The sequence below is a fragment of the Halolactibacillus alkaliphilus genome (genome assembly GCF_900115465.1).
GTDB classification, from domain to species: domain Bacteria; phylum Bacillota; class Bacilli; order Bacillales; family Amphibacillaceae; genus Halolactibacillus; species Halolactibacillus alkaliphilus.
Map to the genome: position 1 here is coordinate 1 of NZ_FOWN01000008.1, position 57,671 is coordinate 57,671.

The window sequence follows — 57,671 nt, forward strand, 5'->3', positions numbered from 1 at the left end:
CCGTTGATGGATGGAGATGGAACTTTTCGCTTTCGAGCCCCTAAGCTCCCGGACCTCCGTTTGATAGCGAAAATGTTTGGCTTGATTAAACACCCGGAGGGTGTGATCCATGGACATCACAAAATCAGGATCGATTTTATGCTTATATAAGCGATTTGAAAAAATGGCCTTCATGCCCATGATACCCACCCTCCCTTGGTTTTGTGACGGTCACTGTTAGTGCTTTAATTATACCATTCGGAATATATGTTTGTCACTTCAAAAATATTCAAAACAAGCGATTCATCACCCACCTAGTGCTGACGCACTTGAGGAAGGTGTCTTCTCGCCCTAAAGCGATAAATTAATCCGTAACATAAATAAGAATTACATTTATGATAGCCAAGGTACTTAATTCATCATAATGAACAAGCGATGAAAATTGCCAGCAACACTTGCCTTGCTCTTATCGCATCGTTTGATTAGTAAAGACAACAAAACCAACAATGATGATCACGTGTGAGACGCTTGCATCATTGTTGGTTTTTAATTTTAAACTTTATAGACGAGTGGTTATCATATACTGAATGCTATCTGCCTCATCTCTTCAAACAGCTCTACTTATAAGCATTACTTTCTAGCCTTGACTTTATTTTTTGCATAAACCCATACGAACCCGTAACTAAAAATACCTGCAAGCACCAAAAATAATAATCCATCAAGTAACGTTAAACGTAGCATTATAGTTGCGGTCAACACGAGTACAACGATACTCAGTAACGCCGTAAGCAGTTGAAGAAAAGCCCTCTCCTTCTCTTGTTTATTGACAGGATACAACAGAAGCCATAACTTCGTGTCATGATGCGAAAAAAGTGGTAGAAGTTGAATACCAATGAGATAAATAAATAATACCCCAATCCCAAAACTTAATAATGTTTGATCAATTGCAGCTAAAGCAACCCCACCGATTACGACTAGACGGCTAGACAAACCTAAGTAATCCTCACTTCGGCTAAATGTAAGTCGGTAAAGATACGTAAAGGTCTCTTTCTGTTTAATCATCACACTTGAGGTTAACAACCGAGATAACAATTGGCGTTTTTTCACTCGCGTACTCAGTTCTCTTACATCAGTAAATAGACTGGCTAAACGATAAAAGCGCTCGAGTCGATGTTGATCATTCATAATTAATTGATCAAGTGCCAAACTATGATCAAAGGCTTGATGCAATAGATAACTGAGAATTAAAAATAAGCCCATGACTCCAATGATAAACAGAATTGTCCAGCTTTTTAAATAACTATACCAGACAAAGGTTTGAACGATAAATAACCCCACTTTAGTGTAAAATAGCAATGTTTGATCTCGTAACCGTAGACTAGCCCAGCTCATAATAAAATGCCATAATTTAAAAATAAGAAACAGAAAAATGATGAAGAGATAGTTTCCTGATGTGAATCTAGCGTGATATAAAGGACTAATCGCAGCAAGAATAAGAATCATCAAATAACTTTGAAAAAAGAAACTATACACAAGTCCCCGATAAAAAAATCCTTTCAATGATTCGATGGTAGGCAGTAAAAAAACTAAGTCTGCTTGTTTAGTAAATGTTTGAATCGGGTTATATAAAATCACGAGTGAAAATAATACACTCATCACTAAACTAACTGGAAAAGCTTCTGGTAAGTCTAATAAGAACTGTTGGTAAATAACCGCAAAAGCAACGACTAAAAAGATAAGGGCAATCGCGATATGACCATTTAAAATGTACTGCGCATACCGCATCACATGCTTTATGTGTGCAGTAAAACGGATTTTAAACAATTGCCGGCTATCCATTGACACCATCCTCTTCTTTCGTCAACATGATGTAAATATCATCAAGCGTGTGATTTGCCATATTTAATTGATCCTGCAATTGTTTCAATGTCCCCTCTGCCTTCACTTCTCCGTTATGAAGAATGATAAATCGATCACAATAGCGTTCCGCTGTGGCAAGGATATGTGTCGACATTAAGATACCAGCGCCGCGCTCCTTCTCTTTGACCATCAGCTCTAGAAAAGCTTGAATAGCAAGTGGATCTAACCCAACAAATGGTTCATCAACAATATAAAGATCCGGTTCTACTAAGAAGGCACAAAGAATCATCACTTTTTGTTTCATTCCTTTAGAAAAGTGAATCGGAAACCAATCAATTTCACGTTCCAAGCGAAAGGCTTTTAATAGAGGAGATACTCGTTCATTAAATGTTTGCTCATCTAGGCCATACGCCATTGCTGTTAACCTCAGGTGCTCTCTTAGGGTTAATTCGTCATAAAGTAAAGGCATTTCAGGGATATACGTAAAGGCTTTACGATACTTTTCTTCATCTTCTTGCAAGGTGACCTCTCCAAGTGTCACTTTACCTTTTCGCGGTTCCATCAAGCCAATAATATGTTTAATTGTCGTACTTTTACCGGCACCGTTTAATCCTATAAGCCCAACCAGCTCACCTTTATTTACTTTAAATGACACATCGTTCAACACGTTTTTTTTAGTATAACCACCTATCAGGTGGTTAATATGTAATAAGTCAGACAAAATTTTTCCTCCTTTTCATACACTTACTCATTCTTCTTTGCTTTTAACGATTTAATCATGATACACTAAAATAAAAAAGGAGTGACAGTATATGACACATGATACAAACTGTATTTTTTGTAAAATTATTAACGGCGAGATCCCATCAGCAAAAGTTTACGAAGATGAAGCCGTATATGCATTTCTTGATATTAGCCAAGTAACAAAAGGCCACACTCTCATTGTACCAAAGACACACGTAAAAAACATTTATGAAACAAAAGAAGAAGTTGCAAGCACTTTATTTGCGCGTGTACCTAAAGTAGCACGTGCGATTGAAAAAGCCTTCAACCCCGCTGGGATGAATGTTTTAAGTAACACGGGCGAATTTGCCGGTCAATCAGTCTTTCACTTACATATCCACTTGATTCCACGTTATGATGAATCAGACGGCTATAATGCAAAGTGGGTAACGCATAATGATGATTACACAAACGAAGAACGCCAAGCAATTGCCGAAGCGATTAGTGTGAATATTTAAACTTTACATTTAAATAGCATATGTTATAATATATAAAACTATTCGCACTTGGTCATAAGGACACAAGTGGAATACGACAGTTTAGCTTAGAAGAGGAGAGATTAGGATGAAGACAAAAGATTTAGTATTATTAGCGTTATTTATGGGGATTGGGGCTGTGCTTCATATTGTTGCACCACCAATATTGTTTGGTATGAAACCAGACATTATGTTGCCCATGATGTTCTTAGGAATTTTAATTTTTCCTAAAGCGAATTATGTACTCGTGTTAAGCATTGCTACTGGAGCTATTTCAGCGTTGACTACATCGGTACCAGGTGGACAAATTTCAAATTTCGTTGAGAAACCTATTACAGCTTTCGTGTTTTTTGGTCTACTTATGCTTGTACCTAAACGGCTAGACAAAAAAATTGTAGCGCCTATATTAGCTGCTATTGGAACTATCGTAAGTGGTTCAGTATTTATTGCGATGGCGCTCTTTGTAATCGGTCAAATGGGTGGGTCATTTATTGCATTATTTATCGGAGTTGTATTACCCGCGACATTATTTAATGTAGCTTTCACAATCATTATTTTCCCAATTGTAAAATCTATTCTACAAAGATCACAGATGGCTTTTGCATAATCGCTGTATCAATCATTTCATACCCAGCCTTTTAACATATACTGTTAAGAGGCTTTGTTTTGATTTTATAAATTTTTTTTATTTTTAAGGTTTGACTTATATGATTTACGAGAAGATAATGAGTAGATAAGAATAAAGGAGTGAGGGAAATGAAAGTTAAATCTCTAGTGATTGGTTTACTTGTCGGAACTGCACTGGGAGCCAGCGCATCTTTACTAAGTGCTCCGCGCTCTGGCAAAGACACACGTGAACACATTAAATCTCAAGTAGATGAGGTTAAGCGAGGTGTAGAGAAAGTAAAAATTAATGGTAAAGTACTTTCCAATCAAATTGTTGCAACATCAAAAGAAGGCGCTGAGCTTATTAAAGACTTATCAAAAGAAATGAAAGTCTCTTTAGAACAATGGCAACAGACGATTAAACCACATCAAGATAATATTGAGCGTTATTTAAAAGAAATTGAACTGCGTTTAGAAGAACTAGAACAAGAAGCACAAACCACTTAGTGAATTAACAACTTATACCTTGACTTACGTTCATACGGAGGAACAGGTAGAGCTGATAACTTGATTACCGTCTGTACTATGAGGGGAAATTTATGAGCGAGCTTCATATACGATGACAGGAGAAAGTGGTGGACTTCTGTCGAAAAGATGTTAAAAGCCACAAGACAACTTATAAATGTCTTGTGGCTTTTATTACACATAAACTAAAACATCTCGATATAAATCAATAGGTACATTTGCCAAAAAGATAGCTGCACCTATTGATATTGTTAGTCATTAAACTCTTTCTTTATCTTTAATTATTCAGCAGAAGTTTCTAACCATGCATCCACTTTCTCACGGTTATTCTCAATCCAATTCGCTGCTGCTTCTTCCGGAGTTGCACCATCTGTTACTTCTAACATAACCGTTTCCATATCAATTGGCTCCCAGAAAAAGTTATCAAGGATTTCATATGCTGCAGGACTATCTTCTTCAAATCCCTGACGTACAAACGTTTCAATCGTTTCAGCACCACCAAATGATCCTTCTGGATCTTCTAGATACTTAAGATCGTATGCTGCAAATTTCCAGTGAGGTGTCCAACCAGTGACAACAATTGGCTCTTCATTTCCATAAGCTTGACCTAATACCGTTGCCATCGCACCACTTGATGACGTTGCAACTGTCCAGTCTTCAAGATTATAATCTTCTAATGATTGCTCAGCCGCTTGAACAACCCCCGCACCAGGCTCAATACCTGTAATCGTGCCACCAAATTCATCAGTAAAATCTGCTAAGTCAGCAATTGAATGAACATCTTCCATATATTCAGGAACAACTAAACCAACCTGAGCGCCTTCAAGATTTGGACCTAGACCTACAAGATTATCTTTATGTTCTTCATAAAGATCACCGTGTGTTGCCGGTAACCAAGCTGCTACCATACCATCAGCATCACCATTAGCAACAGCTTGCCACATAATCGCATTATCAATACCACGAATATTTACATTATACCCTTTTTCTTCTAATACTTGTGCAATGACGTTTGTTGAAGCAATTTCAGAGTCCCACTCAACATAAACTAACTCAATATCTTTCTCACCTAAGTTACCTTCATCTACTGCATCTTCAGTAGTATCATCTCCACCACAAGCGGCTAACACAAGAGTAAGAGCTAAAACCAACATTAAACCAACATGTTTCCATGACTTTTTAAACATTTAATCGTCCTCCTTTTAATTTTTATCTATAACAACTCTTCATTTAAACAAAAGAGTTACTAACCTTCATTAATGAAAGATCATTTTTGGGAGTGCCTTCCCATCTTAGCTTGAACAAGCGCTCTCATCTATTACTTTTTATATATACTTTGAGTGTAACGATCCATGATAATCGCTAAAATAACAATCGAAATACCAGCGACAAATCCTGCCCCTGCTTGTGCTCGTTGAAGGGCTGATACTACCGGGTTACCTAAACCAGGTGCCCCAATCATAGAGGCAATAACTACCATAGACAAAGCCAACATTACTGTTTGGTTAATACCAGCCATAATTGTCCCTTTAGCCATCGGAAGTTCTAGTTTAAATAGCTTTTGCGCACCAGTTGAACCAAAAGCCTCTGCTGCTTCTTTTAGTTCTGTTGACACTTGTCTAATGCCTAAATTTGTAAAACGAACCGTTGGCGGTGTTGCAAAGATTAATGATGCAAAAATTCCTGGTACCATACCGATACTAAAGAAAGCAACGGCTGGAATCAAATAAACAAATGCCGGCATTGTTTGCATGAAGTCAAGAATAGGCAAAATAATCGCTTCTGCTACTTTACTCTTAGACATTAAAATCCCTACAGGTACACCAACAATCACAGACAAAATACTCGCCGTTAATACAAGCGTAAATGTTGACATGAGTTCTGTCCACAAACCCTGATTCTCAATAAAAAGTAAACCCACAAGTGAAAAAGCAGCGAGTCCAAACTTTTTACCAGTAATAAAGAATGCACCAACAACAACAAGTAACATAATAATAAATGGAGGAATAGATGCCAATAAGTCAGCAATCCACTCAATAAAGTCACCAAATTCATTCTTTAATGGATCAAAAATAAATGCAAATGTATCGACAATCCAATCCGTTAACGTATCTATCCAGTTAGCCATTGGAATTTTCGGAATAAAATCAAACATTTGTTTTCACCTCTCCTTCACCTGCAAGAGCAGCTAAGAACGAACCTCTAATAATAATGCCTTTAAGTTTCTCTCCATCAACAACTGCGATTGGGACAGGTGTATCATAAATTATTTCAATAATTTCTTGCATTGGTTTATCTAATGGTACTTTTGGTACGTCTGTACGTAATATCTCATTTAAATCTTTAATTTCTTTTTTCCGCGCTTCAGAAGCATCATCCGCTGTTACATAACCTTTTAAATTACGATGACCATCTACCACATAAATACTCGATAAGCCTTCTTCTCGCATACGTTCTAATGCCACACGCGGACCATGTTTATCAATATTTACTGTCTCTGGACGGTGCATAATATGTCCAGCAGTTAAAACTTTTGAACGATCGACATCTTCAACAAAGCGTTCTACGTACTCATTTGCTGGATTTGTAAGAATTTCTTCAGGCGTACCAATTTGTACAATTAATCCATCCTTCATTAAAGCAATGCGATCACCAATACGTAACGCTTCATCTAAATCATGCGTAATGAAAATAATGGTTTTTTTCATTGAATCTTGTAAGTCTAATAATTCATCTTGCATGTCTTTTCTAATCAATGGGTCAAGTGCTGAAAAAGCTTCATCCATTAACAGTACTTCTGGGTCATTCGCAAGTGCACGCGCTAACCCTACACGTTGTTGCATACCACCTGATAACTGTTCAGGATATTGGTGTACATAACTTCCTAGCCCTACGAGTTCAAGTGCTTCTTTTGCTTTTTTCGCTCGTTCCTCTTTTGCAATCCCTTGAACTTCTAAACCATATTCCGCATTTTCTAAAATTGTACGAAACGGAAATAGTCCAAAGTTTTGAAATACCATGCTCAATTTTTCCCGACGAACACGGCGAAGATTGTCTTTATCCATTTGTGCTAAGTCTTCACCATCGATCATAACACTACCTTCTGTCGGTTCAATTAAACGATTAATTAATCGAATAAGTGTGGACTTACCACTACCTGATAGTCCCATAATAACAAATACTTCTCCTTGATTAACTTCAAATGATACACGGTTAACACCAACAGTATCACCCGTTGCTTGGAGAATTTCTTCTTTCTTTTTACCTTCATCCAGCAAATTTAAAGACTCTTTTGCATTCTTACCGAATACTTTTGATAGCCCTTTAACTTCTATAACTGGCATAATCTCACCCCTCTTTTATATATACACATCTTATGAGTAAAAATTACATATTCAACAATTTTTCTCGTTTATACATTATCTAAAATACGTTCAACATTTTTCCGTAATGTAGTACTCTAATAGCTTACCTTAGATTTAGTCAATACCTCAACCGTTAAAAACCGTAGTTTTCAAATGTATTTTACGTACAGTTTAAACTGTACGAACGTTATTATGTTTTTTCTTAGAAATGCTTTAAAATACTTTAAAATGCTACCCAACTTGCTGGTTTCATTCTCTTTGAAATTTATGTAAACTGATATTAGACCTAATTTAACTTATAATTGAGAGGAGTCTAAATCATGCAGCCTGAATCTTATTTAACTGATGATGTTATAAATGAGTTTTCAAAAACACTCGAGCTTTTTGATATCTCTCCGAGTGATTCAAGACTGTTTACGATCCTTTTTCTGAACCATCAACCGATGACACTTGATGAAATGAGCCAAACAACCGGAAAAAGTAAAACAACCGTTAATACCGGCATTAGGAATTTATCGGATTTAAATTTAGTCAAACAAGTATGGAAAAAAGGCGTACGAAAAGACTTATATACAACAACCGATGATTTATTCCAGCGTTTTATGCACTATTATCTGGATAGGTGGCTAAGTCATACATCCATGCAAAAACAAAGCTTATCTTCTATAGAAGATAGAATCAATAACCGACCTCAAGGCGAGCTCATTGAAGAGAAAGTAAAACAAATGTTAGTATTCCACGAATTATTAGAAAAAGCTTTTACACAACTAAAAAGTACCTGTCAAGAAATCACCCATACTAACCCTAAAGATTAAACGATAGCTTTCTAACGCTCCCTTAGTTTAGTAAGCTATCGTTTTTCATAACTAACGCTAGTAAGTTAACAATCATTATTCTTGGTCACGTTTACATTATCTTAAAAAATATATGTAAAAATAGAGGAATTTACGTTTCTACCATTCATTCACGGAAAAAATATGATATATTAACAGATGTGAATAAAACGAAACCAAGCGTTTCGTAATTTAAAGTAGGAGTGTGTTTAATGAAAAAGTTAGTTATGGTTGCAACAATTACTGCGGGTCTCATCGGATTAAGTGCTTGCTCAGGAGATGACGCTGAAGTTGTTGTCGAAACAAGTGAAGGCAATATTACTAAAGAAGCTTTTTATGAAGAATTAAAAGCAACCGCTGGAGAAAGCGTCTTGCAAAATATGGTTTTAAAAACTATTTTAGAAGGCAAGTACGACGTTGATGAATCAGCAATTGAAGAGCAAATGAACATGTATCGCGAACAATATGGTGATATGTTTGAGTTATTGCTTCAACAACAAGGTATTGCCTCAGAAGCAGCCTTTGAAGAACAACTACGCATGCAATTACTACAACAAGAAGCCCTGGCTGATGGCGTTGAAGTAACAGATGAAGAAATTGAAGAACAGTATAACCGTATGATTAATGAAGTACAAGCATCTCACATCTTAGTTGAGGATGAGGAGCTTGCGAATGAATTATATGAACGCGCAACGAATGGTGAAGATTTCGCAGCTTTAGCTGAAGAATATTCAACAGATTCTGGTTCTGCTGCCGAAGGCGGTTCAGTTGGCTACTTCTCTCGCGGTCAAATGGTGCCTGCTTTTGAAGACAAAGCTTATGAATTGGCAATTGGTGAGATTAGCGAACCTGTGCAATCAGACTTTGGCTACCATATTATTTACGTAACGGACAATCGACCAGTCGAAACAGATGTTGCGTCACTAGATGATATTAGAGACCAACTACGTTCAGAAATTGCTTCAACAAAAGTTGATAGTGCCCAAGCGCAAGAGAAAATCTTACAACTTTTAAGAGATGCTGACATCGATGTGAAAATTGATGAATTTAAAGATACATTTGTCTTTGAAGACCCTACAGCTGGTTTAGAAGAAGACCTTGATCTTGAAGAAGATACAGAAGAATAATATGTGATTTAATTAAAAGCACTTAACGTAGTTAAACTGACGTTAAGTGCTTTTGTTGTAATCTCAAGAGATCATTTTGACTATAAATAGAAACCCTTCGTTACTTCTGTTAAAATATAGCTAACGACTGACAAAGGACGTGAAATAATGGACCGAACGATTGACTATTTTTACTCGAAAATCAACTATTCAATTACACTGAACCAAGACGTAGCAAACATCATACAATCTTTAAATTTCCCCTTAATTAAAGCAAGCGAAGCAACGTTTGTATTAGACAACTTTAAAGCTGGAGACCAAGTTAATGAGCGCTTATTATTAAATGATTATGATGTCAGACTTACGAAAACAAATAAAGAATACCTTACATTAACTTTTAGCAACCAAAATGGCATGTACCGAGCAAAGATGTGGGATAACCAAGGTGCTATCAAACAAATATTGCCCTTGCTTGAAAAGCACCGTGTCTTTGATTTAACCGCAACAGTTGATGAATATAACCAAATCAAATCTTTAACCGTGAAGAAATTAGAACCAGTTAAGCAAGCTATTCAGCCCTTTACATTATTACCTTTTCCAAACCTTGATTTAAAAGAGATTGCAGAAGAATTAATCTATTACTTGACGACAATTAACGAACCTTATCGAACACTGGCGATAGATACATTGAATAAATTCTGGGATGATTTTATTCTTGCACCAGCAGCAAAAGGCTATCATCATAATTATATCGGTGGACTTATTAAACACACAACAGGATTGATGCGTTTTACATACTTTATTCAACACCACGAAAAGGGACCTTTAGAAGCCTTATTGTATCTGATCACGGTTGTAGAAAAAGCATATAAACAGGAAGTATATATAGACGCACAAAAAGATAAACGCGAACGTAAGCGACCAGTATGGCAAGACACAATAGATCACCTTTACAGTATGTTAAATCAATTAACTCAACTTGAGCAAACTACTATTAACTTTGATTTACTTTACACCGCCATTCTTTATCATGATTTAGGCAAATTATTAGAATATGATTATGCCGGAAAGAGCTATCAAGCTTTTGAATTTCTATACCCTCATGCTGATCATACTGAATTAGGTGAGCGCGCACAGGGAGGCATTGAGATGGACGCTTTAGGCTCTTTAGTTGGCCATATTCCTTATGGTGTTATGTTACTTCAACAGATGCTTCAAGTGTCAGCCATCCCCCTTACTTTATCGCAAATTCATCAGATAAACCATTGTATTTTATGTCATCACGGATTACCTGAATGGGGAGCGGCTGTTCGATCTCCTGAAATAAAAGAAGGCTTTCTTATTCACCTCGTTGACTACTTTGATAGTCGATATGAAAATGAAGAAATGGCCTACTATCGTTCGTAACAAACAAAGGACCTACTTTATCCAAAAAGAAGAACCGTCATTCCGACGGTTCTTCTTTTGGTATATAATCAAATATCTCGCCCGATTCAACGACTTGAATAAAACGCATCAACCACTTATAATAGTTTTTCGCATATTCTAAACGTTCAATATCGTGTTCTATTCGCTCAATAAATGTGTCATCTTCTGTTTGTTGTTTTATTTTCGTTAATGCTTCAACTGCTTCATCTGCTTCTTCGATATTTGTTTCGGTATAATGCCGCCAGCGATTTCCAAATAATGTCGTAAATGATTTATACCAATTTTCTTCCGATTTGTATAAATCTTTTCTTATACCTTTTTTAAAAGCTGGCTCAACCATTTTCATTTCTGTTAATGCTCTGACACCAGTGGACATACTTGTTTTACTCATTTCAAGTGCTTCACGCATATCATCCAATGTCATTGGTTGATCGTTAAAGTACAGTTTCCCATACAAACGACCAATGGACGGTGTAATTCCATACAGACTCATGTTTTTTGCAATCATCTGAATAAATTTATCAATTGTTTCTTCATACTGCTCATGTATTTTTTGTTCATCGTTTCTATTCATTGTTCTTCTCTCCCATCAATCGCCATCAATGTACCATAATATCACGACTATCCTCTATTGAAAAGCTGAAATTACTCTTCAAGCGTCATAACATGATACTCTTTTAAGCGCTCTTTAGGTTCAGTCGTAAAATAAAAACTTTGTCTCTCTTGTTGTTTTAGATAATCAAATAATCGTCTTTTTCTTTCATCATCAAAATGGACAAAACTATCATCAATAATAAACGGCATTGGAAACGTTCGACTCAGCTCCGTTGCAACACCGAGACGAATAGCAATAACTAATTGATCTAACGTTCCTTGCGAGAGTTCAGCTACTTTGAAACTTCCTGATGGATAATCAACGATAAGTTCACTTGTCGTTGAATCAAAAGATATCGCCGTATAACGACCGTCAGTTACAAAACAGAAAACTTCACTCGCCTTGTTTAAAATACTTGGCAACAAAGATGTCTGAAATTCTATCTTTGTTTGCAACAACTGGTCATAACTGGTTTTATACATAAGCCATTCTCTTGCCTTTTTATTGAATAGCTCCCGCTTTATATTAAATTGATATGCAACATCGCGATAAATCGTTGAAGTCTCCATCTGTTTTTTTTCAGCATGTAAAGTCGCCAAATTTTTAAGACAATCCTCATATGTCTTTTCTATTAATTGCAACTCATTATTGTAGCTTTCGATTGTCTCTTTTAAAGATAGCTCATCAATCAGAGCATTGTCTAATACGCTTAACATATCTTTTGATGAAAAATACAACGCCATTTTTTGATACGACGTTTCGTATTCTTTAATTTTCTCGTTATACGCTTTAGTATGTTCAACACTTTCTAGAAATGCATGATAATCCGATACACTGCACATTTGAAAAATGGTCTCCAACTTTTCAACTACCGGCTTTAACTTACTTTCTAATGCCCGATTATGCGCCTCTATCTCTATTAACTCTTCTTGTAAATCTTGATATACTTGTCGTTGGTGACTTAGTTGATTATAAAGATCTCCTACCTCTTTTAACACTTGAACGAGTGATAAACCTTTTGTTAACTCAAGATCCTTTATAACAGTTGTTACATATGTTGATATTTCTTCATTAAGCCTGGATCTCTTATCACCTAACTTTTTTCTTAGTTTAAGACCCTGTTGAAGTTCATATACTTGACGTAAAACAGTGCTGTGCTCCGTATTTAATATGGATTTAAGAAACGGATACTGGTCGTGAAATCTTCCAATCTCTTGCTTAATAGATGCTTCTTTTTCTTTTAATACACTTATATCACGTTCAGTCTTTTCTGATTGGTTGGTGTAGATACTCCAACGAGCAGATAATTGCTCTCGTTTAACTTTAGCCGTTTCATCACGATGTAAAACATCATAATACTCTTTTAGCATGTCTTCATCCGCTTTGGATATATGTTTCACTGGACCTTCTACCTGACTAGATTTTGGTCGTTGAAGCAAAATCAAACCGAATAAAATTAAAATATAAACACCTAGTAAACTATAAATAATGACAGGCTGAAACAAGTTCATGTTAGATAGAGTTACTAACAAACTAAGAAAAACTGCCGTTAATATGCTAAACAACGGTAATAACCTCATAGATTCCGTTCTTTTTTCTTTATGTTTACGCAATCGCTCAATGTCGCTTAGTATGTCCTCTCGTTGATAATCATCAATTAAATCATGATTTAATTGATGACGTTCATAGGCTAAAGCATCACCTTCACGTGATAACTGATTAAGCTCAGCTTGTTCATTCATAATTTGTTCGGTCACTTTTTTTTGTTGCTCTGTTAATAATTCTAATGCACTGACATTTTCTTCTGGTAATTCAAACATAAGCATCTGCTCTTCCGTTAATGATAATCCAAGACGTAATGTTTGCTTATTTATCTGAGTGCTAAGGTCTTCAATATCTTTATTTGTTTCATCAAGCACTCGCTGTTTTTCACGCCAAAACATATCTTGATTGATGACTTTTAAGACATACTCAAAGCGCGAGCGACCTCCTATCAATGCTGCCACAGATTCCCGTTTTTCTTCCACTTGCCTCATACGTTCTTCTTGCTGGCTTAATTTTTGCCTTAGCTGTTCTTTTTCTTCATATAATAACGTTACATCATTTTCATAAACATCAGGATGATTAGATGGTTGGTTGTGTGTGTTTAAGTATCCTTCCGCTATTTTATAACATTCTATTACATGATAAAGCTGTAAGTATGTTTGATAAAATCTCAGCTGTTGCTTATTTTCCTTTATTTCTTTTTCTCGTGTGCATTTTTCCTTTGTTACAGCTTTTATTGAGTTTTCAAGGCTGTCATAACTTGCTTCTTCCTTCTTCAATTTTATAAGCTTTTTTTCTAAGCTTTCTAATTCCTCAAGTTGTTCATTTAAAACAGGCTTTGATCCCCCTTTTTTAAATAGGTGATCTAGCTCTTTTTTTAATTTTTTTTCCGTTCGGTCAATAGCATCCGTTCCAGACATACTTAATGACAGCAGTAAATCCCCAATCTGCTCCGGTGTTTCTCCTTGCTCCTTTTGAATGGTTAAAACGTCAAAATGAAAAACGCGATCAAAAAATGTACGATCTAACTGTTTTAGATACTTATGAGATACTTCCAAAGTGACATCTTCACCACGTGCATTTTTAATAATCAATTGATGCTGGGTTTTATCTGTTCGATAAAGAGTATATTCCTCGTTATCAATAATTAACGTGATTTCACCTCCGAATACATGATTATGGAGGTGGTTAAACCGTTGAATCTCTTGTTTAGATAATCCTACTAACATGTAAGTTAAAAAGTAACGCACATGTGTTTTTCCTGATTCATTTTTACCGCTAATGATAACTAATCCATTCTCTTCAATTTCATATGTTTGATTGATTATTTTACCGAAAGAATAAATTCTACATTTACTTACTTTCATTCGCTTGTCCTCCAACTAAAGCATAGTGCAGATAATCAATTGCTTCTTCCTTGGCTTTGGAAAAGTCTTCTAATGTCAGAGGATCAAGAAAACGTTTCGCTCGGTGGTGATCAAATAAGTCCGCTGCGATATCTTTTTGTTTTGACTGGCTTATTTTATTAGCTAATGTCCTTAAGAAAGGATCAGACTGATCCAGCGTTACTTGCTTATGCTGAAGTGAGATATCTAAAATGACGACTGTATAGTCATTTAACTGACAGTAATCATTTATAGAGGTAAGTAAATCATTAAAATCATTATCGTGATAGAGCGATCTTAATTGATGACTTGGATTTTCTATGACAATAGATAAAAAGCCATTTTGCGCTTGATGATCGATAAAAGATTCTAATATACTCCATAAGTCATCAAGTGAATCAATGGTACTACCATCTATTGTTTCTGTCTCATACTTGACCATTTGTAAAGGATGAAAAGTATAGGTTGTTTTCAGATCATTAAGTTCAACAACATAACATCCCTTTTCGCCTGATTCCTTTTTTGATCCTCCTTGAATATTACCCGAATAAACAATCGGTGGACGTTCACTCAAAATATGGCGCTTATGAATGTGGCCGAGTGCAAAATAATCAAAGCCTAACTGCTTTAAAGTCTCTAATTTGAAGGGCGCATAGGGTTCATGATCATCCGATACACCCAGACTACCATGTAACATACCTACTCGGTAGTCCACATTGTCTATAAAACTATATTGGCTAGAAAAGTCTTCCTTTACGTGACGCGTTTCATAACTAAATCCTTGAATGGCAACTGTTGTTCCAGATGCACTTGAGTATGTATAAGTTGTTACCTGTTGTCGATCAAAAAGATGGACATTCTCTAAATAATCAAACGTCATTTTGTTCGTCTGTTCATAGTCATGATTTCCAAAGCTAATATATACAGAAATATTATGTTCAGCTAATTTAGTTAATGCTCGTTTTAATTGAACTTCCGCATATATACTTGGGAGGGCTTGATCAAAAATATCTCCTACAATTACAACAAAGTGAACCTTTTGATCTATAGCTAAGTCTATTAGTCGATCAAGTGCTTGAAAAGCAGTCTTCTTCATCTTTTCAACATGCTCTCTTCCCATTTGAGCAAGGCCAACAAATGGACGGTCCAAATGTAAATCAGCTGCATGAATAAAACGTAGTGTTTCTTTCACCTGTCTCACCCGCTTTCTTATTTATCTATTTTAACAGAGAACGCATGTTTCTCACATGTCTTTTATACAAAAAGATGCACCTCGTAAGAGGTACACCTTATAAATGAGCTATAATCTATTTCTTCTAATACAAAGATCATAAATATTTCATTGAGTTATTGTTTTATCATACTATTTGTTCTTCTTACTCAAATGCATCACTTGTTTTATATCTCTTAGCTTAAATCCACCGCCATACATCAATACGCCTCCACGGTAAACTCTCGCACCAATATAGCCTAGTATAAAGATTGTTACAAGTAAGATGCCGATACTGATCATCACTTCATAGAATGGGATACCTAGCAATCCAACACGTAAAAACATGACGAGCGGGCTAAAGAACGGAATATAAGACATCACCGTCACTACTGTTGATTCCGGTGATTCTAAACCGAACATTGACACCATAAACGCAATCACTATAAGAATAATGACAGGGAACATAAGTTGACCAACATCTTCCATTCGACTTACTAGTGACCCTAGCATAGCCGACAGTGTTGCGTATAGTAAGTAACCGAGCAAGAAAAAAACAAGCGCATAAACATAGACACTTACAGGGATATCACTAAAGCCAAAGAATTCGAAAAAGTCACCGTCTAAATCATTTTTTCGCATTTCAATGACAAAAAATCCTGTAGCAATTAAAATTGATATTTGTGTAAGACCTAATAAAGCAATCCCTATAATCTTTGCGAACATTTGTGATACTGGACTTGAACTTGAAATCAAGATTTCCATAACACGTGATGTTTTTTCGTTTGCAATATCTGTGGCAATCATTTGACCGTAAGTTATTACAGCAAAATAAAGTAAGAACAACATGACATAGACCAGTCCTCTAGCTCCACTTATTTCTTCCTCTGTTCTTGATGTTGTCCCATCCGCTTTTTGGATGGCTTGGAGTTGGAAAGGTACGGGTTGATAAATAGCTTGGAGCACCTGCTCATCAATATCTGCTTCTTCTGTCATAACCTTCACTTTTAATTGTTACAGTTGTTCTGCAACTTCATATTCTATGTAATTATTTAAGACATCCTCTAAATAAAGCGTTGCGTTAAATGGACTGAGATCATCTGGTGTTAATATCAAAACTCCTTCAATATCCCCCGCCAACACCGCTTCGTTGAGGGCTTCTTTGCTATCTGTTGCCACATTAAATTGGACTGACTGACTCTCAATGTTCTCTAAATAATCGCCATAAACATCTGTCTCGTCAATAATCGCAATAATTGGTTCTGATACTTCCTCGTCCGAGTTAAATAAATCGATAATTTTATCAATATTTCCTAATCCTAAAATAAACACCAGGAATAAGGCCGTTGTAATTATAAATGATTTTGATTTAAAACGTGTCATATACGTCTGTGATAATACAACCCAAAACTTATTCATATGATTCACCTACTTTTTCAATAAAAATATCGTTTAATGATGGCTCAAGTAAATCAAATCGTTTAATAAATCCTTCTCGTTGGACAATTTCTGTTAAAATCTGTTGTGAAGTTTCTTCATTATTAATTTGCAATCGACAACCTTCTGCTGTTTGTGCGTATTTAACAACACCTGACATTTCTTTCAAAAATTCTAAATCCATTTCAGCGTGAATAAGTAAATTCTTTTTACCAAATTGTCGCTTAATGTCTTTGAGAGACCCTTGTACAACCGGCTTACCTTTTACCATAATACACAACGATTCACATAACTCTTCAACCGTTGACATTTGATGTGATGAAAACACAATCGTTGTTCCTTTTTCTTTCAGTTCAATAACTGCTTCCTTTAACAATTCAACATTGACCGGATCAAGACCGGAGAATGGTTCATCCAATATTAATAGTTTCGGCTGATTAATGACCGCTGATATGAATTGGATTTTTTGTTGATTCCCCTTTGATAATTCCTCAACTTTCTTTTCTTTATAATCCGGTATTTTAAATCGGTCAAGCCAGTAGTCAAGCTCTTTAATAATCGCTTGTTTATTCATCCCTCTCAATCGACCAAGATAAATCATTTGTTCTTTTACTTTCATCTTAGGATATAACCCGCGTTCCTCCGGTAAATAACCAATTTTATCAGTGATACTATAATCGATTGTTTGATTATTCCAATCAATCTGACCTTCTGATTGATCAATTAAACCAAGAATCATACGAAACGTTGTTGTTTTACCTGCACCATTTGCTCCTAAAAAGCCAAAGATTTGTTTATCATTTATTGTCAATGATAAATCATCAACGGCAGTAAATGAGCCAAAACGTTTTGTCACATGATTAATGTGTAAAGTCATGTTAATACCTCCTGTTTTTTAGAATATGCAAAAAGCAACAGTACCCAATGCGGTATCGTTGCTTCTACATGTGTTCTTAGTCGCCTTGTTGCAAAAAATCACCTAATGTTTGCAGCGCTTCACCTTGATCATGTCCCGTAGCTGTTAGTTCAATTGTCTCACCCTTAGCAATAGCTAAATTCAATAACCCCATAATACTCTTCGCATTGACACGACGATTACCTTTAGTTAAATAAATCTCTGACGAAAAGCTATTCGCTTTTTGAACAAAGATTGAGGCTGGAGAAGCTTGAAGCCCTGGATCCACACTAACGAGACATTTCATCGGTTTGATTCGCTCCTTTTGACAAAATTTCAAAAAATCATACAACACTTTCATTATACGCGATTTCTTCCAAATCACATTAGTGATATTTGGCCTGTTTTATAGTAACTGTTCTGTGCGTAGGTGATCTGCAAATTGATCGATTTTTTTCAATCGATGATTTACGCCAGATTTACTTATTTGAGAGCCGCTGACTAATTCCCCAAGCTCCTTTAATGATACTTCTGGGTGCTTGACACGTAAATGCGCGATTTCTTGTAATTTATCTGGCAAAGCAGCTAGTCCAACAGTTTTTTCAATAAACTTAATGTTTTCAACCTGTCTAAATGCCGCGCCTATTGTTTTATTCAGATTAGCCGTTTCACAATTGACTAAACGATTAACAGAGTTACGCATGTCACGAATAATTCGAACGTCTTCAAACTTAAATAAAGCATGGTGTGCGCCAATATAATTTAAAAACTCTGTAATTTTCTCAGCTTCCTTTATATAGGTAATGAAACCATTCCGTCGCTCAAGTGTACGCGCATGCAAATCAAAGCTATTCATGAGTTTTTGCAGTGAATTATTATGTTCTTCGTAACTATTAGCAATCTCTAAGTGATAAGAAGATGTTTCAGGGTTGTTAATCGAACCGCCTGCTAAAAAGGCACCTCTTAAATACGCACGCTTACAGCATGATTTCTTTAGATATTGATCTGAGATTGTTCGAACAAATGCGAAAGGTTCTTTCAAGATATTTAAATCAAGTAAAATATCTTTAGCACCTTCCTCAATCCTTACAATGTACACATTGTTTTTCTTCAATTTCATTTTTTTACGCACAAGCAATTTGATTGGATACGGATAGAGCGCCTTAATCAACGTATACATGCGCCTAGCAATCGCAGCATTCTCCGTTTGAACGTCTAAAACGTACGTCATTCTTGCAATCGAAACAGCGCCATTCATACGAATAAGTGCCGCCAGTTCTGCTTCTTTACAGCAGTCATTGTTATCAATTTGCGTCAGTTCTTTTTTGATTTCTGATGCAAAAGACATAAGACATTCACCTTTCTAATTGATCACATACACCAATCAGTCCACATAATATTTTTGCGACTTTATTTTTATCATGTCGTAAGACATGATCGTGATCTGTAATAATGTTTCCTTCGACAATTTCTAAACCAAGTGTTTCTAAGCGCTCTTTATCATAAACAACAGGCTGCGCTTGTTCTTCTAAATAACGTTCTAAAATTTCTTCTGTAAAACCATCGCTATGAACAAGAATGGTATCTATAACGCCCTCACCTACATGCTCTAAAATCACCCGTGCATGATCGTAAGCCGTAAAACCGTCCGTTTCGCCATTTTGCGTCATGACATTACACACATAAACAACTTCAGCATCTGTTTGACGCAACGCTTCAGCGACCTGTGGAACAATAAGATTTGGTAAAGTACTCGTATAAAGGCTACCTGGAGAAATAACAATTAAATCTGATTTTTTTATTGCCTCAACCGCTTCAGGTAAAGGCTCAGCTGTTTTAGGTTCGACAAACACACGGTGAATAGGTTTATTAGCTCGCGGAATATTTGATTCACCAACAACAATTTCTCCATCCTGCATTTCCGCACTCAAAAAAAGGTTTTGATTTGCGACAGGATAAATTTGCCCCTTCACATTAAATACCTTTTCTATTTCTTTAATACCTAAATAAAAATCGCCTGTGACAGCTGTCATTGCCGCTAAAATGAGATTCCCCATAGAATGCCCTTTTAATCCCACTTCTCCTAAATCAAATCGATGTTGCAATAACGCTTCCATCATCGGTTCAACTTCTGAAAGTGCTGCAATCACATTACGAATATCGCCCGGAGCAGGCATAGACATCTCTGTGCGTAGACGTCCAGATGAACCGCCATCATCAGCTACTGTCACAATAGCTGATAAATCAATCGGGTATTTCTTTAGCCCGCGCAATATAACTGGCATACCTGTACCGCCACCAAGTACAGTTACTTTTTTTAGAGTTTCTTCCATTATTAATGTCCCTTCCGTTTGTCAATATCTCGGTGAGAGACATGCGTCGTATATTGGTGAGAAAAATACTTTGCAACATGTTCTGCCAATGCAACAGAACGGTGTTGACCACCGGTACAGCCAATGGCAATGACGAGTTGAGATTTACCTTCTTTTTTATACTGTGGCAACATAAAACTCAATAAATCTAACCATTTGTCCAAAAACTTCTGTGTTTCAGACCACTTAAACACATACTCTCTAACATCTGGGTTTAGGCCAGTTTGTGGCTGTAGATGCTCGACATAGTGAGGATTCGGCAGAAATCGCACGTCAAAAACGAGGTCAGCATCAATCGGCATACCATATTTAAAGCCAAAAGATATCGCATGTACTGAAAAGATTTGTTGTTCTTTTTCACCATATTTCCGAACGATTTTTTCTCGTAATTCTTTTGGTTTTAAGTTAGTTGTCTCAATAAAATGCTGCGCTCTACCCCTTAAATCACTTAACAGCTGGCGCTCTTTCTTTATACCCTCAAGCGGTAAGCCATTAGGTGCGAGTGGGTGTGAACGACGCGTTTCTTTATAACGTGATACGAGTGTTTGGTCCTGTGCATCTAAAAATAATATATGCTCATCAATCCAATCTAAATCTGACAATACATCCAAACTTTTAAAGAGTGCATCAAAAAATTCGCGTCCTCGTAAATCAATCACCAGAGCTACTTTATTAATATTATTTGATGCATCTTTCATTAGCTCTAGAAATTTAGGTAAGAGTGCAGGAGGTAAGTTGTCTACACAATAATAACCTAAATCTTCAAAACTTTGAACAGCAACTGTTTTTCCAGCGCCACTCATACCTGTAATAATAACAAGAGATGTTTCACGGTGTTGGGTCATGTCCTCTGCCTCCTCTATTTATCTTGCGTTTTATAAGATATTAATTGATCTTGTTCATCCAATTCAAACTGTGCATAAAGCAATTCTTTCTTAATTAAGGCATATTCGTGTATTATGCGATCACTCGGTGCCGTCGGAATATCACGTAATTGACTAAAATCAACCCATTCCAGCTCACCTTCAGGGCATGTCTCAACAAGTGTCCCTGTATAATTCTCAGCCACAAATGTAAACATCATCCAGTCATCTTTTGGAGGTGTTGCTGACGTTTTATTCATTGTTGCTATACTCATAATTTTCGGATTAATAACGTTTAAACCTGTTTCTTCAAATACTTCTCTAATAACAGCTTCCTTGATTGTTTCCTTTGGTTCCATTTTGCCACCAGGCATAGCGTACCATCCATAGCGCGGCTTTTTAAGTAAAAGTACTTTGTTATTATTTACTATCAAACAATTTGTTACACGTTGCATATGCTTCACTCACTTCCTCGTTGACACTCATTATCTATTATAGCAAAACTTAAGCTAGCAATCGATTGTTTCATCTTAAAAAAGTTACCAAAACCCTGTAATTTCTCACCAACCTGGCATTTCTCTAATCCTTTTTTCCAAAAAAAACTAATTATTCAAAAACACATAAGGATTTTAGATGGAGGTAGGTCAAAATATATCTGCGTAATTGCAAGAAAAATATAGGATAGGAGTCTTATCGTGTTAAACGATAAAATAATAACGGTGATATATCTACAAAAAAAGACACAGTCTTTGAGTACATGCTCAAACACTGTGCAAATTATTTTCTTATATTAAAAGGGGGGGTTAATTACTTACTTATAGTATACCCCTCTTCCTTTGCAGTTAGGTTACAAAAAGATTAAGAACGAGTAAAGTTTTACTGAACTTGTTTTTGTAGCTCTTCTTCAAGCTCTTCAATATAATGTTGAGCATTTTGTCCTGCAATACTCCCATCACCTGTTGCTGTAACAATCTGACGGAGTGTTTTTTCACGAATATCACCTACGGCAAAAATACCAGGAATATCTGTTTCCATCTGATCATTGGTAGGAATATATCCGTCACTGTTTGTAATGCCTAGCGATTCGAACGGTCCACTCAATGGCTCAAGTCCAATATAAATAAACACACCATCAGCTGCTTTTTCCGTTACTTGGTCAGTATGAACATTTTTCAATGTCACTGATCCAACTTTTCCATCTTTTCCATTAATATCTGTGACAATAGTATCCCAGATAAAATCAACCTTATCATTTTTGAATGCACGCTCTTGAAGAATTTTTTGCGCACGTAATTCATCACGTCGGTGAACAATAGTGACTTTCTTTGCATAGCGTGTCAGATAAACACCTTCTTCAACTGCAGAATCACCACCACCAATGACAATCAATTCTTTATCTTTAAAGAACGCCCCGTCACATACAGCACAATATGAAACGCCGCGACCTGCTAACTCCTCTTCACCCGGAATACCTAACTTCTTATACTTCGCACCCGTTGCGATAATAATGGTTTTCGTTTTATACTCTTTATCGCCAGCTTTCACTGTTTTATACCGGTGACCATCAATAATACTTGTAATGTCACCATAAGCATACTCTGCGCCAAACTTCTTTGCATGTTCAAACATTTTGTTTGATAAATCTGGCCCAAGAATACTTTCATATCCTGGATAGTTTTCGACATCTTCTGTGTTAGCCATCTGACCTCCCGGAATTCCACGTTCAATCATTAAAGTATCTAAATCAGCACGTGAAGCGTAGACAGCCGCTGTCATACCCGCCGGTCCTGCACCAATAATTATTACATCATAAATACGTTCTTCAGTCATTTACACATTCAATCCTTTCTGTTTTAACTATGCGCGATAGCACGGATTATATCTAATAGTTTGTTATACCTATTATGGTATATAACTTTCCTCGCGTCCACTGATTTGCTCAGTACTGGTTTTCCCAAGGTGCTGGTTGATTTAGAAGACTTTTGTGTAATCGTTTCGCTTCTTCAAACAATGCCAGCGCTTCTGCTTGGTAATCTGCTTGATATAATGAAAGACAGTAATATTTATAATAGTCTACATGATGCTTAACAATTGATTTATTTAAGCGCTTAAAACGATCGATGGCTTCTTCGTTATATCCAGCTAAGGTATAACCAATAGCAACCTTTAACGCTTGTTCTTGATGTAAGGGATATACCCCAAACAATGTTGCCATCACTTTTTTCACATCTTCATTTCTTCCCATATGGTAGTAGAAAGTTGCTAAATTAAACCTAGAAGCTAATTGTTCTGGTGATGACCGAAGCACCGCTTCCTCTTCTTTTATAGCCGCGATTTGTTCCCCATTAAAAAAACGCGCATAACGGAGTTGAAAAGAAAATACTTCATGATCTGGGAAGAGCTCGACTGCCTCTTGTAATGTTTCAGTTGCTTTTACATAATCTTCTTGCTGTAAATAATAAAAAGCCGTCTCCTGATACATGACCAAATCATCTTCATCTTCAAAGTACTCCATTTCTTCTTCAAGCGTTAAGTCAAGTACCGTTATCAGTTGCTCAGCTTCTGAATAAAATTCACCGTCAGGATCCTTCTCCATATAAAGTGTCGCGTATTTTTGCGCCTCATTTAACAGGCCAAGATGAGCATAGTTGTTAGCAATTAAATAATAACTATCCACATAATCATCACCATGAGAAGCTATCACTTCATTCAATATTTGATTAGCCGCATGATAAGCGCCAATCTCCGTATAGATAATTGATATTTGTGACGGGTATAGCGCCTCAGACGGATCAATATCTTTTGCCTTATTTAAAAATTTTAAAGCCAAATCAAATTTCCGCTTATAAAAAGCATCAACGCCTTTTGTAAAGAAAAAATCGCCGTCATGAATAAACGGAATGATTTTCTGTTTTGGTAAGGTTGGGTTTGACATATTATTTTTCAAAGTCATTTAATACCCCTTCTAAACATAGTGTGTTAAACGTAAGTATAGCATAGAACACGCAGTCCTCACACTATTTATCCTTAATCAAGCTTATTTCTTTCCTCGAGAAATTGCTTTACTTCTCTCTCATAGTAAGAGCGTTCTTCTCTTGTCCACGCAAGACGGTATTCTAAAAATCGCAAGATTTGAAAGACGACTTCCGAATGAAGCGTATAAAGAAAGACGCCTAGACGGAGTCTTCGCATCAAAAAATCTCCAGCTTTATAAATACCTTCATTTTCTAACGTATAAAGTAATTCGATAAATAACAATTTAGGAATTGGATAATCAATCATGAGTCGTTCCACTCGCTGACTGTATTCTTCAAATCTATCAGGAAGAAGTTGATATTTTGTCATCAACTGACATTCCCGTTGAGAAAAGCGAGGTAATTCCTCATTTGAATCCTCAATAATCTCTGAAACAATAACACGTTCTTTCGTTGTTGATGCTTCGTATAAAATTGCCGCTTCTTTTTTAAACTGTTTGACGATTTCATCCCCAATTAAAGCAGCATACCGGCGATAATTTGACATTGGACTTCCAATAGCTGTTAAGACATCAGGTCGTGTATTATAGAAGGCTAATGGCTGTTTCGCAGCATGTGTCACGACTTCCCTCACTGTCTTTAACGTCACTACACGATCAGGATTAAGCACTTGTTGTTCGAGGAGATGTGATAGGTGACTTTTTACTTCGTTAAAGACCATATGCGTTCGAAGCATATCATCTCCTTGGCGAATCGTACTAATCAACACCCCTTCTTCCTTAGGTATAATCGTCACAGTTTGAGAAAAAACGCCTCCCTTTATGATTAAAGGCACCTTTATTGGCCAGAGCGTATCATCCATCAGCCATTGATACTTTCGTCTAGGTGATAGCGTAAGTTTTGATGCTGATTGGTCCTTATATCGATTGTGCCAAGAACCAGATTCTAGTCCTGTCGCATTAACAACTTTTTTTCCATAAATCACGTGTGTCTCACCGATAATCTGATCTTCCACAAATACCCCTTTTACTGCGTCCGCTGATATATATAAGTCTGTGACCATTTGATAATTCATCACATCAGCCCCTAGGGCTACACTTGCCTTTATTAAATCAATTGTAAGTCTTGCCGTATCAACAAAAGGTATGTGCGTTTGTGTTAAACGTCCAAATGATTGCAATGGTTTTTTAAATTGGTCGTGAATCATCACTTTTGTGACTGGTTGTTCTACCGAATCTTTCTTGAAAAAAGGTAAGAAGCGCCTTTTTACTTGTTCTGAGACAGGAGAGTGGTGTGACATCACCTCGACTGCTGGTATGAACTGAAAAGCACTTCCTAAATTACTATTTAACTGTTGTAATTCATTTCTTTTACTTTTCGGTAAACTTTGAAAGGTATCCTTATCATAAATAAGTACATCAAAGCTTTCAGATGCAGCAGAAGCAAAGTCACTTTTTTCTAATAGCAATGTCTTAACCCCACGCGTTTGTAAATCAAATAAGATGCTTGCACCAGTTAATCCACCACCAATAATAATGACATCATACGTTGTTTCAAGAATGTGACGCATCGTCTCTTCTCGATTAGCATTAGAAAATTTCACACAAATCCCTTCTTTACTGTCCATCTATTTTTCTTTCAGTAACAACCATCGGATTACCTCTTGCAAAAGCATGGGCTGGAATACTTTTTGATACGACTGTTCCCGCCGCCACTGTTGCTCCGTCACCAATCGTTATGCCGGGTAAAATCGTACAGTTTGCACCAATCATCACATTTTTACCAATAACGACGTCACCTAAACGGTATTCTTTAATGAGGTACTCATGCGTTAGAATTGTGGTATTATAACCAATGATCGTATTATCACCCACAGAAATCCGTTCAGGAAACATTAAATCAACCATTACCATTAAGGCAAATGCTGATTGTTTTCCTACTTGCATGTGTAAACACTTACGATACAGCCAATTTTTCACTGGGAAAAATGGTGTATACCGCGCGAGTTGAATAATAATAAAGTTCTTCATTACCTTAGAAAAGGCCACCGTTTTATATAATTGCCATAAGCTATTAGGACCCTCGACAAAGAAACGTTCCGTTTGTCGCATCATTCCACCTCAAGTATTGTTAATAAATCTTTCAATTCTTCTAACATATAATCCGGTTTAAAATCCGCTAAAAAATCTCTGCCTTTGATTGCCCAACCTACGCCTGCTGTTTTGGTTCCCGCATTTTGACCCGCTTCGATATCATGTGAATTATCACCAATCATAAGCGCATGCATTGGTGTTTGACCGAGAGCATCTAAAGCTTTTAACACTGGTTCAGGATGAGGTTTTGCGTGTTCAACCTCATTTAAACCAATCACCACATCAAAATAAGGTGCCAGTCCTGTCATTTCTAACCCGAGTTTTGCAGTATCTGTCATTTTTGTCGTTACAATTGCTAGATTAAAGTTAAGCTCATGTAATTTTTTAATTGTTTCTACAACTGTCGGATAGGCTTTTACATACGTCCCATGTGCGCTAATATTATGTGATCGATATGTTTCCATCATCGCTTCTGCTTGAGATGGATCAACACTCGTTAAACTGTCAATCAGTGGTGGACCGATAAATGGTAAAATCTCTTCTTTAGAATAGTCTCTCCCTGTATGTTTTTTTAATGTGTGTGTAAATGATGCAATAATAAGTTCATTCGTGTCAATCAACGTTCCATCTAAATCAAATAATAATGTGTTAATCATAATACCCTCCGCTAAATAGTTTGTCTTTTTTCTACATGTGTCCATATAATACTTACAATACGAGTTAATATAATGGCTGTCAATAAGCGAATAACAAACAATGGCCATACAGGAATCCCCAGAGGAACAAAGATTAATGTATCTTCAACTACCGCATGGCAACTAACAAGAAAGATAAAACTTAAATACATATCTTTTTTCTCTACTTTATCATCTTTAATCGCCTCAACCATCACACCAGCACCGAACGCGAGTCCCATTGTTAAACCTGCAACTAACGTCAGGGTTGCATTACTTCTGATACCTAGTAAACGTGTAAATGGTGATAACCATTCGGTTAACATATCCAACCAACCCAAATCACGAAAGAGCTGCATCACTACCATAAGTGGCACCACAATAATCATCAAACCCCAAACACTCGCTAATGCAGCCCTTAAAGCGTAAGTAATGATATTTAGTATTCCTGTAATGTCATTTTGTCCAACAGTGCTTAATGAGTATTTAGCTAGCGTGTCTCCAAACGGCACAAAGTGATGAATGATGATTGCACTGAAAAAAGCTAGGCTTAACCGAATGATTACAACAATCGGCCACTTTATCCCCACTCTTACCGCTATCGTTGATTCAACAAGTAAATTATGAGCAAAACTCAACATGACAGCTAGCATAAAGACTTGCTTCACTGTAAACTCGAACGTTATGATTGCTGCAATTCCTGCATATAAATTTAAACTGAAGCCTAATACAAGTGGCACACTTGCTTCTCCTGGAAGACCGATATAACTCATTAAAGGCGTGATTTTTTCGATAAAAAAGGGTAAAACAGGTGTGTGTTGTAGTAACGAAACAATGAGTGTGATTGGAAAAATAACTTTACTTAACGTCCATGTCACATTCAATCCTTTATGTAAACCTCTAATTAATATCTTTTTCATGCTACTCCTTCTAAAAACATTTAATCTGAAAAGTAACCTGTTGAATGACTCAACAGGTTACACATTACTTTCTTTTCTTTCCGTTGTAAAAAACAGTGATCCACTGTTTTTTTCTATTGAGATACATTAAGACAAGACTTAAGATAATTAACAGAATAGAAATCAGTTGCGCTGTTCTTAAGTTACCTACAACGTATAGACTATCCGTCCGCATACCTTCGATAAAGAAACGTCCAACAGAATAGCCCATAACGTATGTTAAGAAAATATCACCTCGTAATGGATTGACTTTACGTAAATACATTAAAAGACCAAAAATGATTAAGTTCCAAACAGATTCATATAGAAAGGTTGGATGATACAGGACACCATCAATGGTCATTTGGTTTTCGATAAATGACGGCAAGTATTGGATAAAGGTATCATATGCCCAATCAGAAACCGGACCACCATGTGCTTCTTGATTCATAAAATTTCCCCAGCGACCTATCGCTTGGCCAATAATAATACTGGGTGCCGCAATGTCAGCCAGTTTATAAAATGGAATGTCACGCTTTTTACAGAATATATAGGCCACAATAACAGAGCCTATAAGCGCGCCATGAATAGCAATACCACCTTCCCATACCGCAAATGGCGCCCACCATTCTCGATCTAGGTAACGTTGCCATTCAAAAATGACATAGTAGAGTCTTGCCGAAATAATCGCAATTGGTAACGCCCAAATGAGCAAATCCGCGAACGTTTCATTTTTAAGTCCCAGGCGAACACTTTCTTTCGTTGCGAGCACAAGTCCAACAACGACGCCCGTAACAATAATAACCGCATACCAATAGATTGTAATCGGTCCTAATTTTAAAAAGACTGGATTTAACGCTTGGTTTAGTATAAACAAACCATTTCCCCCTTACAGCAATTAAAACTCTTTATTTTGTTCTAGATTATGTTTCTCTGATTCTATCGTTTCAGCTAAGCGCGCAGTAAATTCTTCTGCTGCATTTAACCCTAGACGTTTTAGACGGAAATTCATAGCCGCAACTTCGATAATAACAGCAACGTTACGACCTGGGCGGACGGGTATAGTCGCTTTTGGAATTTCTACATCAATAATTTTTAACGTTTCTTCTTCCATGCCAATACGGTCATACTGTTTTTTCTCGTCCCAGTTCTCTAAGTTAATGACGTAATCAATTTCTTTATGTGAACGTACAGCACTTGCACCAAACAAAGTCATCACATTAATAATACCTAACCCTCGAATCTCCAATAAGTGTTCAATAAGCTTTGGCGATGTTCCAATTAAACGATCATAATCTTCTTGTGTAATTTCTACTGAATCATCTGCAACAAGTCGGTGACCACGCTTGACAAGTTCCAGCGCCGTTTCACTCTTACCGACACCACTTTGTCCCATGATCATCACACCTACACCGTGAATATCAACAAGGACACCGTGAATGGCTGTAAAGGGGGCAAAGCGTGATTCTAAAAAGTTCGTTAATCGACTCACAACACGCGTTGTCTTATATGGTGAACGTAAAAGTGGCACGCTTTTCTCATTACACGCTTCTATTATCTCTTGTGGAATATCCATCCCTCTTGTGATAACGATGCACGGCGTTACTTTTGAACACAGTTTAAGCGATCGAGCTTTTCTTTCTTCCGACGTCAGTTCATTAAAATAAGACAGCTCTGTCTTACCAAGAATTTGCAAACGTGCTTTCGGATAATATCTAAAATAACCTGTCAACTCAATTCCAGGTCTTGAAATATCACTCATAATAAATTCACGGTCAAGTCCTGTTTCACCTGCTACGAGTTCTAATTTGAACTCATCCAACAAATCTTTTGTTTGTACTTTAGCCATGGTGATTCCACCTTCTCTCTTTAGTTAAATAGTTTACTTTCATCAGCCACTAAAGCTAAACTTAACTCTGGATGAACATCTCAATAATTATTGTAGCATGAATTACTTATCCTAGCATTAACTATGCGCAAACATAATCTTAACTTCAATCATGCCCCTTACACTATTAGTCAAAAAAACAGCATCAGCAGATATGACATCATTTATTGTTAATCGTTTCTCTTCAACCTGCTTATTATCTATAAGCATATTTCGGTAAATCCCCGGTAGACACCCCACTGATAGTGGCGGCGTATACCTCTTTCCCTTTTTTTCTATCACGACGTTCCCAATCGCGAATTCTGTTACCTCTCCCCGCTCATTATAAAGCAGCGTTGAAAAGTTGTCTGACTTCTTAACAGCCAACGCATCATAATGTGAGCGCTGCGTTGTTTTATAACAACTAAATAAATGCTTGCTTGATATAGGTTGCTTGGCCAGATAACAGTATATAGGGGCTTGTAATTCATTTATTTGAATAACCTCTGCAGATAATAAGCCATCTTTAGCAAGCAAAAGTCTTACTTTATATTCTCCTTTTGGATATTGCTTTGTTAGCTTTATTTTCATGTCACGCAACTGTGATTCTTCTAATATAAATTGAAAAGTTTTTGCCGCTTGTGTTAATCGCCTTATATGCTGATCGTATCTGATAAATGTACCATTTGATAAACGCAGTGATTCTAACAAATCAAACATGGGTAAAGGAATATCTAGTACCTTAGCCTTTGTGTGCACCTCTTGAAACTCTTCACTTCCTATTGAATCCCACGTAATTCCCCCGCCTACACCATAAATAGCCTGGTTTGTTGACGCATCAATACTGACCGTTCGAATAGGAACATTAAAAATAGCCTCTTTCTTTGGCGTAACATAGCCAATTGCTCCACAATACACCCCGCGTGGCGTATCTTCTAAAGATTTTATATAGTCCATGGTTTTGATCTTGGGAGCACCCGTAATTGACCCACAAGGAAAAAGAGCTTTAAACCAATCAACTAAGCCACTATCTTCCGGCACTTCAGCTTCTATTGTTGAGGTCATTTGATGAACGGTTGGATATGTTTCAACTGACAGTAATTTCGATACATGAACAGACCCCTTAGTTGCTAGCTGCCCTAAATCATTTCTCAATAAATCAACAATCATCATATTTTCCGCTCGTTCTTTTTCAGAGGATGTGAGATGGGATTTATTCATCTCATCAGTTTCTGGTGTTGTCCCTCTTTTACTCGTGCCCTTCATCGGTTTTGTAGTAATATGCTGATTATTGACTTTAAAAAATAACTCTGGTGAAAGTGACAAAATATGCTCATCGTTATATTGAAGGTAAGCGCTATAATTTCCTTGTTGTTTATCTCTTAGAGCTAGATAATAACTGTAAGGATCACCAAAAAACTTAGTAAACAACCTTATTGTGTAATTGACTTGATATGTATCGCCCTGCCTAATCGCTTCCTTTATCCGAGCAATTTTTTGCTCATAACGGCTTATGTCCTCACTTATTTGCCATGGATGGAGAAAAAAAGGGGCCTTCTTTGCCTTGTCTACCTGTGATGGCGACTCAAAACTCGCAAACACCATAAGTGGAGCTACTGATTTATTTACATTGAAGTGTGGATCAAATGCGGCTGCAGCTTCGTAAGCAAGATACCCAGCAACATATAGTCCCTGATTGTTTGCCTCTTCTACCTCCTTAAGCATCGGTATCACATCTTCTATCCTATCGGATTGCCATACCTTTTTAGGGTTACTAAAAAGGTATGGCGCATTTTTTTGATCAGTGTGTTTTTTAAAATCAAATCGGAAATAAAGCGACATAAATGTTCCTACTTTCACAATTAATCTATGTTTTATCATATCAAAAATATCGCTTTCTTGCGATAAAAGTGTTTTAATATAATTTCAAAGTGGGACAAAATTCTAAAAGATTATAACATAAAACCTTTTGTTTTACGGCTTGCTTTTCATTTTTTTCTAATGGAAAATTATTTTTGAGTAGCTCAATATCAAGTAAAACTATCGTCCACCTCTATTTTTAATTTGAACCCATCTAAGGGAATGTATTGCATCCGAAAAAAGTCAGATACCAAACGGCATCTGACTAAAAATCAACAGTCACTAATCATTTAATCCACTTTGAAGCACCATATTTATTAATGAGATAACAATTGATGCGACAATAGCTAAACCAAAACCATCAATAACAAAACCATCTCCAATGATTGATTGTGCGAGCATGAGTGTGATTGCATTAATCACAAACATAAACAGACCCAATGTTAAAATTGTGATTGGTAAGGTGAGAATGACTAAGATTGGTTTGACAATAGCATTGAGAACTGTTAGGATAACTGCTGCGATAATTGCAATCCAAAACGACTCAATATAAAAGCCATCAAATAGATAACCAGCCGTAATAATAGCGAGCGCTTGTAAAATTAGCGATACAAGCCATCTCATCATCAATACACCTCACTTTTCGGAATAATTATTGCTGCCGCAATGTATAAAACCGTTAACGGTAAACCAGCCGTAAATAAGAGTAATATGATAAAAATTAATCGTATTAACGTCGCATCCACATTTAAATATTCGGCCAGTCCACCCAAAACACCTGCTAGCATAACATTTTGATTTGATCGATACAGTTTTTTACCCATCAGCTATTCCTCCATTCAAAACAACCGTTATTTACTTTAATTACACTATAACATTCCACTTTTCCAATAAAAATAAACATCTTTCACTTCTGTGGCGTTGCTTTATTTAATAAAGGTGCCAGATACTTTCCTGTATACGAGGCATCATGTTCACAAATTATCTCTGGTGTTCCAGTTGCCAAAATCGTACCCCCGCGGTCTCCACCTTCCGGTCCTAAATCAATCAAATAGTCACACGTTTTAATGACATCTAAATTATGTTCAATAATTAAGACGGTGTCACCGTTTTCTACAAGACGATTAAGCACTTCCAATAAGCGTGAAATATCATCCACGTGTAGACCAGTTGTTGGCTCGTCTAGAATATAAAGTGTCTTTCCGTTAGAACGTTTATGCAACTCGCTAGCCAATTTCACGCGCTGTGCTTCACCGCCAGATAATGTGGTAGCCGGTTGACCTAGACGTATATAACCAAGACCAACATCAAAAATCGTTTGTAGTTTCCGTTTAATTTTAGGAATGTTTTTAAAGAAATCTAATGCTTCTTCTATTGTCATTTCTAAGACATCCGCAATATTTTTACCTTTATATTTTACTTCTAATGTTTCTCTGTTATACCTTCTACCATCACATACTTCACAAGGGACATAGACATCCGGTAAAAAGTGCATTTCGATTTTTATAATGCCATCGCCTCGACATGCCTCACAACGGCCACCCTTAACATTAAAACTAAAACGTCCCTTTTTATAGCCTCTGACTTTCGCCTCATTCGTTTGAGCATATACATCTCGAATATCGTCAAACACGCCTGTGTATGTTGCTGGATTTGATCGAGGGGTCCGACCTATTGGTGACTGATCAATATCAATGACCTTCTCTAGATGTTCATGCCCTGTTAATTTCTCATGTTTACCTGGTCTTTGCTTAGACCGATTCAATAATTGTGCAAGTTTTTTGTGAACAATCTGATTGATTAATGAACTTTTCCCTGAGCCTGATACACCCGTGACCCCTGTCATTAGACCAATCGGAATAGCGACATCGATATTTTTTAAGTTATTTTCACGGGCGCCAGTAACAGTAAGCCAGCGATCATCTGGTTCTCGTCGTTTAGAGGGCACATTAATTTGTTTTTTGCCTGAAAGGTATTGTCCTGTGAGTGATTGCTTATTTGCCATCACCTGCTTCGGTGTTCCTTGAGCAACAATTTGTCCACCATGTTCTCCAGCACCTGGACCAATATCAATTAAGTAATCTGCCGCAAGCATTGTATCTTCATCGTGTTCAACCACAATTAATGTATTACCTAAATCACGCATGTTTTTTAGTGTTTCAATTAAGCGATCATTATCACGTTGATGAAGACCAATAGAAGGCTCGTCTAAAACATAGAGCACCCCCGTTAAAGCAGAGCCAATTTGGGTAGCTAATCGAATCCTTTGTGCTTCTCCACCTGATAATGTACCAGCTTTACGAGAGAGTGTTAAGTAATCTAATCCAACATTAATTAAAAATGTTAAGCGTTCATCAAGTTCCTTTAAAATAAGTTTAGCAATTTGGCGTTCTTGTTCAGTCAAATTAAGCGTTTGGAAGAAATCCCTTGCTTCTGTCACAGGAAGGTAAGCAATTTCTCCGATATGACGCCCGTTAATACGTACAGCTCGTGCTTCTTCATTTAAACGATAACCTTGGCACGTGGGACAATCGGACTCTGCCATATATTTTTCCATTTGTTCTCGAATATAGTCTGATGTCGTTTCTTTAAAGCGGCGCTGTATGTTATGAAGTACACCTTCAAATTCAATTTTCGTATCCCTTGACATCCCATAATCATTCTCATATTTAAAGCGTATTTTTGTTTTACCACTACCATTTAATATTTTGTTCATATGTTTTTTTGGTAAATCTTTCACTGGGGTATCCATATCAATACCGTAATGGGCACAGACACTTTGTAATAACTGTGGATAGTACTGTGAACTCGTTGGCTGCCAAGCGACAATAGCCCCTTCGTTTAGCGTCAAAGATTTATCTGGAATAACTAAATCAATATCAACTTCCTTTTTATGACCTAAACCGTCACATGTTGAACACGCACCGTAAGGTGCATTAAATGAGAAAAGTCGTGGCTCAAGTTCACTTATAGAAAAGCCGCAAATGGGGCAAGCGTGGCGTTCACTAAATTGCAATGCCTCTTTTCCTATAACATCAACAATTAATTGACCTTCCCCTAGCTTTAAAGCTGTTTCTACTGAATCACTCAAGCGACTTTTAATGCCCTCTTTCACAACAATTCGATCAACGACAACTTCTATCGTATGTTTTTTGGTTTTCTCTAACTTAATATCATCGGTAATCTCAACCATTTCACCATCAATTCGTAAACGTACATAGCCTTCTTTTTGAAGATTCTCAAGTACTTTTGTATGTTCACCCTTACGACCCGAAATGACTGGTGCTAATAACTGTAATTTCGAACGTTCTTCGAGCGCTAATATTTGATCAACAATTTCTTCGACTGTTTGCGAAGTAATTTCAACACCATGAACCGGACAAGTCGGATGTCCAATTCTCGCCCATAATAGCCGCATATAATCATATATTTCTGTCACTGTAGCCACGGTTGATCGCGGGTTATTACTCGTTGTTTTTTGATCAATTGAAATCGCAGGTGATAATCCTTCAATTGTGTCGACATCTGGTTTATCCATTTGACCTAGAAATTGACGCGCATAGGCTGATAGAGATTCCACATAACGCCTCTGACCTTCCGCATAAATTGTATCAAATGCAAGTGAGGATTTCCCGGATCCAGATAATCCAGTTAAAACAACTAACTTATCTTTTGGAATATCAATATCTATATTTTTTAAGTTGTGCACCCGTGCACCTTTAATGGATATATGTTTTTTAACCAACGCACTCATCCTTCCGCTTTTAGCTCAAAGACTAAATCACGCAATTCAGCCGCTTTCTCAAAGTTTAAGTCTTTGGCTGCTTGTTTCATTTCTGTTTCCATCTGTTCAATAAAGACAGCACGCTCTTTTTTAGTCATACTATCAATATTTTTCTTCGGCATCTTATCACTATCCATTGCCTCTACTGTTGCTCGAATCACATCACGTACTTCTTTGTTAATCGTCTTCGGTACAATACCGTGTGCATCGTTATAAGCCATTTGTTTTTCGCGACGGCGCTCTGTTTCATCAATGGCGCGGCGCATAGAATCAGTGATACGGTCAGCATACATTATCACTTGACCATTCTCATTACGCGCCGCACGTCCCATCGTTTGAATGAGTGCACGGTCAGAGCGTAAAAAGCCTTCTTTATCTGCATCGAGTATCGCGACTAGAGATACTTCAGGTATATCAATACCTTCTCTTAATAAGTTAATCCCAATAAGAACATCGTACTTACCAACACGTAAATCACGAATAATCTCAATGCGTTCAAGTGTTTTAATCTCAGAATGTAAGTAAGCCACCTTTATACCGATTTCTTTTAAATAGTCGGTTAAATCTTCCGACATTTTCTTCGTTAATGTCGTAATCAAAACACGCTCATTACGCTGTGCTCGTAGATTAATTTCATGAATTAAGTTGTCAATTTGACCTTGTATCGGTCTTACCTGAACAGGTGGATCTAATAAGCCTGTTGGGCGGATAATTTGTTCGACCATCTCCGGAGTATGTTCTAATTCATATGGTCCAGGTGTCGCTGATACAAAAATTAACTGATGTGCTTTCTCTTCAAATTCCGTAAATGTTAAGGGGCGATTATCAAGTGCAGATGGCAATCTAAAACCATGGTCAACAAGTACTTGTTTCCTCGCTTTATCACCATTAAACATCCCGCGAATTTGTGGGAGTGTCACGTGAGACTCGTCAATAACAATAAGGAAATCATCCGGAAAATAATCAATCAGCGTATAGGGTGTCGCACCAGCCTCGCGCAAAGTTAGATGACGCGAATAGTTTTCAATTCCAGAACAAAAGCCCATCTCTCCCATCATTTCTAAGTCATAACGGGTGCGTTGCTCAATTCGTTGTGCTTCAATTAGCTTATCGTGTTCTTTAAAGAATGCGACTTGTTCTTTCATCTCTGCTTCGATATTTTTCATTGCAATCTTTAATTTATCTTCTCCAGTTACAAAGTGTGATGCTGGAAAAATAACGATATGCTCACGGTCACCTAATAACTCTCCCGTTAATGCATCCACTTCTCTAATACGATCAATTTCATCTCCAAAAAACTCAATCCGAACACAGTGTTCTTCACGAGATGCAGGGATGATTTCCACCGAATCACCTCTTACTCGAAATGTGCCGCGCTGGAAATCAATATCATTACGCGCATATTGAATATCAACAAGTTCTCTCAACAGCTGATCACGGTCTTTTTCCATACCGGCCCGTAAACTTAGCATCTGAGAACGATACTCTTCCGGTGAACCTAAACCATAAATACAAGAAACACTGGCTACAATTAATACATCCTCTCTTTCAAATAATGAAGAAGTAGCCGAGTGTCGCAACTTATCTATTTCATCATTAATTGAGGCATCTTTTTCAATAAACGTATCCGTTGATGGTACGTAAGCTTCTGGCTGATAGTAATCATAGTAACTTACAAAGTACTCAACCGCATTATTCGGGAAAAATTCTTTGAATTCACTATATAATTGCCCGGCTAGTGTCTTATTATGTGCAATCACAAGGGTCGGCTTTTTGACTTCCGTTACGACATTAGACACAGTAAAGGTTTTACCCGTTCCCGTTGCTCCAAGTAACGTCTGCATCCGCCTATTCTCATTAATGCCTTTAACAAGGGCATCAATAGCTTTTGGTTGGTCCCCTGCTGGTTGATACTTAGAAATAAGCTCAAAAGATTGAGACATCATTTTTCCTCCATTCATTCTACTTATGTCGTTTACCTTACGCAAAACAATGTAAACCTATTATACATAATATTTTTCAAAAAGGCGAACAAACATTCTTTTTTGTTCCATAACCGTAACAATCTTATTCATATTGAATCACTTTTTAGGGTTTTATCAAAGCCAAAAGGCTTAGAACGCATGTATCGTCTAAGCCTGTATCTTATCTATCTATATTTTACTTTAATTTCGAAATAATAACCATTCTGACTGCTCCCACAGCTAAAGCAGTGGGCTTCCTTCGACGAATTTCTGTGACGCAATTAGGCTTGATTATACTGATTGACTTCGAATAGATCGATTAACGCTATATCTTCGTGCTTATCCGTAAACCAACGTAAAGCAAAATCATTTTTAAACAAGACTAGAAAGTCTCCTTCACGATCTTTCACTAATAGATTTCTATCATCAAATAAAGTGGTATCTACTTGTTGGTCTTTAAGCCAACGCGGAATCCTTTCTCCCACAGACTCAAACACAACATCCACATTGTATTCATGTTTCATACGATGCTCGAACACTTGATACTGCAGTTCTCCAACCGCACCAATGATATAGTTTTCCATTGGGTACGTCGTGAAGAGTTGAATAGCCCCTTCTTGGACCAGTTGTTCTAAGCCTTTTTTAAATTGTTTTGACTTCATTACATTTTTTGCTGTTACACGTTTAAATAACTCTGGTGGAAACTGAGGCATTTCGTCGTACTCAAACGTCTGCTTGCCTTCAAGTAGTGTATCGCCAATACGATACACACCAGGATCGTAAATACCAATAATGTCACCTGGGTAAGCTTCATCCACTGTATCACGACTTGATGCAACAAATTGTTGTGTTTGGTTCAGTTTAAAAGATTTTCCGGTTCTAGGCAACGTTACTGTCATTCCTCGCTCAAACTTACCAGAACACACGCGAAGAAAAGCTACGCGGTCTCGGTGAGCAGGATTCATATTTGCTTGAATTTTAAAGATAAACCCCGAAAATTGTTCCTGTATTGGGTCAATTAAGCCTTCGGTTGTCTTGCGCGCTTTCGGTGTAGGTGCTAGGTCGATAAACGTATCAAAAAATGTCTCTACACCAAACGGGGCCAACGCACTACCAAAGAAGACAGGTGTTTGATCACCTTTTAATACTTTTTCTATATTAAATTGATCACCTGCTTCATCTAATAATGACATCTCTTCTTCTGTTTCTTTAAAAGTCGTATCCTCAGTAATTGCTTGATAATCGCCACTATGCAAATCATCAAAGGGGATATAACTTTCGGGGTCATTTCCATTAAACTTTACAAACTGATTGTTGTAGCGATCTAATATACCAAGGAAACGTTTACCCATACCAACGGGCCAATTCATTGGGTATGTTTCGATTTCTAATACTTCTTCAATCTGATCCAATAAATCAAAAGGTTCGCGCCCCTCACGATCAAGCTTATTTATAAAAGTAAAAATCGGAATCCCGCGCATCTTACATACTTTAAATAACTTAATGGTCTGTGCTTCTATTCCTTTTGTCGCATCAATAATCATCACAACACTATCCACTGCCGTAAGCGTACGGTAAGTATCTTCACTAAAATCTTCGTGTCCAGGTGTATCTAAAATATTGACTTTATAATCTTTGTAGGGAAAATTCATCACACTTGAAGTTACTGAGATACCCCGTTGTTTTTCAATTTCCATCCAGTCACTTGTCGCAAACTTACCCGACTTCTTTCCTTTGACTGTTCCAGCTTCTCTAATTAAATTTCCAAACATAAGCAGCTTTTCTGTCATCGTTGTTTTCCCGGCATCCGGGTGTGAAATAATCGCGAATGTTTTTCGCATATCTGTTTCTTGTTTAATGTGCATTATTTTATTCCTTCTCTCTTAAGCTAGATACATCTCTATTTTTCATTCGAAAATTTTTACATCAATTAAAATATTGATCGATTGACTCTTTCTACGTTTCTTTACATGTTTTAACCCCTCACACGTTCGGTTTCTATTGACTCTGTAATTGAAAGTAGCACAAAACAAGAAAAAAAGTCAATGACTAATCGCCTGAAGTGATGCTTTAATCCTTAAAAATTTGTTATAATAGTTAGATAGCATTTTTTTAAAGGGGATACATTATGCCACGAATGATTTTTGAACCGAAAGAAATTATGAAATTAACAGGGCAACGTTTTTATCGTCGCGGCCTTGATTATTATAAAAAAGGGCGCGTGAATCATTTAAGTTATAATCAAGCGATTAACATGTGGAAAGCAGATGTACGAGGAAGTGAAAACTTCCATGTGAATATATTTGTATATGATGATTATGATATTGAAACGCGCTGCACTTGTCCAGCTTTTCATACGCATGGAACTTGTAAACATATTGCTGCTGTGTTACTTGCAATTAGTAAGCACCAGCAACCACACTTAGAGTCAATGGAGCCCGACAGGAAAAAGAGTGACCCATACTCTTTACGCTTGCTTGATGCTTTTAAACAAACCACGTTGACTCACGATAAAGAAGTATTACAAGTACATTACCAAATTAGTGAAGTAAGTCCGTCATTTACCGAAGAAAAAAGAATTGTTATCGGATTACACGTAGGTGAAACAAAGCCATTTATTATTAAAGATATCCGAGAATTTATTGAAGCAACTTATTACAAACAAAGCTATGCGATCACAGAAAAGTTTACCTATCAGCCTGAAAAACATACATTTACTAAAACAGATAAGGAAATTTTACGATTACTGCAACAAGCATTAATCCATGAGCGTACGTATAAAGATTTATATACAGATCAACAACAACGCTTGATTATTGTCCCACCTTATGTATTTAAAGATTTGTTTGCGTATATTCAAACACAATCGCTCACACTTAAAACGGATAACCAAAAAGAATATAGCAACTTATCGTTAGAACCGCTGGATGGGCAGATGACGTTCACTATTGATACAAATGCGGAAGGACAAATCATACATTTTGATGATTTTTTAAGTTACCGTTATTTACCCTACTATCAAGTGTTTATTAAAAAAGCGCATTTTTTCACACTAACAGATGCACAAGCAGCGATTGTCAATACAATGATGAAACAAATGCCAAGACAACTTTCCCAACAATTACTGATTTCGCCGAGTGATTTCCAAGGCTATTTAACCTATGTAAAACCAATGCTTGAAAGCATTGGTACAGTGAAAATAACTGACGCAGTCAAAGACCGTCTATATGAAGCGCCTCTTGAGGCCCATCTATATTTAGAGTTTATTGGTGAATCACTAGGTATCACTGTTGATTATCAATACGGTGACTACCGCTTTTCCTTTAATAGTTCCACTAAAGAAACCGAACAAATTGTTGTGCGTGACGTAAAGGAAGAAGAGCGCATTATAGAACACTTACGACAATTTGGCTTTCAATATGTCAATCAACGCTTTCAGCTATTTCATGTCGATAAAATTTACGATTTTATCTTGGATGTAGTCCCGGAACTCAAACAAGTGTATCATGTTTATTTATCTGATCAATTAAAAACACTTGTTAACGAGGAGGCCATTCAATTTGACCCATCGATTCGCTTTAATGACCGTCTCAACGTGCTTGCTATTGATTTTGATATTGCTGGGATTAACGACCAAGATTTACATGAATTAATGAAAGCTCTTATTGAAAAAAAACGTTATTATAGACCTAAACAGGGCCCAATTGTCGATTTAGAAGATGAGGCGTTTAAACAGTTTAAAGCTTTTGCAGAATCACTTAAACTTAAGGCTAGTCATGTAAAAAAAGATGGGATTAATTTAAGCCCCGCACACGCAACAATCGTTGATGATTATTTTAGAGATACAACACAGTATGAAACATCTTTCCAAACGCTGATGAATGATTTATCTAATCAAACCAATAAAACGTACCCCCTGCCAGCTATTCAGGCTGATTTGCGCGATTATCAATATGTCGGCTATCAGTGGTTTAAAGCACTAAGCACCTATCATTTAGGGGGCATACTAGCAGATGAAATGGGGCTAGGTAAAACGCTTCAAACAATAACTTATATCTTAAGTGATTATGAAGAAAAAAATAACACAAAAAGTTTGATCGTCGCACCGTCATCTCTTATTTACAATTGGAAAAAAGAATTCGAGCGCTTTGCTTCTGAACTGAGTATCCAAGTTGTAACAGGTTCACAAGCTGAACGGAAAAGCATCCTTAATCATACAACAGCCGATGTATTAATCACATCCTATCCGCTATTACGACAAGATATCAAACATTATGAAGGTATTTCTTTTACTCATTTTATTTTAGATGAGGCACAAGCTATTAAAAATCATTTAACTCAAACAGCTAAGGCTGCTCGAGCTATTGTCGCAACGCATCGTTTCGCCTTGAGTGGGACACCAATTGAAAACCGCTTAGAAGAACTCTGGTCTATATTCCAAACGCTCTCTCCGGGATTCCTAGGAACAAAAAAGTATTTTCTCTCATTGGATACTGTAGCGATTAAACAAATGGTGCGCCCTTTTATATTAAGAAGACTAAAAACTGACGTACTAAAAGACTTACCTGAGAAATTTGAATACGAAAAATATACAGACTTAACAACTGAACAAAAACAAGTCTATCTTATGTATGTAAATAAAATAAAGGACACGATTAACCAAGGCGCATTCAACGAAAATAAATTGGACATTCTCTCAGGTCTCACGAGATTAAGACAAATTTGTTGCCACCCTAGTTTATTCTTAGAAAACTATTCCGGTCATTCTGGTAAGCTAGAGTTATTGACTACTCTTTTGACCCAACTAAAAGAAGAAAATCGCCGTGTCTTATTATTTTCGCAGTTTCCAAGCATGTTGAAAATAATTGCTGAAAATCTCCCTTCACTCGGTCTAGATCATTTCTTTCTTGATGGTCAAACACCTTCTCTTGAACGATTAGAAAAGGTTGATCGTTTCAATCAAGGTGAGAAAGACTTGTTTTTAATCTCATTAAAAGCAGGTGGGACAGGACTCAATTTAACTGGAGCTGATACCGTCATTCTCTTTGATTTATGGTGGAACCCTGCCGTTGAACAACAAGCAGCAGGCCGAGCACACCGTATTGGGCAAACAAAGAAAGTAGAAGTTATTCGCCTAATTACGGAAGGAACAATTGAAGAAAAAATCTTCAACCTCCAACAAAAAAAACGTGCACTTGTTAATGAAATTATTGAGCCCGGAGAAACATTACTTTCATCATTAACAAAAGATGATATTTTGTCCCTTTTATCAGTGGACACAGAACTATGAATTATAAACTCCAACTACTAAAAAACAGCCGAATTGGCTGTTTTTTCTGTAGTATGCATTATCCTTCAACAAATACTAAACCTAGTTGATGATGATCCCCTTCATAGTTCGCCCGCTGAGCAAAACGAATTTCGCCATCAAGGTTGTAGATTTCAAGTTTACAAAAAGCTAAATTTGACTGGAGCGCTTCATAAAACTCAGCAGCGGTTGTAACATAACAGCCATTGACTTTTGAAATGACTTCTCCTGTCTCTATCCCCATCTCACTTGCCGGCGAAAACGGATGAACAGCAAGGACTTTCAAGCCTTTGGTTGAAGGTGCGTATAATGAGGTGCCGTTTGCTTCTTGTTGTCTAGTTAAATAAAGCAACACCTCACGACCAATTAAGCCAACAACAACACTTAAAAGAATAAGGGGTGCATATAAAAAGCCGAGTAAACTTAAGGTTATAACAAGAAGACCTAAAAGTAGCAAGCGTCTCACAAGCCAACGACTAAAATCTGTTGGGCGTCTCGTGGAAATAACATGTTCTAATCCTAATAGTAAAGGAAAAATGATGAACCCATAACTTTCACCTTGATAATTAAACACGGGCCACCAATCAAAGAACAACGTTAAGTCGCCAATAGGCCAAATAAAAATCAGCGGCAATAAGGCCAGTTTTTTTATGCGATGTTGCCCCATCGGTTTACCTCTTGCGCCAATGAAGCGTTCTGGAAATGTTTGATCATTTCTTGTCCGTGTCAGTAGAAAGGCTTCCACTAACATAAATAACCCCATCAAACTTGTGAAGATAATCCAATGATCTAATGTAAGTGTTACTTTTAAACTATTTGGTAAATAAGGTTCAAAGTAAGGATAAAATAACCATGTTAAACTGCTTGAACCAAAAATATACACACTATTTAACCAACTAAATTTACCTGATAAAGAAAAGATTAGCGAGTAAAAAATCAAAAGGACGATCATCAATGGCGGTAAAAATATTCCTAAACCAATAAATAGAATGCCAAGAAGAACACTTACAATCAGTCCAATTCTTTTTAATCCATACCATTCATCTAATGTAGGAAATACCTTATAACCAAATGTTACTCTCTCTTTTTCAACGCGCTTCTTTGATGATATGTAAATTAATATAAAAAACCAATAAAACAATGGATTCAGAAAGAACCAACCTAGAGCCTTTAATAATTCTATTACTATCTGTTCCACGTGCTCAACTCACTTTCTTTACAGCATAGGTACATTTTTTGGCATTCGGTTTTTTAATTCTTAAAACCCGCCTTTTTCATACTATATCATATTTTAAAGCGCTTTAGCTAAAAAAATAGAAAAACCTAGGAAGACATCACGTCGCTAGGTTTTTCTACTTCTTATCTCATACATTATTTAATAATTGACTCAATGGCACGTTCTTTTTGACGATCGTCTTGGCCGCTGCGTATCCGCTCAATAATACGTGTTTGTATTAAATCTGCTGTTTGCTGATCTAGTTCACCAGTTCCTGTTAATTCTTCATCTGCTTGAAATGCTTGAAGAGCCTTGGCCGTTTCTTCTGAGAAATAACCATCGTTTCGATCCAGCTTATAACCTAATCCTTCCAACATGACTTGCATAAACCTCACCTGATTTGATACGGTATCAGGACGTAATGTATCTTCTAAAACAATAGGGGAGGAGTAATAGTAATCAGGTTGCTTAACGTCAATCGTTGGTTCTACACCCACTTCATGAATTGACGTTCCTTCAGCAGATAACCAGTTCATAACTGTTAGTTTAATTGAACTACCATCACCCATTGGTACTGTTGTTTGAACCGTCCCTTTACCGAAGCTCGTTTGACCAACAACATTCGCGCCTACTGCTTCTTTTAGTGATATCGCCAGAATCTCAGAAGCTGAAGCACTACCTTCATCAATCAAAACCGTTAGGGGATATGGTTTCTCTTCATCTAAATTAGAAAAGAATCTTTCTTTTTCACCATTGCCATCTTCCCACTGCATATATGGCCGATCACTCGGAATAAATTCACGTAACATTTCTTGCACAACCTCAAGTAATCCACCTGGATTACCACGAACGTCAATGATTAATCCGTCAATACCTTCCGCCTCAAGTGCTGATAACTCTTCTAAAAACCTGTTAGCCGTATTCTCAGAGAAATTAGTAATTTCAATATAACCAAGAGATTGATCATCTTTTTCGATAAGGTCACGATACACCGTCTCTAAAGGAATTTTATCTCGTATGATTGTGAAAGGTATCAATTCTTCAGAATTAGCACGTTTCACTTCTATCACAACTTCTGATCCTTTTTCACCACGAATTCTTGTAACAGCTTCTAATAAGTCTAACCCTTCAGTTGATTCACCTTCAATGGTTATTACTTGATCGTTAGGACGCAATCCCGCTTTTTCAGCTGGTGAATCTTTAAGTGGCGAGACAATCGTCACAACACCGTTCACCATACTTACTTCCGCTCCGATGCCTTCAAATGATGCTTCAATTTGTTCATTAAACGACTTCATTGTCTCAACATTTAAATACTCACTGTAGGGGTCACCTAAGCTATTTAACATGCCGCTGATTGCACCTTCAATTAATTGCTCGTCGGTCACATCATTTAAATAGTTAGATTGAATTTGATTAAATGCTTGAACTACCTTTGGTAGTTGTACTGACTCAGACAGTTCATTTAACATGTCTGTATACTGTTCTTCGGTAATACCTGTCGTTTCTAATTGACTCTCATCTACGAATAACCACTCAGTAACCGCAAAACTTATACCGCCACCTAATATTAATGCAGTCATTAATAATACAATCAATACGCTTTTTTTCACACGCAAAACGGACCACTCCACATCTATGACATTTACTTTTATATGTTTTTAGTCTAACATATTTTAATTCATAACGATATGAAAAAGGCATCTCGCTAGTGCGTGATGCCTTTTTCACTTCATTTAATACGACATAAGTTTATTTAAAAATCGCTATTTCTATGCTTAGTAAAGATAGTTTGCTGGGTTAACGGCGTTTGCATGTGCCCAACCACCGATGTGTACCTCAAAGTGTAAGTGTTGGCCTGTTCCTACACCCGTGCTCCCCATTAAAGCGATTTGTTGTCCACGTGAGACAGTCTGACCAGGTCTTACTGTTGTTGAACCTGACCGCAAGTGCGCATAAAAAGTTGTGACTTGCTGTCTGTTTCCGTCACCATTAAGATCAATGTAATGCGTGATAAGAATCGCATCACCATAACCGTTCATTCGACCATCAAATTCTGTATACGTGTCCACAACGACACCAGCTTCTGCTGCATAAATTTGTTGTGTGCCTGGGGCAGCGATATCCATACCACGGTGAGGTCTTACTACGCCTGTAACCGGGTGCACACGATTAGGGTTAAACGCTGAAGTTACACGACGCGTTGATGCAGGCCAATGTAAAATCGGGCCACTCCCATTATCAGTGCTTGGCGGTGTGGTACCTGCATTTGCTCCATTATTTGTACCACTATCACCACCCGACGCACTTTCACTATCGTTATCTTGTTCTTGACTTAATAACTCCTCTTCTTGACGCTTTCTTTCAGCCTCTTTTGCTGCTTCTTCAGCAAGTTTAATCGCCTGTTGTAAAGCCGACGCTTCTTTTCGTTTAATTTCTTGCTGATCAGCAAGTGTGACTTTATATTCTTCAAGGTCCGCATGTTCTTCTTCTAATTGAACCATTAAGTTTGATTGATTCGTACGCTGAATATTTAGTTCGTTCTGTAATTCTGTAAGTTCTTGTCTTTGTGCAACAAGTGTCGCCTTTTTAGACTCAAGCTCTTTTTTTGCTGCTGTTAATTCATCACGTTTAGTTTCTAAACTCGCTTGTTTTTCTTCTACTTCTACACGCTTAGACTCTAAATCTAGTTTATCTTGGCGTTGTGCTTCCATAATATTCTTATCAGAATCTAAAATTTTTGTGACAGCTGTTAAACGCGAAATAAAATCTCCAAAACTTTGTGCGCTAAATACTAACTCTAAATAGGAAGAGTTTCCACCTGAGCGTTGCATTGAGCGAAGGCGTGAACTGATAAGCTCTTGTCTTTGTTCGATACGTTGCATCAAATCTTCTATATCATTATTTAATACAACAATTTCTTCTTCTGTTTGAGTAATCTCATTTTCTGTTGTCGTTATATTAGTTTCAATTGTCGAAATCTCATTTTCAGTTGTTGAAATCTCATTTTGTTTAATTTCAAGTTTATCTGCTGTTACAGCTAAATCTTGGTCTAAATCAGCAATCTTAGATTTCACTTGTTTTTGACGCGCTTCATTCGCAGCAATTTTTTCTTCTGCGTTACTTGCATCACTATTGATGCTTTGTCTTTCTGACTCTAATTCTTTAAGTTCCTGTTTTAAGTCTTCAATCGATTGTGCTACCACAGGTTGTGACAGAGGAACAACGACGTTCACCATTAAAACAGAAATAAATATGTATACTAACAATTTTTTCATTATGCCAACTCCTTATTTCTTGTTTTATTATTGATGAAGTAAATGGCGCAAAGCGCGCCATTTAAATCTTTAAGAATTTACGTACACTCATTACACTACCCCAAACACCGATGACAACACCGATCATAACAACAATACCAGACACTTGCCACACAAATGGCGCAAACGGAATTAATGTAACAAAGTCAAATTGATTAACTGCTACAATATTTTGTTCAAGATAATAATAACCACCAACGATAAACCCAATTGGTACAAGACTTCCGAGGAAACCGAGTAAAAGTCCTTCTACAAAGAATGGCCAACGAATAAACCATTTGGTCGCACCAACAAGTTGCATAATCTCAATTTCTTTACGTCTTGCGAAAATAGTAATTTTAATCGTATTTGAAATTAAGAATATGGCTGTAAAGACAAGGGCAACAATTAACACCAACCCGATATTTCGTGCATAGGCATTAAAATCAAACAAATTCTGCACAAAATCCTCACCAAAATTAACATCTTCTACATGATCAAATGTGGCAATTTCTTCTGCGACATTGACCGTTTCAGTTGGGTCAACTAACTTAACAACATAGGCATCATTTAGTGGGTTTTCTTGATCAATTAAACCAAAAACATCTCCCTCATCACCTAAGCCCGACATCAATCTTTCGAGTTCTTCTTCTTTCGTTGAAAACGTCACGCTTTGGATATTATCCAGTCGTTCAATGGCTTCACCGACAGCGATCGTTTCTTCCTCGTTAGCGGTTAAGTCAACTAATACTTTTATTTCAACATCTTCTTCAAGGTTCTCTGCAATATGGTTAATATTTAAAAGCAACACAAGAAAAGCACCCACTAGTATGAGGGTTGTTGTCACAGCCCCAATAGAGGCAAGTGTCATCCAACTGTTGCGCCAAGTATTTTTAAATCCTTCTCTAATATGTCGTTTAAACGTTCTAGCTCTCATAGCCGTAATCACCTCGATGCTGGTCACGTACAATAATACCGCCATCAATGGCGATAACACGTCTTTTAATCGTATTCACAATTTCTTTACTGTGGGTCGCCATAATAATCGTTGTCCCAGCTGCATTAATCTCTTCTAATATTTTCATGATTTCCCATGACGTATCAGGATCTAAATTCCCTGTTGGCTCATCGGCAATCAATAACTTTGGATAGTTGGCAATAGCTCTGGCAATAGCGACCCGTTGTTGTTCTCCGCCTGAGAGTTCATCAGGAATGAAGCGCGCTTTATTTTTTAGACCTACTTGGTCTAGTACTTCCATAACACGCTTACGGATGTTTTTCGGTGTCTCTTCTACTACTTCTAAAGCAAAAGCGACATTCTCATAGACTGTCATAGTCGGTAGCAATTTAAAATCTTGAAATACCACGCCAATATCTCGGCGTAACATGGGGATTTCTTTTCTCTTCATATTAACTAAATCATGTCCAGCAACCTTTACATCACCGGCTGATGCTTTTTCATCTCCAAAGATGATTTTAATAAAGGTCGATTTCCCAGCACCACTTTGTCCGACTAAATAGACAAACTCGCCGAGGTCAATATCTATCGTTATGCCATTTAAGGCTTGTACACCATTTGGATATGTCTTCTTAACATCTTTCATTTTTATCATAGTTATCCAATCACCTTTATCTAAGTTTGTTTTAAGCAAGGGTACATCAAAAATGCGCGTTTTTTTAACATCCTTGCTCATGCCTTACCATTATAACATTTCATTCGGCTTTTTTTTACCTTTATAATGTTACAATTTGATTTCATTTCCTTCAATATATTTCCGCATGTCAATAATACCATGCGCACAACCTTTTATTTTCCTGTTTCATCACCCACTAGTAAGTTTTTTTTAAAAAAAACACCTCTTACTCAGCTATATTATCTAGCCATAAGAGGTATCATCTTTAAGATATTTAATGCTTACTAAATCCCTCACCTATTACTTCACTTGCATTCATCACAACAATAAATGCTTTAGGATCAATAAGCTTAATAATTTGAGACGTGCGACTAAATTCATTTTGGTTAACGACACACATAATCATGCGGCGCTCTTCTTTCGTGTAGCCGCCTTCTGCTTGCCACACCGTCACACCTCGATCAACTTGATTTAACAATGCTTGTCGCACTGGTTCAACATGGTCAGTAATAATCATCAAGTTTTTCGAACTACTTAAACCCACTTGAACTAAATCAATCGTTCGACTAGTAACGAATAACCCGATAAGCGCATATAAACCTTGTTCAACAGAAAAGACAAGCGTCGCAGCTAAAACGATGATACCGTCAAATAAAGCTATGCACACTCCAAAAGGAAGTGGCACATATTTATGCAAAATTTGTGCAGCCAAGTCAATACCACCCGTTGAGCCTTTCCCACGAAATACAATACCAATACCAACCCCACAAGCCATTCCACCGAAAATAGCACCTAGTAGCGGATCAGGTGTTGCTGGTGGCCAAGTGCTACTTAATTCAACAAATAACGGTACTGCAATCGTACCAACAAATGTTTTTAAACCGAAATTCTTTCCTAATATAAAAATACCTAATACAAACAACGGCATATTTATCGCCCATTGGACGATAGCTGGATTAAGACCGAAGACACTATTAAGTATCGTACTAATCCCCGCGACTCCTCCAGAAGCCACTTCATTTGGTAGCAAGAATAAATTAAAACCAATCGCAATCATAAATGAACCGAGTAAAACAAGACTATATTCAAATGTTAAAACAATGGGTCTTGGAACGGGCTCACGTCTATATTTTTGTATCACTACTCTTCACCTCTTCTAATTTCTCACAACTTAAAGGAGTATATCAGATTATGAGAAAGGAAACAACTGCCTTTTCTTTGTTACTGCACGCTTTCACTAGCAAAGTAAAGTAACAAGACATAAGAAAAAACACGCCACACTATGGAACACTCGCTCCATTATTGTCGCATGCTTCATCATTTAACATTAACGCATCTGTTGACGTAAATAGCCATCAATAAACGGGTCAATATCCCCGTCCATTACACCTTGGACATTACCAACTTCTATGTTCGTTCGGTGGTCTTTAATCATTGTATACGGTTGGAAGATATATGAACGAATTTGGCTTCCCCAGCCAATTTCTTTTTGTTCACCACGCAAAGCATCGACCTCTGCTTGTTGCTTCTCAATTTCTAATTGATATAGTTTAGCTTTCAACATTTTCATCGCTTGGTCACGGTTTTTAATTTGCGACCGTTCTGATTGACAAGTCACAATCGTGTTCGTTGGAATGTGTGTAATGCGAACGGCAGAATCCGTCGTATTGACGTGCTGTCCACCTGCACCTGATGCCCGGTAAGTATCAACTTTTAAATCTTCTGTTCTAATATCAATATCAACATCATCTGAAAGCTCTGGCATCACATCGCAAGATACAAAAGATGTATGGCGTCTGTTTTGTGAGTCAAACGGTGAAATTCTTACTAAGCGATGAACACCTTTTTCTGCTTTTAAATAACCATAAGCATTATGACCTTTTATGAGTAATGTGACACTTTTAATTCCAGCCTCATCACCTGGCAAATAATCCATCGTTTCCACTTTGAAACCTTTCTTCTCCGCCCAGCGTGTATACATCCGAAGCAACATACTTCCCCAGTCCTGCGACTCTGTTCCGCCTGCGCCGGGATGCAATTCTAATATGGCATTATTTTTATCATATGGCTCACTTAACAACATGAGCAATTCAAAAGCATTTAAATCTTCTTGAAGCTGAGTTAATTCCACTTCTAATTCAGATTGTAAATCTTCATCTGCTTCTTCTTTCACTAATTCATAACTTACTTCTAAGTTTTCAAGTGTCTCTGTATGATCATCAAAGCGATTGACAACATCTTTTAAACCGTTGACTTCATCAATTACTTTTTGTGCAATCTGTTGATTATCCCAAAAGTCGGGTGCTGTCATTTCATGTTCTAACTCAGCAATTTTTGTTCTCTTCTCATCTAAGTCAAAGAGACCCCCTAAAGTCCGCTAAGCGGTTAGTCATCTTCTCTAATTCTTGTTTAATCTCTACTAGTTCCATAACTATTCACCTCATCTATTCTTTACAGTTGAATGGACACCCTAAAAAGGATGTCCATTTCTTTATTTACCATGGCAATGTTTATATTTCTTCCCACTTCCACATGGACATGGATCATTACGACCAATATTATCTGATTTAACAAATGGTTGTTTTTTCTTTTCTTTTTTGCCATCATCACCAGAAACAGCTGTGGCATTTTTTGCTACTTCTTGACGTTGCAAGTTCTCACGCACTTGTGCTTTCATTACGTAACGTGAGACATCTTCATTAATCGATTGAACCATTGCTTCAAACATATTGAATCCTTCCATGCGGTATTCGTTAAGAGGATCGTTCTGTGCATAGGCACGCAAGTGAATCCCTTGACGAAGTTGATCCATTTGATCAATATGATCCATCCACTTCGTATCAACTACACGTAAAAGAATAACTTTTTCAAATTCACGCATGCGCTCTTCGCCCATATCTTTTTCTTTTACATCGTATTTTTCTTTCACTTTTGTCATAATCAAAGAGATAATCTCGTCCTTAGATTTACCAGTAAAATCACTGTGTGTGAGATAGTCTGATTCAACGAGATTGGCATGAACATACTCTGTTAAACCGTTAAGCTCCCACTTATCTGTATCTTCCTCTTGCGTATGAAGCTCGACTTGATTTTCTACAATTGTTTCAATCATGTTTATAACGATATCTTTTAAGTTATCTGAATCGATAACGTCATAACGCTGTTGATAGATAATTTCACGTTGCTCCCGAAGGACGTCGTCATAACTAAGCACATTTTTACGGGCATCAAAGTTATTGCCTTCCACGCGTTTTTGAGCAGACTCTACAGCTTTTGAAACCATTTTACTTTCAATCGGTTGACTATCATCCATCTTAAAGCGATCCATAACCGCCTTCATATTATCTGAGCCAAAGCGACGCATCAAGTCATCTTCCATTGAGAGATAGAACTGTGTCACACCTGGATCTCCCTGACGGCCAGAACGTCCGCGAAGCTGATTATCAATACGGCGAGATTCATGGCGCTCTGTTCCAATTACAGCCAAACCACCGAGTTCTTTTACACCTTCACCAAGTTTAATATCTGTTCCACGACCCGCCATGTTCGTTGCAATAGTTATCGCTTTTCTCTGGCCAGCATTCTCAATAATCTCAGCTTCCCGGTAATGATTCTTTGCGTTTAAAACGTTATGAGGGACACCGCGCTTTTTCAATAACGTTGAAATCACTTCTGATGTTTCAACAGCTACAGTACCGACGAGAACAGGTTGACCGAGATCATAACGTTCTTTAATGTCTTCAATAACCGCCTTAAACTTTCCATCGATTGTTTTAAAAATTAAATCTGGGCGATCATCACGAACAATCGGCTTATTTGTCGGGATAGCAACAACATCCATATTGTATATATTACGAAATTCTTCTTCTTCTGTTTTAGCTGTTCCTGTCATCCCTGAAAGTTTATTATACATTCTAAAGAAGTTTTGGAAGGTAATAGAGGCAAGTGTCATCGATTCATTTTGAATCTGTAAACCTTCTTTTGCCTCAATTGCTTGGTGAAGACCATCACTATAGCGACGCCCTTTCATTAATCGACCGGTAAATTGATCGACAATAACTACTTGGCCTTCTTCAATCACATAGTCCATGTCACGGTGCATAGATGCATGTGCCTTTAATGCCTGATTGATGTGATGTGTTAGGGTCACATGTTTCAAATCAAATAAGTTATCGATGTTAAAGAAAGCTTCAGCCTTTGTAATGCCTTCTTCTGTCAGCTGGACACCTTTCGTTTTTTCATCATAACTAAAGTCTTGTTCTTTTCTTAGTCCTCTAACAAAGCTGTTCGCTTGTTGATAAAGTGAGGCTGACTTTCTCGCACTACCTGAGATAATCAGAGGTGTTCTTGCCTCATCAATTAAGATAGAGTCCACCTCATCAATAATCGCAAAATTGAGCGGGCGCTGGACCATTTGTTCTTTATATAACACCATATTATCTCGCAAGTAATCAAAACCGAACTCATTATTAGTTCCATAAGTAATATCGGCTTCATATGCTTTACGTTTTTCTTCTTTTGACATACCACTGACATTTAATCCAACTGTTAAACCAAGGAATTCATATAATTTTCCCATTTCTTTCGCATCACGGTCAGCTAAATACTCATTCACTGTGATAATATGAACACCATCACCCGACAAAGCATTTAAGTAAGCAGGTAAAGTTGAGGCCAATGTTTTACCTTCACCAGTTTTCATTTCAGCAATATTTCCGCCATGTAAAACAATAGCACCCATTAATTGAACAGGGAAGGGACGCATGTTTAAGACGCGCTTAGATGCTTCTCTGACTAGAGCATAAGCTTCCACCATAAGATCATCAAGAGACTCTCCATCAGTGACACGCGTTTTGAATGTTGCTGTTTTATTTTTTATCTCTGTATCAGACAATAATTCATACTCTTTTTCTAATGCTTCAATTTGTTCAACTGTCGGCTCCAGTTGATTTAATTGTCGCTGATTACCATCAAAAATCTTTTTTAGTATTCCACGCATAAAATTACGCTCCTCTAATAGATACTGACGCCTTAATTCGTAAACGTCTACATTTTATAATAACACTTGACGTTTTTAATGACAAGAAACATCCCTAACAAAGAAACAACAAAACACGACGAATCTTGATAGAATCGCCGTGTTTTTTATTTAATTCATTAACATACTTTCTCGATCTTTATAAATAACTGTCCCTGTTTTTCCTTCTACCGCATCTTTCGCTCTCTCTAATGACGAGATAATCGCTTTGCGTTCTTTCTTTGATTCCACAAATTTAATTGCTGCTTCCACTTTAGGTAGCATACTTCCTTTAGGGAATTGACCTTCTAATATATATTCCTTCGCTTCTTTTACAGACATTGAATCAAGTGCTTTTTGATCAGGTTTACCAAAGTTAATCGCCACTTGATCGACACCAGTTAAAATGAAGAAGAAGTCGACATCTAAAACTTCTGCTAAACACTCACTCGCAAGGTCTTTATCAATAACCGCTTCAACACCGACAAGTTTATGTTTTCCTTCTTTGACTACCGGAATACCACCGCCACCAGCGCCAATAACAATATGCCCTTTTTCAATCAAATCTTTCATAATGTCCTTTTCAACAATATCAACTGGTACAGGAGAAGGAATAACCTTTCTGTAACCACGACCAGAATCTTCAATATAAATGTCGCCTGTCTCTTTCATAAGACGCTCTGATTCTTCTTTTGTATAGAACGGTCCAATAGGCTTTGTTGGAAACTCAAAGGCTGGATCATTTTTATCCACTAATACTTGACTAACAATTGAAGCCACTGAACGATTTAAGCCACGTGTTTCGAGTTCCTCACGTAAAGCATTCTGAAGATGGTAACCGATATATCCTTGACTCATTGCGCCTGACTCAGCAAATGGCATTTGCTTATCTAAGCCTTTTTCTTCTGCATACTTACTAAAAGCTAAATGAATCGCGCCTACTTGTGGGCCGTTACCGTGTGAAAGAATGACATCATGACCTTGTTCAATCATATCTACAATCGGTTTTGCAGCTTGCTTTGTTAATTGTCTTTGTTCTTCAGAGTTTTCTCCTAGAGCGTTACCTCCAAGGGCAATTAATATTTTACTCATGATGTTTCCTCCTCATATAGTTCTTTAAAACGAATCATCGCTTGATCAAAACAAGCTTTAGGTGGGTGAACAATACCTGCACCTACTTGACCGACACCCGCTTCTTTGTGAGCCATGCCTGTATTAATAACTGGTAAGATATTTGTTTCGATGACTTTTCTAATATCAATACCGAAAGCGCCACCTCTAAAGTTGAGTGTTGGAATTGAATAGTTTGTATTTTCACCGACAGTAATTTCATACATTTGTTCACTATAAGCAATAGCATCTTCTACATCGCCACCAACAAATTGCACGATAGCTGGTGAGCCACCCATTGCAAATCCACCGATACCCATTGTTTCAGTAATCGTACTATCACCTAGGTCTGGTGCTGCATCATCTTCGGTATAACCCGGGAAGAATAGCCCTTTGACAAAGTTTGCAGGTGCAGTGAACCATTCTTTTTCACCTAATCCACTCACACGAATACCAAATTCAACACCGTTTCTTGCCATCGTTGTAACAACAGTTGAATGTGGAATGCCGTGTGCAGCGTCTAATGCTGATTTACTTGCTGGCATTGATAGATTTAAGAAGTAGTGCTCATTATTTTTAATAAAGCCAACAACTTCTCGTAACTCATCTGCTGTCAAATCTGTCTGTAAGAAATAGTCAATGATTTCACGGTAGAAAAGACTTGTTGCTGCTTTGTTACGGTTATGACATTCATCTCCCATATGCAAAGCTTGAGACGTGATTGATTTTAAATCAATGCCATCTGTTATTGCTAGAGCTTTCCTCAAAGCTGGCGCGAAAACAGTTTCTATCCATTTCAAACGATCAAGTACTTCTTTTGAGTTTGCACCGAAGCGAAGTACTTTACCCAATCCTTCATTAACGGTACAGTATGCACGGTTGCCGTGGGTACGGTTTTCGATCACATGTACAGGCATTGATGGCGAGATAATACCTGCCATTGGACCAACTGCTTGATGCTCATTAGCTGGACCAAATTCAATCTCACCCTTTTCGATTAATTGAATGGCTGCCGCTTCATCTTCTGCTAAACCTTCATACATTACAGCGCCGATGATCGCCCCTTTTACTGGCCCACACATGTTCTCCCAAGCAATAGGAGGCCCAGAGTGAAGGATTTTCTTCTCATGCATGCCTGGAATCACGTTTTTAGCATGGTCAATATCAATCAGGAATGGATGCGCATCTTTAATACGTTTAATTGCTTCTTCATTTGCGGCTTGTACTTTCGGGTCTTCCATAAATCGATCAAGAGCCTCAATCAATTCAAGGTTACCTCCTGCAGGAGGTCGCCAATCATATTGTACAGCTTCTGTTTGTTGTAAATCTAAATCTTTTTTAAAGGTTGATGTCCCAATATTGATAACCTTTAATGGTTGTGAGAATAATGTGTTAATTTGACTCATATTATTTGACCTCCTTTGATGTAATCATGGCTGCTAATTTACTAGCTTCTTCATTCGAAGCTGCCACATAAATGCCTAATGCACTTAGACGATCGACTTGATTTTGATACCCTTGCTTATCTTGTTTCGTCGCACACATATAAGCTATAACTGATACATGACGTCCTTGATTTTTTAATTCTGATAGTGTTTCACTTAGAGTAGCAATCGATTCGCCTACTGGGTCTTCATGTGAACCGTAGCCTAATTCAAAATCTAAAAGTAAGACAGCTGTCTCTTCATTTAATAATTCTTCTCGAATGCGATCATTTCTTAATGATGGTTCAATCATTGGGTGTGGTTTACCTTTAGTGAAATCATCATCACCCATATCAAGTAACGTATGACCAACACTTTCATGAATATTATCAAGTTTTTCTTCTGCTTTTTTAGCAACATTACTCTTAACTGCTAAGCCTTCAGAACGTAAAATAGACAATGCTTCAGAAGTTAAAGTTCCACCGCAGAAGAGACCGCGAATATACTGTTGTTTGTCTTGAAGTGATGCTTGTTCATTTTGCGCATAGTTAACCAACGTCTCACTTATCTCTTTATCGAGAGTAACGCTTGAATCAAGTGCCTTAACCGCTTGTCTTGCCGTTTCAATAAGGGTTGGAGCAAATACAGCACCTGATTGCTCAACAGCTACTTGATCACCATCTAAAAAGCCAACTACTACAGGTTTGTTGATTTTCGACACTTCTTCTAGAATTTTGTCTTGTACTTCCTTGGCTGGCGGTTTAGAAATAAGGGCAATGACCTTTGTTTGTTCATCAGCATCTAACGCACGAAGTCCTTCAAGCATCATGATGCCTCCAATATCTTTGTGTAAATCACGACCACCCGTACCAATTGCTTGACTAACCCCATAACCTAAGCGATCAATTTGCACAGCTACTTCTTGTAGACCTGTTCCAGAAGCTGCTACAAGTCCGATTTCTCCTTGTTTCACATTATTCGCAAAACATAAACCTGTTTGATTAATCATCGCCGTACCACAATCTGGTCCCATTACAAGTAAGCCTTTTTCTCGACCAAGCTCTTTAAGTTTTCTTTCATCTTCAATCGTCACGTTATCACTAAACATCATAACGTGTAAGCCCTTATTTAAAGCAAGACGCGCTTCACGTGCAGCATACTCACCCGGAACTGAAATAATAGCCATGTTAGCATCAGGTAAATAATCAAGCGCCTTATTTAACGTTTCTGCTGTCTGTTCTTGTCCGG

47 protein-coding genes and 1 pseudogene (1 of these 48 running past the window's edge) are annotated in these 57,671 nt (G+C 37.2%); 7 read left to right on the forward strand and 41 right to left on the reverse strand.

All coding sequences use genetic code 11. From position 1 onward, the window contains the following. The 3 genes from BM163_RS04925 to BM163_RS04935 all read right to left on the reverse strand — a co-directional run. Nucleotides 1–180, reverse strand: a 180-nt coding sequence (locus BM163_RS04925; RefSeq protein WP_373855161.1) for a hypothetical protein, incomplete at its 3' end; no start/stop codon positions are given. Nucleotides 181–609: 429 nt separating this feature from the next. Next, a complete protein-coding gene (locus tag BM163_RS04930) occupies nt 610–1,818 on the reverse strand; it encodes an ABC transporter permease (protein ID WP_170243657.1) in 1,209 nt (402 codons plus the stop codon). Beyond that, entirely contained in the window at nt 1,811–2,560 is a 750-nt protein-coding gene (locus BM163_RS04935; protein WP_089800843.1) for an ABC transporter ATP-binding protein, read from the reverse strand. Before BM163_RS04935 ends, BM163_RS04930 begins: the two co-directional genes overlap by 8 nt. A 91-nt stretch (nt 2,561–2,651) precedes the next feature. On the opposite strand from BM163_RS04935, the gene BM163_RS04940 reads away from it, so the two are divergent. From BM163_RS04940 to BM163_RS04950, 3 genes are all read left to right on the forward strand, one after another. After that, a complete protein-coding gene (locus BM163_RS04940; protein WP_089800845.1) occupies nt 2,652–3,080 on the forward strand; it encodes an HIT family protein in 429 nt (142 codons plus the stop codon). Nucleotides 3,081–3,186: 106 nt separating this feature from the next. Next, complete coding sequence (locus BM163_RS04945) at nt 3,187–3,705, forward strand: tryptophan transporter (RefSeq protein WP_089800848.1); 519 nt, start codon at nt 3,187–3,189, stop codon at nt 3,703–3,705. Between the two features lie 149 nt (nt 3,706–3,854). Continuing rightward, entirely contained in the window at nt 3,855–4,211 is a 357-nt protein-coding gene (locus BM163_RS04950; RefSeq protein WP_089800850.1) for a YtxH domain-containing protein, read from the forward strand. A 299-nt stretch (nt 4,212–4,510) separates the two neighbouring features. Here the strand turns inward: BM163_RS04950 and BM163_RS04955 are convergent, their stop codons facing one another. The 3 genes from BM163_RS04955 to BM163_RS04965 form a co-directional block, all read right to left on the reverse strand. Further along, on the reverse strand, nt 4,511–5,416 hold the full coding sequence (locus tag BM163_RS04955; protein WP_089800851.1) for a glycine betaine ABC transporter substrate-binding protein: 906 nt from the start codon (nt 5,414–5,416) through the stop codon (nt 4,511–4,513). Nucleotides 5,417–5,547: 131 nt separating this feature from the next. Further along, the gene (locus tag BM163_RS04960) at nt 5,548–6,384 is read right to left on the reverse strand and encodes an ABC transporter permease (RefSeq protein ID WP_089800853.1); all 837 of its coding nucleotides are present in this window, start codon (nt 6,382–6,384) and stop codon (nt 5,548–5,550) included. Continuing rightward, a complete protein-coding gene (locus tag BM163_RS04965; protein WP_089800855.1) occupies nt 6,377–7,573 on the reverse strand; it encodes a quaternary amine ABC transporter ATP-binding protein in 1,197 nt (398 codons plus the stop codon). The genes BM163_RS04960 and BM163_RS04965 overlap by 8 nt, the downstream gene beginning before the upstream one ends. Nucleotides 7,574–7,914: 341 nt before the next feature. Here BM163_RS04965 and BM163_RS04970 point away from each other — a divergent pair, with 341 nt between their 5' ends. The 3 genes from BM163_RS04970 (at nt 7,915) to BM163_RS04980 (ending at nt 10,940) form a co-directional block, all read left to right on the forward strand. After that, entirely contained in the window at nt 7,915–8,409 is a 495-nt protein-coding gene (locus tag BM163_RS04970) for a GbsR/MarR family transcriptional regulator (protein WP_089800857.1), read from the forward strand. Between the two features lie 230 nt (nt 8,410–8,639). After that, nucleotides 8,640–9,554 (forward strand): peptidylprolyl isomerase, encoded by a 915-nt coding sequence (locus BM163_RS04975; RefSeq protein WP_089800859.1) that lies wholly within the window; start codon nt 8,640–8,642, stop codon nt 9,552–9,554. A gap of 147 nt (nt 9,555–9,701) precedes the next feature. Then, nucleotides 9,702–10,940, forward strand: coding sequence for an HD domain-containing protein (locus tag BM163_RS04980; RefSeq protein ID WP_089800861.1), 1,239 nt, complete (start codon nt 9,702–9,704; stop codon nt 10,938–10,940). A 37-nt stretch (nt 10,941–10,977) separates the two neighbouring features. Here the strand turns inward: BM163_RS04980 and BM163_RS04985 are convergent, their stop codons facing one another. The 24 genes and pseudogenes from BM163_RS04985 to BM163_RS05100 form a co-directional block, all read right to left on the reverse strand. Next, nucleotides 10,978–11,535, reverse strand: coding sequence for a GbsR/MarR family transcriptional regulator (locus BM163_RS04985; protein WP_089800863.1), 558 nt, complete (start codon nt 11,533–11,535; stop codon nt 10,978–10,980). A gap of 71 nt (nt 11,536–11,606) precedes the next feature. Further along, on the reverse strand, nt 11,607–14,468 hold the full coding sequence (locus BM163_RS04990) for an AAA family ATPase (protein WP_089800865.1): 2,862 nt from the start codon (nt 14,466–14,468) through the stop codon (nt 11,607–11,609). Beyond that, the gene (locus BM163_RS04995; RefSeq protein ID WP_170243658.1) at nt 14,455–15,678 is read right to left on the reverse strand and encodes a metallophosphoesterase family protein; all 1,224 of its coding nucleotides are present in this window, start codon (nt 15,676–15,678) and stop codon (nt 14,455–14,457) included. Before BM163_RS04995 ends, BM163_RS04990 begins: the two co-directional genes overlap by 14 nt. 171 nt (nt 15,679–15,849) lie before the next feature. Next, nucleotides 15,850–17,115: pseudogene (locus tag BM163_RS05000) on the reverse strand (ABC transporter permease). Next, the gene (locus BM163_RS05005; protein WP_089800869.1) at nt 17,108–18,010 is read right to left on the reverse strand and encodes an ABC transporter ATP-binding protein; all 903 of its coding nucleotides are present in this window, start codon (nt 18,008–18,010) and stop codon (nt 17,108–17,110) included. The pseudogene BM163_RS05000 and the gene BM163_RS05005 overlap by 8 nt, the downstream one beginning before the upstream one ends. Nucleotides 18,011–18,086: 76 nt before the next feature. Further along, a complete protein-coding gene (locus BM163_RS05010; protein ID WP_089800871.1) occupies nt 18,087–18,335 on the reverse strand; it encodes an HPr family phosphocarrier protein in 249 nt (82 codons plus the stop codon). Nucleotides 18,336–18,434: 99 nt separating this feature from the next. Further along, complete coding sequence (gene whiA / locus BM163_RS05015) at nt 18,435–19,376, reverse strand: DNA-binding protein WhiA (protein ID WP_089800873.1); 942 nt, start codon at nt 19,374–19,376, stop codon at nt 18,435–18,437. Between the two features lie 7 nt (nt 19,377–19,383). After that, entirely contained in the window at nt 19,384–20,361 is a 978-nt protein-coding gene (gene mgfK, locus BM163_RS05020) for a gluconeogenesis morphogenetic factor MgfK (protein ID WP_089800875.1), read from the reverse strand. Nucleotides 20,362–20,363: 2 nt separating this feature from the next. Next, nucleotides 20,364–21,245, reverse strand: coding sequence for an RNase adapter RapZ (gene rapZ, locus BM163_RS05025; RefSeq protein WP_089800877.1), 882 nt, complete (start codon nt 21,243–21,245; stop codon nt 20,364–20,366). 14 nt (nt 21,246–21,259) lie between these two features. Beyond that, entirely contained in the window at nt 21,260–21,718 is a 459-nt protein-coding gene (locus tag BM163_RS05030) for an 8-oxo-dGTP diphosphatase (protein ID WP_089800981.1), read from the reverse strand. A 421-nt stretch (nt 21,719–22,139) separates the two neighbouring features. Beyond that, nucleotides 22,140–23,093 (reverse strand): thioredoxin-disulfide reductase, encoded by a 954-nt coding sequence (trxB, locus tag BM163_RS05035; RefSeq protein WP_089800879.1) that lies wholly within the window; start codon nt 23,091–23,093, stop codon nt 22,140–22,142. 109 nt (nt 23,094–23,202) lie between these two features. Then, entirely contained in the window at nt 23,203–24,216 is a 1,014-nt protein-coding gene (locus BM163_RS05040; RefSeq protein WP_089800880.1) for a tetratricopeptide repeat protein, read from the reverse strand. A gap of 74 nt (nt 24,217–24,290) precedes the next feature. Then, nucleotides 24,291–25,841: an FAD-dependent oxidoreductase gene (locus BM163_RS05045; protein ID WP_170243659.1), complete on the reverse strand. Its 1,551-nt coding sequence runs from the start codon at nt 25,839–25,841 to the stop codon at nt 24,291–24,293. A gap of 13 nt (nt 25,842–25,854) precedes the next feature. Then, on the reverse strand, nt 25,855–26,349 hold the full coding sequence (locus tag BM163_RS05050; protein ID WP_089800884.1) for an acyltransferase: 495 nt from the start codon (nt 26,347–26,349) through the stop codon (nt 25,855–25,857). After that, nucleotides 26,349–26,990: a pyrophosphatase PpaX gene (gene ppaX / locus BM163_RS05055; RefSeq protein WP_089800983.1), complete on the reverse strand. Its 642-nt coding sequence runs from the start codon at nt 26,988–26,990 to the stop codon at nt 26,349–26,351. Before ppaX ends, BM163_RS05050 begins: the two co-directional genes overlap by 1 nt. 8 nt (nt 26,991–26,998) lie before the next feature. Beyond that, complete coding sequence (locus BM163_RS05060) at nt 26,999–27,925, reverse strand: nucleoside recognition domain-containing protein (protein WP_089800886.1); 927 nt, start codon at nt 27,923–27,925, stop codon at nt 26,999–27,001. A gap of 64 nt (nt 27,926–27,989) precedes the next feature. Continuing rightward, nucleotides 27,990–28,820: a prolipoprotein diacylglyceryl transferase gene (lgt, locus tag BM163_RS05065; protein ID WP_089800888.1), complete on the reverse strand. Its 831-nt coding sequence runs from the start codon at nt 28,818–28,820 to the stop codon at nt 27,990–27,992. Nucleotides 28,821–28,841: 21 nt separating this feature from the next. Continuing rightward, entirely contained in the window at nt 28,842–29,792 is a 951-nt protein-coding gene (gene hprK, locus BM163_RS05070; RefSeq protein WP_089800890.1) for an HPr(Ser) kinase/phosphatase, read from the reverse strand. 117 nt (nt 29,793–29,909) lie between these two features. Further along, nucleotides 29,910–31,652 carry an aminodeoxychorismate synthase component I gene (pabB, locus tag BM163_RS05075; RefSeq protein ID WP_170243660.1) on the reverse strand — a complete coding sequence of 581 codons (1,743 nt, stop codon included), beginning with the start codon at nt 31,650–31,652 and terminating at the stop codon, nt 29,910–29,912. Nucleotides 31,653–31,952: 300 nt separating this feature from the next. Next, entirely contained in the window at nt 31,953–32,294 is a 342-nt protein-coding gene (locus BM163_RS05080) for a phage holin family protein (protein ID WP_174787618.1), read from the reverse strand. A 2-nt stretch (nt 32,295–32,296) separates the two neighbouring features. Next, nucleotides 32,297–32,494, reverse strand: coding sequence for a PspC domain-containing protein (locus BM163_RS05085; RefSeq protein WP_089800896.1), 198 nt, complete (start codon nt 32,492–32,494; stop codon nt 32,297–32,299). An 83-nt stretch (nt 32,495–32,577) separates the two neighbouring features. Continuing rightward, on the reverse strand, nt 32,578–35,415 hold the full coding sequence (gene uvrA, locus BM163_RS05090) for an excinuclease ABC subunit UvrA (RefSeq protein ID WP_229675512.1): 2,838 nt from the start codon (nt 35,413–35,415) through the stop codon (nt 32,578–32,580). A 5-nt stretch (nt 35,416–35,420) separates the two neighbouring features. Next, nucleotides 35,421–37,397 (reverse strand): excinuclease ABC subunit UvrB, encoded by a 1,977-nt coding sequence (uvrB, locus tag BM163_RS05095; RefSeq protein ID WP_089800901.1) that lies wholly within the window; start codon nt 37,395–37,397, stop codon nt 35,421–35,423. A gap of 302 nt (nt 37,398–37,699) precedes the next feature. Further along, nucleotides 37,700–39,283 (reverse strand): peptide chain release factor 3, encoded by a 1,584-nt coding sequence (locus tag BM163_RS05100; RefSeq protein WP_089800903.1) that lies wholly within the window; start codon nt 39,281–39,283, stop codon nt 37,700–37,702. Nucleotides 39,284–39,546: 263 nt separating this feature from the next. On the opposite strand from BM163_RS05100, the gene BM163_RS05105 reads away from it, so the two are divergent. Continuing rightward, nucleotides 39,547–42,708 (forward strand): DEAD/DEAH box helicase, encoded by a 3,162-nt coding sequence (locus tag BM163_RS05105; protein ID WP_089800905.1) that lies wholly within the window; start codon nt 39,547–39,549, stop codon nt 42,706–42,708. 58 nt (nt 42,709–42,766) lie between these two features. On the opposite strand, the gene BM163_RS05110 is transcribed toward BM163_RS05105, so the two are convergent. From BM163_RS05110 to fdrA, 11 genes are all read right to left on the reverse strand, one after another. Beyond that, a complete protein-coding gene (locus BM163_RS05110; RefSeq protein WP_089800907.1) occupies nt 42,767–43,924 on the reverse strand; it encodes a PDZ domain-containing protein in 1,158 nt (385 codons plus the stop codon). Between the two features lie 173 nt (nt 43,925–44,097). Further along, nucleotides 44,098–45,555: a S41 family peptidase gene (locus BM163_RS05115; protein ID WP_229675513.1), complete on the reverse strand. Its 1,458-nt coding sequence runs from the start codon at nt 45,553–45,555 to the stop codon at nt 44,098–44,100. A 165-nt stretch (nt 45,556–45,720) separates the two neighbouring features. After that, nucleotides 45,721–47,220: a murein hydrolase activator EnvC family protein gene (locus BM163_RS05120; protein ID WP_089800912.1), complete on the reverse strand. Its 1,500-nt coding sequence runs from the start codon at nt 47,218–47,220 to the stop codon at nt 45,721–45,723. Nucleotides 47,221–47,281: 61 nt separating this feature from the next. After that, nucleotides 47,282–48,175, reverse strand: coding sequence for a permease-like cell division protein FtsX (ftsX, locus tag BM163_RS05125; protein WP_089800914.1), 894 nt, complete (start codon nt 48,173–48,175; stop codon nt 47,282–47,284). Further along, entirely contained in the window at nt 48,165–48,851 is a 687-nt protein-coding gene (ftsE, locus tag BM163_RS05130) for a cell division ATP-binding protein FtsE (RefSeq protein WP_089800985.1), read from the reverse strand. Before ftsE ends, ftsX begins: the two co-directional genes overlap by 11 nt. A gap of 295 nt (nt 48,852–49,146) precedes the next feature. After that, entirely contained in the window at nt 49,147–50,013 is an 867-nt protein-coding gene (locus BM163_RS05135; protein WP_089800916.1) for a YitT family protein, read from the reverse strand. Nucleotides 50,014–50,199: 186 nt separating this feature from the next. Then, a protein-coding gene (gene prfB / locus BM163_RS05140) for a peptide chain release factor 2 (RefSeq protein ID WP_143088186.1) occupies nt 50,200–51,301 on the reverse strand; the annotation gives its coding sequence in 2 pieces (ribosomal slippage) (nt 50,200–51,228 and nt 51,230–51,301; 1,101 coding nt in all). 62 nt (nt 51,302–51,363) lie between these two features. Then, nucleotides 51,364–53,871, reverse strand: coding sequence for a preprotein translocase subunit SecA (gene secA, locus BM163_RS05145; RefSeq protein WP_089800918.1), 2,508 nt, complete (start codon nt 53,869–53,871; stop codon nt 51,364–51,366). A 150-nt stretch (nt 53,872–54,021) separates the two neighbouring features. Next, the gene (gene arcC / locus BM163_RS05150) at nt 54,022–54,981 is read right to left on the reverse strand and encodes a carbamate kinase (RefSeq protein WP_089800919.1); all 960 of its coding nucleotides are present in this window, start codon (nt 54,979–54,981) and stop codon (nt 54,022–54,024) included. After that, entirely contained in the window at nt 54,978–56,405 is a 1,428-nt protein-coding gene (locus tag BM163_RS05155; protein ID WP_089800922.1) for a YlbE family protein, read from the reverse strand. The genes arcC and BM163_RS05155 overlap by 4 nt, the downstream gene beginning before the upstream one ends. Before the next feature lies 1 nt (nt 56,406). Next, nucleotides 56,407–57,671: the 3' portion of an acyl-CoA synthetase FdrA gene (gene fdrA, locus BM163_RS05160; protein WP_089800924.1), read on the reverse strand. Its footprint extends 289 nt past the window's final position; the window shows 1,265 of its 1,554 coding nt (coding positions 290–1,554); its start codon lies off the right edge, out of view; its stop codon occupies nt 56,407–56,409.

Excerpts from the sequence above, each read along its gene's own strand:
- BM163_RS05040 (WP_089800880.1), bottom strand. The coding sequence starts at position 24,216 with ATGACTTTGAAAAATAATATGTCAAACCCAACCTTACCAAAACAGAAA.
- BM163_RS04965 (WP_089800855.1), bottom strand. The coding sequence starts at position 7,573 with ATGCCAGTTATAGAAGTTAAAGGGCTATCAAAAGTATTCGGTAAGAAT.
- BM163_RS04945 (WP_089800848.1), top strand. The coding sequence starts at position 3,187 with ATGAAGACAAAAGATTTAGTATTATTAGCGTTATTTATGGGGATTGGG.
- ftsE (WP_089800985.1), bottom strand. The coding sequence starts at position 48,851 with ATGATAAAAATGAAAGATGTTAAGAAGACATATCCAAATGGTGTACAA.
- BM163_RS05050 (WP_089800884.1), bottom strand. The coding sequence starts at position 26,349 with ATGCGACAAACGGAACGTTTCTTTGTCGAGGGTCCTAATAGCTTATGG.
- BM163_RS04990 (WP_089800865.1), bottom strand. The coding sequence starts at position 14,468 with ATGAAAGTAAGTAAATGTAGAATTTATTCTTTCGGTAAAATAATCAAT.
- trxB (WP_089800879.1), bottom strand. The coding sequence starts at position 23,093 with ATGACTGAAGAACGTATTTATGATGTAATAATTATTGGTGCAGGACCG.
- BM163_RS05085 (WP_089800896.1), bottom strand. The coding sequence starts at position 32,494 with ATGGGTAAAAAACTGTATCGATCAAATCAAAATGTTATGCTAGCAGGT.
- BM163_RS05030 (WP_089800981.1), bottom strand. The coding sequence starts at position 21,718 with ATGCAACGTGTAACAAATTGTTTGATAGTAAATAATAACAAAGTACTT.
- mgfK (WP_089800875.1), bottom strand. The coding sequence starts at position 20,361 with ATGGAAGAAACTCTAAAAAAAGTAACTGTACTTGGTGGCGGTACAGGT.
- rapZ (WP_089800877.1), bottom strand. The coding sequence starts at position 21,245 with ATGACCCAACACCGTGAAACATCTCTTGTTATTATTACAGGTATGAGT.
- BM163_RS05060 (WP_089800886.1), bottom strand. The coding sequence starts at position 27,925 with ATGAAAAAGATATTAATTAGAGGTTTACATAAAGGATTGAATGTGACA.
- BM163_RS05105 (WP_089800905.1), top strand. The coding sequence starts at position 39,547 with ATGCCACGAATGATTTTTGAACCGAAAGAAATTATGAAATTAACAGGG.
- BM163_RS04955 (WP_089800851.1), bottom strand. The coding sequence starts at position 5,416 with ATGTTTAAAAAGTCATGGAAACATGTTGGTTTAATGTTGGTTTTAGCT.
- BM163_RS05120 (WP_089800912.1), bottom strand. The coding sequence starts at position 47,220 with ATGAAAAAATTGTTAGTATACATATTTATTTCTGTTTTAATGGTGAAC.
- pabB (WP_170243660.1), bottom strand. The coding sequence starts at position 31,652 with ATGTCGCTTTATTTCCGATTTGATTTTAAAAAACACACTGATCAAAAA.
- BM163_RS05100 (WP_089800903.1), bottom strand. The coding sequence starts at position 39,283 with ATGCACATTAAACAAGAAACAGATATGCGAAAAACATTCGCGATTATT.
- BM163_RS04975 (WP_089800859.1), top strand. The coding sequence starts at position 8,640 with ATGAAAAAGTTAGTTATGGTTGCAACAATTACTGCGGGTCTCATCGGA.
- BM163_RS04930 (WP_170243657.1), bottom strand. The coding sequence starts at position 1,818 with ATGGATAGCCGGCAATTGTTTAAAATCCGTTTTACTGCACACATAAAG.
- BM163_RS04985 (WP_089800863.1), bottom strand. The coding sequence starts at position 11,535 with ATGAATAGAAACGATGAACAAAAAATACATGAGCAGTATGAAGAAACA.
- BM163_RS05005 (WP_089800869.1), bottom strand. The coding sequence starts at position 18,010 with ATGACTTTACACATTAATCATGTGACAAAACGTTTTGGCTCATTTACT.
- BM163_RS05155 (WP_089800922.1), bottom strand. The coding sequence starts at position 56,405 with ATGAGTCAAATTAACACATTATTCTCACAACCATTAAAGGTTATCAAT.
- uvrB (WP_089800901.1), bottom strand. The coding sequence starts at position 37,397 with ATGTCTCAATCTTTTGAGCTTATTTCTAAGTATCAACCAGCAGGGGAC.
- ftsX (WP_089800914.1), bottom strand. The coding sequence starts at position 48,175 with ATGAGAGCTAGAACGTTTAAACGACATATTAGAGAAGGATTTAAAAAT.
- BM163_RS05080 (WP_174787618.1), bottom strand. The coding sequence starts at position 32,294 with ATGAGATGGCTTGTATCGCTAATTTTACAAGCGCTCGCTATTATTACG.
- arcC (WP_089800919.1), bottom strand. The coding sequence starts at position 54,981 with ATGAGTAAAATATTAATTGCCCTTGGAGGTAACGCTCTAGGAGAAAAC.
- secA (WP_089800918.1), bottom strand. The coding sequence starts at position 53,871 with ATGCGTGGAATACTAAAAAAGATTTTTGATGGTAATCAGCGACAATTA.
- BM163_RS04960 (WP_089800853.1), bottom strand. The coding sequence starts at position 6,384 with ATGTTTGATTTTATTCCGAAAATTCCAATGGCTAACTGGATAGATACG.
- BM163_RS04940 (WP_089800845.1), top strand. The coding sequence starts at position 2,652 with ATGACACATGATACAAACTGTATTTTTTGTAAAATTATTAACGGCGAG.
- BM163_RS04950 (WP_089800850.1), top strand. The coding sequence starts at position 3,855 with ATGAAAGTTAAATCTCTAGTGATTGGTTTACTTGTCGGAACTGCACTG.
- whiA (WP_089800873.1), bottom strand. The coding sequence starts at position 19,376 with ATGTCTTTTGCATCAGAAATCAAAAAAGAACTGACGCAAATTGATAAC.
- BM163_RS04970 (WP_089800857.1), top strand. The coding sequence starts at position 7,915 with ATGCAGCCTGAATCTTATTTAACTGATGATGTTATAAATGAGTTTTCA.
- BM163_RS05010 (WP_089800871.1), bottom strand. The coding sequence starts at position 18,335 with ATGAAATGTCTCGTTAGTGTGGATCCAGGGCTTCAAGCTTCTCCAGCC.
- hprK (WP_089800890.1), bottom strand. The coding sequence starts at position 29,792 with ATGGCTAAAGTACAAACAAAAGATTTGTTGGATGAGTTCAAATTAGAA.
- BM163_RS04980 (WP_089800861.1), top strand. The coding sequence starts at position 9,702 with ATGGACCGAACGATTGACTATTTTTACTCGAAAATCAACTATTCAATT.